This window comes from Serratia sp. Nf2 (assembly GCF_003028435.1).
Taxonomy (GTDB): domain Bacteria; phylum Pseudomonadota; class Gammaproteobacteria; order Enterobacterales; family Enterobacteriaceae; genus Serratia; species Serratia marcescens_L.
On the sequence record NZ_PYTW01000001.1, the window covers coordinates 908,961 to 965,366 of the forward strand.

Below are 56,406 nucleotides of genomic sequence, written 5' to 3' on the forward strand. Positions count from 1 at the left end.
AGACGCTTAAAGCCGAGGGGGGCGAGTTGCACTTCGTCGATAGCTTAAGCGGCTCGCTGTATGAAGCGGCGCTGAATTATGATTCGCAGCAGAATGTGACCGATCTGGCGATCAATCTCTCCGGTCATAACCAGCCTGATTTTCTGGTTAAAATCGTTGGGCAGGTCGACGCTTCCGCCGATATTCTCGTCTAGCCAAGGCAAACTCGCAGTCCGGCGCGAACGCCGGACTGTTCATCTCTTTTCAGGCCTGCCGCTGGCGTTTTTTGCGCGGTTCCCACATCGCCAAAGCAGTAAATCGCGCAGACGAGCTCACACCGCTTCCAGCTCCGCCGCCAGGGTGGCGACCAGCTCCGCCGCCGACATCGGCCGCGCCAGGCCCACGCCCTGCCCGGCCCACAGCGACATAAACTCTCCGCGACCGGCCTTGGCCGCCGCCTGGCGAATATCGCCGGTGAGCGCATTCTGCACCGGATAAGGCGGGATCTGCGCCTCTTCCGCGCGCATCTGGCGCATGAAATCATTGACGATGCCGCGCGCCGGGCGGCCGCTGAAGGCGCGCGTCAGGCGCGTGCTGTCATCACCGGCGTTGCTCAGCGCCGCCCGCCAGGCTTCGGCGATGCCCGACTCCGGGCAGCACAGGAACGCGGTGCCCAGCTGCGCCGCCTGCGCGCCCAGCAAGCGCGCCGCCGCGATGCCGCGCCCGTTCATGATGCCGCCCGCGGCGATCACCGGGATCTTCACCGCCGCCACTACCTGCGGCAGCAGGGCCATCAGGCCGACGCAGGATTGTTCGATGTCGCCGAGGAAGGTCGGGCGGTGGCCGCCCGCCTCCGAGCCCGAGACGCAAACGAAGTCGGCGCCCGCCTCTTCCCAGGCGCGGGCTTCCGCCACCGTGGTAGCGGTGCCGATCACCCGCGAGCCGGCCTTCTTGAACTGCGAGACCGTGGCGCGCGGCAGCACGCCGAAGGTGAAACTGGCCACCGGCGGCGCCGCCTCCAGCAAGGCCGCGATCTGGTCACGGTTGTTTTCGGCGAATTGAGTGGGAATCGGCGGCTCGCTCAGCCCCAGCGCTTCGCGGAACGGCCGCAACAGGTGCTGGGCGCGCTTCAGCTCGGCGAGATCCGGGTGCTGCTCATCGAGCAGAAACAGATTGATGTTGAACGGCGCGGCGGTCTGCGCGCGGATCTGCTGCACCCGTTCGAGGATCACCGCCGGTGAAAACAGCGCCGCCGCGCACGAGCCCAGCGCCCCGGCATTGCTCACCGCTACCGCCAACGCCGGCGGCGACGCGCCGTTCATCGGCCCCTGAACGATCGGATAGCGCAGCCCAAGTTCGCGGGCAAAAGCAGAAGGTGCCGTCATCAATGTGTCTCCCTGTGCTGACTACATTCGTCTTACGGCGGCCGCGCCGCCGAACCGACCAAAAGCATAGCACCTTCTGGCCGGTGAGCCGTGCAGTTAGTGCTTCACCTGCCGCCTGTCCAGCGACAGGAAGTGATGCACCACCGGTTTCTCCGGCCCGATATGGAAGCGCAGCGCCTCCTGCTGCAGATCGGCGTCGGCGTGCGACACCCGCTGGTGCTGGCGCAGGTGCTCTGCCCAGGACTCCACCAGGAACCACTCCATGATGCATTCCGGATCGCCGGTGTGCTCGGTGATGCCCCAGGCGTAAGCGCCATCGCGGCGACGCGCGTGCTCCAGCATCAACAGCGTGCGCAAGAACTGCGGCCGATCCTGTTCGCGGATGCGGTACTCCACCTGAATCATTACCGGGCCGCGATCGTTCTCGACCGGCGTGTTGACCAACGGCTCCGGCCAATGGTTCGACGGCTGCAGATCGGCTTCGCCGGTCGGCAGACGCAGGCGGTGGAACAGCAGCCCCGCCGCCAACAGGCCGACGCCGCCGACCAGCAGCGTGGCGGCCACGCCCAGCTCCTGCGCCACCAGCCCCCACAGCAGGCTGCCCGCCGCCATCGCGCCGTTGAACACCATCAGGTAGATGGCCAGGCCGCGGCCGCGCACCCAGTTGGGCAGCACGCCCTGCGCCGCGCCGTTGAGCGTGGTCAGCGCGATAATCCAGCCGGCGCCCAGCACCAACAACAGCACCACCGCCAACCACTGCGGCGGCGCCAGCGACAGAGCCGCCATCACCACGGCGGTCAGCACCGCCGCCAGCAACACCAGCCCGTCGGCATTCAGCCGCTGACGCAGGCGCGGCAGCGCGATCGCGCCGAGGATCGCCCCGGCGCCTACCGCCCCCAGCAAAACGCCGTAAAAACCGGCGCTGCCGCCCAGCATGCGGCGCGCCACCAGCGGCAGCAGCGCCCAGACCGAGCTGGAGAAAGCGAAGAACACCGCCGCCCGCAGCAGCACCACGTGCAGCTCGCGGCTGGAACGGGCATAGCGCAGGCCGGCGCGGAAGGCGCCGAAGAAATGTTCCGACAGGCCGCTGTCCTCAACCTTCGGCCGCTTCCACCACAGCAGCGCCGCGATCACCAGCACATAGCTCATCACGTCCGCGCCGTAAGCCGCGCCGGCGCCGAAGCTGGCCAGCAGCAGGCCGCCGGCCGCCGGGCCGATGGAACGGGCGATGTTGATGCCGAGCGAGTTCAGCGCCACGGCGTTTTTCAGCTCGGTGCGCGGCACCAGCTCCGGCACGATCGCCTGCCAGGTCGGCCCCATCAGCGCCGCGCCGATGCCGCCGACGAAGGTCAGCGCCAGCAGGTATTCCACCGTCAACGCGCCGGTTTGCGACAGCAGTAACAGGCTGCCGCTGACGCAGGCCAGCAGAATTTGCACGAAGATCAGAAAGCGCCGCCGATCGAGGATGTCCGACAATACCCCGGCCGGGATCGCCAGCAGGAATACCGGCAGCGTGGCGGCGGTCTGCATCAGCGCCACCGCCGAGGGGTTGCTCGACAGATCGGTGATCAGCCACGAGCTGGCGACGTCGCGCATAAAGCTACCGACGTTGCCGAGCACCGTGGCGCCCCACAGCACCGCAAATAATGGGATTTTCAGCGGCGCGAAGCCGCCCGCCGCCGCCTTGTTTTCCGTCTGTTCAGCCATCCGTTCGCTCCTTCAAATCGTTAAATGCCACCAGCAACAGCGCGCCGGCCAGCCCGAGGTGTTCAAAAAATCCATTCATCATCTGGCCGCGTTCCGCCCCGTCGAACTGCCAGAACGGATTGGCCATCAGCGTCGCCATCAGGGTAAAACCGGCCAGCGTCAACGCGCCGAGCCAGCGATAAAAGCCGCTCAGGATCAGCGCCGACGCCGCCAGTTCCAGCAGCGTCACCAGCGCGGCGAACAGCGCCGCCGGCTGCAAACCGAAGTGGGTCATCTCGGCAACCGCGCCTTCGACGTTCAGCGCCTTGACCAACCCGCCCTGGATGTAGGCGGCGCAAATCGCGAGCAGCAGCAGCCAGCGCACCGCGGGTGCATGCAGCCGCTGCGCGCAGCGGGCGGCGATAACAGTCAGGTTCATCGCGCCCCCTTAGAACGGCGAATTCTGGATAAAGGCCAGCAGATCGGCGTTGAAGCGATCGGGATCGACCTGCGCCAAGCCGTGAGCGCCGCCGGCGTAAACGTTCAGCTCCGCCTGTTGCATAAGCTTAGCGGCTTTCAGCGCCGAGGCGCCTATCGGCACGATCTGATCGGCGTCGCCATGCACCAGCAGCGTCGGCTTGTCGATCGCCAGCAGATCGGCGGTGTAATCCACTTCTGAGAACGCGCTCACGCCGTCGTACTGCCCTTTCACGCCGCCCTGCATGGCCATCAGCCAGAAGTGGTCGATCAGCCCCGCATTGCTCTCCACCTCGTCGCAGTGGAACCCATAGAACGGCACCGCCAGATCTTTGAAGAACTGCGAGCGGTTGCCCGCCACGCCGCTGCGAATGCCGTCGAAGGCCGCCATGGGCACACCTTCCGGGTTGGCCGGCGTTTGCAGCATCAGCGGCGGCACGGCGCCCACCAGCACCACCTTCGCCACCCGATCGCTGCCGTGACGGCCGATGTAGCGTGCCACTTCACCGCCGCCGATGGCGTGGCCGACCAGGATCAGATCGCGCAGATCCAGCGTTTCAATCAGCAGAGCCAGATCGTCGGCGTATTGGTTGATATCGTTGCCGTGCCAGGCCTGATCCGAACGGCCGTGGCCGCGGCGATCGTGGGCGATCACCCGGAATCCGCTCTGGCCGAAAAACAGCAGCTGGTTGTCCCAGGCGTCGGCGGACAGCGGCCAACCATGGGAGAACAGGATCGGCTGGCCGCGGCCCCAATCCTTATAGAAAATGCGTGCGCCATCGGGCGCGGTGAGGATGCTCATGACGTGTTCCCCGCTCGGTATTGAATTGGATTTTGTACCGGGTAACAGTACGGCAGGCGCAAAGGCAGTGATAACGGAATAATTTTCGCATGATCGCGAGTTTTTTTGCTGAAGAGGCCGGCGTCGCCGCCGGCGTTAAACGTCAGATGTTTTCCAGATCGATGCCGCGCGTTTTCGGGCCGAACAGCCCAATCACCAGCATCACGATCAGCATGCTGGCGACGATAAACGCGATCACCCCCAGCGAGCCGCCGTACTGCAAGATAATGCCGATGATGATGCTGCTGAACACCGTCGACAGCCGGCTGAAGGAGTAGCAGAAACCGACGGCGCGGGCGCGGATGTGGGTCGGGAAGATCTCGGATTGATACGAGTGGTAGCTGTAGGTCAGCCAGGCGTTGGACCAGGTGATGAAGAAGCCGCACAGGATCAGCCACAGCGGGTTGTTCTGCAGCGCGAACAGCGAACCGAAGATCACCGTCACCAGGCACGACAACACGATCTGCCACTTGTTCTCCATCTTGTCGGCGTAGAAGCTGCACAGCAGCGAGCCCAGCGGGTAGGCCAGCGTGATGAAGAAAGCGTACAGCAGGCTGTGGGTGACCGAAGCGCCCTTGCCCGACAGTAGCGCCGGCAGCCAGTTGCCGAAGCCGAAGAAGCCGATGGCCTGAAAGAAGTTCATCACTACCAGCATCAGCGTGCGATCGCGGTACTGCGGCGCCCAGATATCGCGAAAGCGGCCGCGCGGCGGCGCCCCCTCGGCATCATCCACCGGGCGCGACGGGAAGTCCGCGGCCGCCACGCCGCAGCGCCGCTCCATATCCCGCATCACCTGCCGGGCCTGCGCATAGCGCCGCTGCTGCACCAGCCAGCGCGGCGACTCCGGTAGCCCCTTGCGCACCAGCCAGATCACCAGCGAGGCCAGCGCGCCGGCGATCACCACGTAGCGCCATCCGCTCAGGCCCCAAATCGTCTGCGGCACCAACCACCAGGACATCAGCGCCACCGCCGGCACCGACAGGAACTGCACGAAGAACGCGAAGGCGAAAGCCCGGGTGCGCAGATGCGCGGGCACCCACTCCGTCAGGTAAGTATCGATGGTCACCAGCTCAATGCCGAGCCCGACGCCCACCAGAAAGCGCAGAAAGATCACCCATTCCGCCTGCTGTTGAAACGCCAGCAGCAGCGAGAAGACGCCATACCAGATCAGGGCGAACATGAAGGTGGCGCGGCGGCCGAAGCGATCGGCGTACGGGCTCAGCAAGCTGGCGCCGACGAACAGGCCAAGAAAGGTGGCGGAGGCGAAGGCCGCCTGGTCCGACACGCCGAAGACGCCCTGTGCGCCGGTGTGGAAAATGCCGTCGGCGATAAGGCCGGTGCTGATATAGCCGGTCTGGAACAGATCGTAGAGTTCGAAAAAGCCGCCCAGCGACAGCAGAATGATAAAGCGCCACAGACCGGCCGACGCGGGCAAGGCGTCGATTCTGGCCGCCAAATCCCGCGCATGGATCGGCGACGCCGCTACAGAGTCACTCACCGTTAACCTCGCATTAACATTTTTGATGACTTTCTATGCTAGCGAAGCGGCGTCGGAGTTAAATTTTTAATTAGCAGACTATGAAAAAAAGTTAAGCATAAAACGCTGCAGCAGCCTGTTTTATAGCAGGAAAATGCAACGCGGGATGCCGCAGCGGCATCCCGAATCGGCGGCTTAACGGCTGGGGTGCTGCTGCAGCCGTTCGCTGCGGTAGACGCTCAGCAGGCACCAACCGAGGGCGATCAGCGCCAGCGGCGCGGCGACGAAGCCGATGTTGCCCATCCCAAGATGCAGGCTCACCTGGTTGCCCAGCAGCGCACCGCTGCCGATGCCGAAGTTGTACAGGCCGGAGAAGATCGCCATCGCCACGTCGGTGGCGTCCGGCGCCAGGCTCAGCACTTTGGCCTGCATCGACAGGCCGATGGCCATGATCGCCATGCCCCAGAAGATGCACAGCACCGTCAGGTGGCTTTCGCTGCCGGCGGCCGGCAGCAGCAGCAGCAGGCTCAAGGCCAGCAGCGCGATGGCGCCGATAAAGAAGCCGGAAGGAAAACGTTCGCTGTAACGGCTGAACAGCAGGCTGCCAACGATGCCGGCGGCGCCGAATAACAGCAGCATCAGCGTGGTGAAGTTCTCCGACAGCCCGGCCACGGTCTGGATAAACGGCTCGATATAGCTGTAGGCGGTGAAGTGCGCCGTCACCACGATGACGGTCAGCATGTACAGCGCCAGCAGCGCCGGGCGTTTGAACAGCAGCGGCACGCTGGCCAGCGAACCGGAGTGCTCGCTTTTCAGCACCGGCAGCAGGCGCCACAGCAACACCAGCGCCAGGGTGGCGCACACCGCGATGCCGATAAAGGTCATGCGCCAGCCGAGCAGCTGCCCCACCACCCGCCCGAGCGGCAACCCGAGCACCATCGCCAGCGCGGTGCCGCCCGCCAGCAGGCTCAGCGCCTGGGCTTTCTTGCCCGGCGGCGCCACGCGGATCGCCAGCGAGGCGGTGATCGACCAGAACACCGAGTGCGCCAGCGCCACGCCGGCGCGCGAAATGACCAGCGTGGTGAAGTTCCAGGCCACGGCGGTCAGCACGTGGCTGGCGATAAACAGCATGAACACGCCGATCAGCAGCTTGCGGCGCTCGATTTTGCTGGTCAGCAGCATGCACGCCAATGAGGCGGCGGCGACGATCCAGGCGTAGATGGTGATGATCAGGCCGACCTGTTCGGTTTGCATCGAGAAGCTGGCAGCAATGTCGCTCAGCAGACCAACCGGAATAAATTCGGTGGTGTTGAAGATAAAGGCCGAGACGGCGAGGATAACCACGCGCAACCAGGCGGTTGAGCGCGAAACGGCAGCGTGTTCCATGGTAAACAAAATCCGGACAGGTGCGGGCAAGTCGCGATATTTTAACCAACCGGCCCGCTAAATGCGATACGCGTCACACTTTAATTGTGTGGTTTTTTTCGCCGCATTTCGACACATTCGCAGACACACGGTTGCACAAATGCTGTGCTAATCTCTTGAAGCGTACCAATTTTTCCTGCCGCTCTTCCCCCCCGGCCGCCGCAGACGACGCGCCGCGCCGAAGAACCGCGCGCAGTGTCCATTTGGCGTTTTCTGAGGCGAGGTCATTATGTCCGCGATTTATGATTGGTCCGTGCTCGCATTGCGCAATGTTTACGATCGCCGCATTCAGGGCAAGCCGGTGCTCGACAGCGCCGCGCTGTTCCCCGACGCCGAGCGTTTCACCGCCCAATGGCGGCAGATCCGCGAAGAGGCGCTGACCGTCGCCCACGATCTGCACAATATTCCCCGTTTTCACGAGATCATGATCCAGCAGGAATCGATCTCCGCCAACGACGCGCGCGACTGGCGCATGTTCATCATGAAGGCCTACGGCCAGCCGATCGCCCGCAACCTGGCGCGCTGCCCGACGCTGGCGGCGCTGATCGCCTCGTCGCCGGACGTGCTGTCCGCCTCGCTCTCCTTCCTGGCGCCCGGTAAACAGGTGCCGCCCCACCGCGGGCCGTTCCGCGGCATTCTGCGCGGCTATCTGGTGCTGGACATGCCCAAACGCGCCGACGGGGTGCCGGCGGCGGTGCTGAAAGTGGACGGCCGCGAATACCGGCTGCACGAGGGGGAGTTCATGCTGTGGGACGATACCTTCGAACACGAGGTGTGGAACGACAGCGCGCAGGTGCGCACCGTGCTGCTGCTGGACATCCGCCGCCGCGACATGCCCGCCGGGCTGCGGCTGCTCTCCAGCGCCATCGTCGCCCTGGTGCGGCTGAACGTGCGCTGGATGCAGCGCCATTTCTGAGTCCGGCGCTCAGGCGACTAACCGTCCTGAGAGGTCGGGCATTGCTGCGCCAGCCACTGCTCGGCGGTGGTGGTGGCTATGCCCTGGCGCGCATTGAAGGTTTTCGCCTTATCCCAGGCCACGCCGTCGGGCCGGGCGAAAGCCAGCCGGTATTTGGCGCCGACGTCACGCGGATGGTTCCGCACCTCCTCCTGCAGCCGCTCGTTGTCCAACAGGACTCTGTTGACCTCAACGCCCCAGTGCGCCTGCATGACATCGGCAAGCTCGCGGTAGGTCAGCGTGTCCCCGGCGATATAGACCACCTGGTTGCGAAACGCGGGCCGATGGAAAAAAATCGCGGCCGTCAGCCGGCCAATGTCCTCGGGGGTGGTCAGCGTCACCGCGTAGCGCCAGTCGCCCAGCGCGCGCACCGTTTTGGTGGCCGCGTCCACCACGCCAAAACCCGAGTCAAACAGGTAGCTGGTGAAAATGCCCGTGGAAACAATCACCCACGCCGTCGCCTTCTGCGCACGCAGCAGGTGGCGCACCTCGAGCTGTTCATCCCACACCTGTTGCCCGCTGCCTTTGCCGACAACATCGTAGTCCACGCCGAACTGCCACGGGAAATAACGCGCCACGCCCGCCTGCAAAGCGGCCTGGGTGATCTTTATCTGCGTGCCCGCCCCGCCGACAAAGCCGCTGCAGTTGATCACCGCGTCAAAGCCACGCAGCAGCGCGCTCAGCTCATCCACGCTGTTTTGCTGCAGGTCGCCTTCCACCACGGCGATGCCGAGCCGCGTCAGCGCATCCCGCCGCGCACGATGCGGGCCGCTCACGGCGCGGGCGGCCTCCGGCCGCAGCAGCACGCTGATGTTTAAAGCGTGGTGTAACCGGGCCTGCCGGCTCATCGCGCGCAATACCGGCAGCCCCAGTTCACCGGCGCCGAGTATCAGCACGGTATTGATGGATGGATTTGTGGATTTCATTCTTGCCTCCTGTCTTAACACTGCGCCATCCTGACAGCTGACAAAAACGGGTTCAATTAGGTACACGCGTGATACCGGAGAGGAATATGACGAACGATCGGGAAGCGCTGCTGCAATTTTCGCAGGCGTTCTGTGAAGAATTGAGCAACGACGATGAAGGGTTGAAGCGTGAGATCCTCGCACATGCGGGCAACCGTTGGTCGCTGGGGGTATTGCATATCCTGGGCACCCACGGGCCGCTGCGCCACGGCGAGATAGGCCGCCAATTAGCGGGCGTGACGCAGAGAATGCTGACGCGGACGCTGCGCCATCTCGAGCGGGACGGGTTGATATCGCGCTGCGATTATCAGGAAAAGCTGCCCCGCGTGGTTTACACCATCACCGACGCGGGGGAAGAGATGCTGCTCAACATGCTGCCACTCTGGTCGTGGATTATCGCCTCCGCCGATGCCTTCAGGGCGGCCCGCTCACGCTACGATGATCAAGATCGAAGCGCCGCCGAGGGATGAACGCGGGCCTCCCTGCCCAAAGGGCGGCGCTCAGCCACCGCCCAGATAGGCCTTTCTCACCGCCGGATCGTTCAACAGCTCCGGTCCGCTGCCGGTGAGGCGGATCTGGCCGTTGACCATCACATAGCCGCGATCGGACAGCTTCAGCGCGTGGTTGGCGTTCTGCTCCACCAGAAACAGCGTCATGCCGCTGCGGGTCAGCTCGCGCAGCACGCCGAAGATCTGCCGCACCACGATCGGCGCCAGCCCCAGGCTCGGTTCGTCCAACAGCAGCAGCTTCGGCCGGCTCATCAGCGCGCGGGCGATCGCCAGCATCTGCTGCTCGCCGCCGGACAGGGTCATCGCCCGCTGGTTGCGCCGCTCCTTGAGACGCGGAAACAGCTCGAACATACGCGGCAAATCCTCCGCCAGATAGCGGTTGCCGACGGTGATGGTGCCCATCAGCAGGTTCTCCTCCACGCTCATGTCCGGGAAAATGCGCCGCCCTTCCGGCGCCTGCGCGATGCCGCCGGCCGCCACGTAGTGCGTGGAGCGGCGGCTGATGTCCTCGCCGCCAAACAGGATCTGCCCGCCGGCGATGCGCGGCTGGCCGAAGATTGACATCAACAGCGTGGATTTGCCCGCGCCATTGGCGCCGATCAGCGCCACCGTCTCCCCGGCGTTGACCTGCAGCGACACCTTGCGCAGCGCCTGGATCGGCCCATAAAACACATCCACTTCGCGAAATTCCAGCATCGCTTCGCTCATCCCGCCAGCTCCTCTTCGTCCGCGCCCAGGTAGGCGGCGATCACCGCCTCGTTGTGCTGGATCTCCTGCGGCGTGCCGCGGGCGATCACGTCCCCGTGATCGAGCACGATCACCCGATCGGAGATCTCCATCACCATGCCCATGTCATGCTCGATCAGCAGCACCGTGATGCCGTGATGCTGGCGCAGGAAGCGGATGATACGGCTCAGCGTCGCCGTTTCCACTGGGTTCAGCCCGGCGGCCGGCTCGTCGAGACAGATCATCTCCGGCGCGGTGCACATGGCGCGCGCGATCTCCAGCCGCCGCTGTTGGCCGTAGGACATTTCCCCCGCCAGCCGGTTGGCGCAGTCCACCAGATCCACCACCTCCAGCCAGTAGAAGGCGTGATCCAGCGCGGCGCTCTCCGCCCGGCGGTAGCCCGGCGTGTTCAGCACCCCGGCGATCAGGTTGCGGTTGCTCTGCATGTGCTGCGCCACCAGCAGGTTCTCCACCACCGACATTTCGCGGAACAGGCGGATATTCTGGAAAGTGCGCGCCAGCCCGGCGCGGTTGACCAGGTGGGTGCCGCCGAACATCTTGTAATAGAGGCGCGAGCCGAGCCGCTTCGGGCGTATCCAGTCGCCGGCGCGAAACTTCTGCCCCAGCACCTGGATCACGTCGGTCGGCCGCTTATGGGTATTGAGCAGGATCGCACCGCCGCTGGCGCGGTAAAAGCCGGTCAGGCAGTTGAACACTGTGGTCTTGCCGGCGCCGTTGGGGCCAATCAGGGCGGTGATGGAGCCGCGTTCCACCTCCAGATTGACGTCGTTCAGCGCCTTGATGCCGCCAAAGCGCATCATCAGGTGCTCCACCCGCAAAATGGCGTCGCTCATGGCGCCACCCCCTTGCGTTCGGCGAAGCTGGCGCGGCTGATGCGCACCAGCCCGCGCGGCCGCCAGATCATCATCGCCACCATCAGCACGCCGAACAGCAGCACCCGGTATTCGGCGAAACTGCGCAGCAGCTCCGGCGCCACCGTCAGCACGAAGGCCGCCAGCACCACGCCGAGGGTGGAGCCCATGCCGCCCAGCACCACGATCGCCAGGATCAGCGCCGACTCGAAGAAGGTGAACGAGGTCGGGTTGACGAAGCCCTGATAGGTGGCGAAAAACACCCCCGCCAGCCCGGCGGTGGAGGCACCCAGCATAAACGCCGACAGCTTCACCAGCACGTGATTGAGCCCGAGAGAGCGGCAGGCGATCTCATCCTCGCGCAGCGCCTCCCAGGCGCGGCCGATCGGCATGCGCGTCAGCCGGTGCTTGATGTACAGCACCAGCAGCACCACCAAAAACAGCACCGCGTAGATGAAAATGAACTTGAGGTTGGGGTTGTAATCGATGCCGAGAAACTCGTGGATCGGCACCCCGCCGTCTTTGGCACGCCGGCCGAACTCCAGGCCGAACACCGTCGGCGCCGGCACCGAGACGCCGTTCGGCCCGCCGGTGAGCGACATCCAATTGTTCAGCACCAGCCGGATGATCTCGCCGAACCCCAGCGTGACGATCGCCAGGTAGTCACCGTGCATGCGCAGCACCGGGAAACCCAGCAGCGCGCCGGCCAGCGCCGCCATCAGCGCCCCCAGCGGCAGCATCGCCCAAAACCCCAGCCCGAGGTACTGATAGCCCAGCGCCAGCCCGTAAGCGCCGATGGCGTAAAACGCCACGTACCCCAGATCGAGCAGCCCCGCCAGCCCGACCACGATATTCAGCCCCAGGCCGAGCAGCACGTAGATCAGGCCGAGGATCGCCACCGTCAGCAGGTATTTGGTGGCGACGAACGGGAACAGCAGTGCGATCGCCGCCATCAGCGGCAAGATCCAGCGCAGGTTGGATTTATAGCCCAGCGGCCGTACGTAGACGCCGTCGTTGCCGCCGTCGAAGCGCGCCAGCACCCTGCGCCCCGGCGCGGTTTGCAGGAACAGGCTCAGCAGCAGCCGCCCGGCCATCACCGCGACGATAATCCACACCAGCCGGCGCGGTTCGACGTTGAAGCTGTAGCCGTTCAGCACGATGCCGACGATCGGCCCGAACACGATCAGGGCGATCAGCCCGGCCAAGACGGCGTCCAGCAGGCTGCGTTTAACGTCCAGCCCGCCGTTGATCACGGATTGCGACATGACGTTCTCCTTAAACCTTGGCGATCAGCGGCCGGCCAAGCAGGCCCTGCGGACGGAAGATCAGGATCGCCACCAGCAACCCGAAGGAGAACACGTCCTTGTAATCCGAGTTCACCATGCCGGCGAACTGCGCCTCCGCCACCCCGAGCAGCAGCCCGCCCAGCATGGCGCCCGGCAGCGAGCCGATACCGCCCAGCACCGCGGCGGTGAAGGCCTTGATGCCGATGATAAAGCCGACGTAAAAATCGAAGGTGCCGTAGTTCATGGTGATCAGGACCCCGGCCAGCCCGGCCATGGCAGCGCCGATCACGAACACCAGCGAGATCACCCGATCGGTATTGATGCCGAGAATCGAGGCCATTTTGCGATCCTGCTGAGTGGCGCGGCAGATGCGCCCCAGCCGGGTGCGCTGAATGAGGTAGGTGAGGATCGCCATGCCAAGCAGCGACGCCACCAGGATAAACACCTTGGTGTAGGTGATCTGCACTACGCCGCCGTCGAACTCCAGGCGGAACACGCCGCTCAGCAGCGTCGGGATGCCCTGCTGGCGTGGCCCTTGGCTGATCTGCGCGTAGTTTTGCAGGATTAACGACATGCCGATGGCGGAGATCAGCGGCGCCAGGCGGGTGGAGTTGCGCAGCGGCTTGTAGGCGATGCGCTCGATCACCCAGCCGTACACCCCGGTGATAACGATGGTGAACACCAGCGTGCCGAGGATCAGCAGCGGGAACGAGTGCAGCCCGAAGAACGACAGCAGCGCCAAACCGATGGCGCACAGGTAGGCGGAGATCATGTACACCTCGCCGTGGGCGAAGTTGATCATGCCGATGATGCCGTAAACCATGGTGTAGCCGATGGCGATCAGGCCATATACCGCACCGAGGGTCAGGCCGTTGATCAGCTGTTGCAAAAAGAATACATCCATAATGAGCAGTCTCGCCTGGTAAGGCCGCCAACGCAGTCCGACGCGGCCCAAAGGTCATCGCGGAACGGGCTCGCCAGAGCGGCGAGCCCGTCGGTCATAGGGTTACAACTTCAAGGTTCGGCCGTTTACAGCTGGTGATATTTGCCCTTGTCATCCCATTGGTAGACCACATAGTCCGAGACCTTCAGGTCGCCCTTCTGGTCCCAGGCTTTTTTGCCCATCACGGTATCCACATCGTGCGACTTCAGCCATTCGGCGGCCTTGGCGCTGTCTTTGCCGCCGGTGGCGTTGAAGGCGGCGGCGATCGCCTGGATCGAGGCGTAGGAATAGAGGGTGTACCCTTCCGGCTCAAAGCCGCTGGCGCGGAACTTGGCGATCACCGCCTTGCCCTCCGGGATCTGACGCGGATCGTTGCCGAAGGTCATCAGCACGCCGTTGGTGTACTGCGGCCCGCCGGCGGCGGTCACCAGCTCTTCGGTCACCACGCAGTCGCCGGAGAAGAACTTGGCGGTCACGCCCTGCTCGCGCATCTGGCGCACCAGCGGCCCGGCTTCCGGATGGCAGCCGCCGAAATAGACCACGTCCGGCTTGACCGAGGCGATTTTGGTCACCAGCGCGTTGAAGTCTTTCTCACCGCGCGACAACCCCTCATACAGCACCTCTTTGACTCCGCGCTTGTTCATCGCCGCCTTCGCCGCGTCCGCCAACCCCTGGCCGTAGGTGTCTTTATCGTGGATCACCGCGATGCGCTTGGCCTTCAGGGTATCCAGCATGTAGTTGGTGGCGATCGCGCCCTGCTGATCGTCGCGCCCGCACATGCGGAACATGGTCTTCATGCCGCGCTCGGTGATCTGCGGGTTGGTGGAGCCGGGGGTGATGGCGATGATGCCGGCCTCGTCATACACCTCGGAGGCGGGCATGGTGGAAGAGGAGCAGAAGTGGCCGACCACCGCCGAGACCTTGTCCTGATCCACCAACCGGTTGGCCACCGCGACCGCCTGTTTCGGTTCGCAGGCGTCATCCCCCTGCACCAGCTTGATTTTTTCCCCTTTGATGCCGCCGGCGGCGTTGATGTCCGCCGCCGCCTGCGAAGCGCCGCGCCAATACTGATCGCCATAGGTGGCGTTCGGCCCGGAGAACGGCCCGGCGACGCCGATGACGATGTCGGCCTGCGCGGAAAACGCCGTACCTAAACAACCGATGAGCAAAGCAGCGAGCGGACTTTTTATCAATTTCGATGACATTGTTATCTTCCTCAGCACTGGTATAGCGAAACGCCCTAGGGCGCGGATCAGTCACTTTATGTGTAGACGGGGAAAATAATTTTCTTGAGAGCGCAGTCGCATTCCCCAAAAATGGGTAAGCAAAAATCTAGCCATTGTGACGACGAATACATATTGCTTGCTTATTCATCCTACATATCAGTTGCGGCGCGGCATGTGGCGGCATTAACCAGGAGCCTGGGCAGTACGGTTAGCGTGAGAGGAAGATGAAAGGGAAAACGGCTGTGCACCATCGCCGTGCAAGGGCTTGTGCAAGCGACGCGACAACGAGACAGGCGGCAAAACATCACCGCCTGCCGGTGAAAAATGCCGAAAAACAGCGCAAGGTGCTCATTCCCTCAGCAAACGCACCTTTTTTGCAGTTTAGCGCTTTGACAAACCCCAGGCGCCCCGCTATTATTCGCCCCGTTCACACGATTCCTCTGTAGTTCAGTCGGTAGAACGGCGGACTGTTAATCCGTATGTCACTGGTTCGAGTCCAGTCAGAGGAGCCATATTTAGAGAAGCCCGCTCAGGGAAACCCGAGCGGGCTTTTTGTTTTTTAGCGCTTAACAAGGCGCAAGGACGCGCTACTCTTTGGCTATCGGCACGGCATTCTCATCGATTTTTACCTTGCCCTGAATATCAGCAATCTTCTGCTCCAGATCCGCCACCTGCGCCTTGCTGTGCAGCAAGGTATAGGTCAGATCAAACTGCGCACTGGCGCCAGGCTGCAACTGTTTAACGCGTTTTTGTTCGCGCTCGATGGTGACCGGGTAGGCATAGCTGGTGCCCGGCTCAATCCCCGTTACATACCCCTGTTTTAACGTATCGGTATTCTTCCACAGCGTCAGGACGGGCAATTGACGGGTATCGAACTGAATAGCCACCCCTTTGTCGCCCGCGTTATTGACCAGCGCCGCCAGTGTCTGATGATTCGGATCCGATAATGGCTTAATGTTAAAGACCATTTCATCAAACCCTTTGGTGGGGCCGGCATAGGTTCCCCAGGTCTTCAGCCCGGCTTTGGCATAGTCGTTAAACGGGCTGATGCTGGTCATCGGCGCCAGGAAGCGGGCGCCATTTTCCAGAATCGGCGCACCGAAATTGCTGTGATAAATAATCTGGTAGTCATGGGGGTAATCCGCCCGGTTGGTTAACACATCATGCAGGCTGAAACTGTTGCTGCCGGGCACGTAGCGCAGTTCGGTCAGGGTTTGCAGATCGGCTTTTTTGAATGTGCTCTCTTTGAGCAGGCCGCGAATACGAATTTCATACGGCGCCGTATCCGCTACCTCAACCTCAACCCGCGAGGCCGGCGTATTGCCCGCTTTACCGTGCAACGTGTAAATTTGCCCTCCTTCGCTCACCGGATGACCGGTCCACTCATAGCCACAACGCACCATCATCTCATTGAAACCTTCCAGCCAACCGAGCCCATTGCGGCTTTCCAGGTTGATAAAGGCGGGGTTGACCACCTCTTTGACCGGGGAATCCCATCCCATTTTCGCGCCAAATCCTTCTGCCCTCAGGAGGTTCATGCCGCGCGTGGGGCTGAGGGTGATGGTCAGGCCATCCTGGCTGCGGATAATCACGACCTTGCTGCCTTCCTGCTTGCCGCCGTGCAGCACTTTCTGCTCAATGCTGAACGTTTTATCCTTAATCTTCAGCGCCTCACTCGAAATCTTCCAGTTTCCTTTCTCTACGCTATCTTCAGCGCTGGTCAGCACCCAACTCTGTGCCGCCGCCTGCCCTGAAATCAGAGCCGAAAACATCGCTATAACCCACGTTTTCTTCATTTCCCTTCCCCTTTAGCTGAATCGATTTTCTATTAACGAGAAAAATCTACTGTTAAGCAGGTTAAAGAAATGTGATGAACTTCACCGGGTGAATATTTGAATGAATAGTGCGATAAAAATACGAATATCATCGCAATTTTAATGAAATGCATTCATTTTTTGCACATTAAATGAGCGATTCATCAACATAAGTCGTATCGTTTCAGCTTTGAGCCAGGGGGATGATTTATCGCGAAGGTACGACGGGTGACCTGCTTAACGCTATCTGGCCCAAACGGAAGCGCCCATACAGCCTAGCCTCTTTGCTTTCACGACTGCCTCTTGACATCGGAGGCGCCATATTGCGAAAAGCCCGCTCGGGGGAACCTGAGCGGGCTTTTTGCTTTCTGCCGTTAACCGAGCAACGGCGTCTACAGCACCACTTCGTAGTGAGAGCCGTCCGGCAGTTCAACATCCAGGCGCAATTTACCACCGGCCGCCTCAACGTAACGTTTTAGCGAAGACAGTTTCAGATCGCGGCCCGGTTTTTCCATCACGGCCACGGTCGGCTGCCGGATCCCCAGCGCCTGCGCCATTTCAACCTGCGTTTTCTGTACTTTTTCGCGCAGCTCGGCAAGGTGAATGTTCAGCATGATGTCCGCCGCCAGCGCCTGCGCGTTGGCCACGACCTCGGGCTTTTCATCCGCAATAAGCTGTTCCAGCGTTCTGCCCATCGCGTCACTCCTTCTCGTTTAATGTGTTCAGCCAACAGGTGAATTCCCGATCGGCAATCTGAAGCATTCGATCGTAAAAGCGTTTTTCATTGCCGGCGTTATTGCCCGCGCAAAGCACAATGCCAATACGGTACGGATCGAAAGCGAAGAATGCCCGCAACGGTTCGCCACGGCTCTGAATGCGCAACTCTTTCATATTGCTGTAACGTGAGCCTTTCACCGTATCGGCATAGGGTCTGGGCAGCCCGGGTCCCTTTTCCCGTAGGACCATCAATGCGGCAAGCACGCCGGCCCGATCGGCATCGTTGAGTGAGCTAAACCAGTCATCAAACACATCCGTTGTTTTAATTTCCCACACGGGACCTCCCTGCAATATAGATCAAAAACTATATAGATGTAAAGCTATAGCAGAGAGGTGCCGGGATGACATGCAAAGGCGTGCGTTGTTACTGCAAGGCTGAACGTACATCCACGCATTTTGCAAACGCAGTGCGAGGCATTCACCTTTTTACGAGCGGTATCGAACAATCGTTCAGAGGCACGGGGCGTTTCTTCGCCACCCCTTTATGAACCCTGTCACAAAACGCGCATGCCGTTTTCGACGTTCTACGCAGCGGGCGGTGAGCAATAAATTTGTTAACGCCACGTTACATCGGGTTAGGCAGTATTGTTAACGCCGATTGATGCACCAAACGCATCGCGCCATGCGTTTATTGCGCTTATTTAGTTTATTTTCCTGAGCGAGTCTTCAGCAACAGGCGCGGCGTAGGCGCCAATAGCAAACTGGAGATAAAGATGCATTCCTCTACCTCACCCATGACCACCCGGACCCGAGCCGGCGCGATCCTGCGCGTCACCTCCGGCAACTTTCTGGAACAGTTCGACTTCTTTCTGTTCGGCTTTTACGCCACCTACATCGCACACACCTTTTTCCCGGCCAGCAGCGAATTTGCCTCGCTGATGATGACCTTCGCGGTATTCGGCGCAGGTTTTCTGATGCGCCCCATTGGCGCCATCGTGCTGGGCGCTTACATCGATAAAGTCGGCCGCCGCAAAGGGCTGATCGTCACCCTGTCGATCATGGCTACGGGCACCTTCCTGATCGTATTGATCCCCTCTTACCAGAGCATCGGGCTTTGGGCGCCGCTGCTGGTGCTGTGCGGGCGCCTGCTGCAAGGCTTCTCGGCGGGCGCGGAGCTGGGCGGCGTGTCCGTCTATCTGGCCGAAATCGCCACGCCGGGCCGTAAGGGCTTCTATACCAGCTGGCAGTCCGGCAGCCAGCAGGTGGCGATCATGGTGGCGGCGGCAATGGGCTTCGCGCTCAACGCGGCGCTGGAGGAAAGCGCTATTCGCGAGTGGGGATGGCGCCTGCCTTTCCTGTTCGGCTGCCTGATCGTTCCCTTCATCTTCATCCTGCGCCGCAAGCTGGAAGAAACACAGGAATTTACCGCCCGGCGCCACCACCTGGCGATGCGCGACGTGTTTAAAACCCTGCTGAAAAACTGGCCGGTGGTGATCGCCGGCATGCTGATGGTCGCCATGACCACCACCGCGTTTTACCTGATCACCGTGTATGCGCCAACCTTCGGCAAAAAGGTGCTGCTGCTCAGCGCCTCCGACAGCTTGCTGGTCACTTTACTGGTCGCGATTTCCAACTTCATCTGGCTGCCCATCGGCGGTGCGCTGTCGGATCGCTTCGGCCGCAAACCGGTGCTGATCGCCATGGCGCTGCTGACGCTGGCTACCGCCTACCCGGCGCTCAGCCTGCTCGCCGCCGCCCCCAGCTTCAGCATGATGCTGGCCGTGCTGCTGTGGCTGTCCTTCATTTATGGCCTCTACAACGGCGCGATGATCCCGGCCTTAACCGAGATCATGCCAACGGAAGTGCGGGTGGCCGGGTTCTCGCTGGCCTATAGCCTGGCGACGGCGGTATTCGGCGGCTTTACGCCGGTGATCTCCACCGCGTTGATCGAATACACCGGCGATAAGGCTTCACCGGGCTACTGGATGAGCTTCGCCGCGCTGTGCGCCTTGCTAGCGACGCTGTATCTGTATCGCCGCATCGCCATGCCGCTGCAAACCGCACGCTAACGCGCCATCGCCATAAGGAATCATGTCATGCAGAAACTCACTCGTTCGATCATCACCCTGCTCGTGTGCGCCTCCTTCAGTACGGCGGCGCTGGCCAAAGACCTGACCGTGATGATCTCCGGCGGCTTCAAAGCCGCGCTGGAGAAACTGGCCCCGGAATATGAAGCCCAAAGCGGCGACAAAATCATTCTGGTGTCCGGCCCTTCCATGGGGAAAACGCCGCAGGCGATCCCAGCGCGGCTGGCGCGCGGAGAGAAAGCCGATGTGGTGATCATGGTGGGCGACGCGCTGACCCAACTGGACAAAAGCGGCTGGCTCCAGCCGGGTTCACGCGTGGAGCTGGCCGATTCGCCGATCGGCATGGTGGTGAAACAGGGCGCGCCCAAGCCGGCGATAAAAACGGATGCCGACCTGCGCAATACCTTGCTGCAAGCCGACTCTTTCGCCTATTCCGACAGCGCCAGCGGCCGCTACGTCAGCGGCCAACTGTTCAAAAAGCTGGGCATCGAGGAACAGGTGAAAGGAAAGGCGCATATAATTGAGCGCATTCCGGTGGCTTCTGAAGTGGCGCAAGGAAAATACGCGCTGGGCTTCCAGCAGGTCAGCGAATTGTTGCCCGTGGCGGGCGTCACCTTTATCGGCGAGCTGCCGGAAAACGTGCAGTACATCACCCGCTTCGCCGGCGCGGTAACCGCCAAGGCGGAGCACCGCCGCGAAGGCAAAGCGCTGCTGGACTTCCTCGCCTCCTCTCAGGCACAGCCGACCATTCGCGCGACCGGCATGCGAACCGTGCCGGCGCAGCAGCCGGTCAGGCAGAGTGATACTGTTCAGTAATCAGCTTTTCCAGCTCGGCGGCGACGAAAGACTGCATGCGGCCGCCGCGTCTGATGAGGCCCACGCTGCGTTTCACCACCGGATCGACCAGCGGCACCGACGTCAACACCGAATGTTCTGAAGCGGGCATCGACATGGCGGGCACGGCGGCAATGCCGATGCCCGCCTCAACCATGCCCAGCATGGTCGTCACATGGCGAGTTTCGCACACGCTGGGGCGCTCCGGCATGAGGTGTTCCAGGCGCTGATCGAGCAGATTGCGATTGCCGGAGGTTTTATCCAGCGACACGTAGTCTTGCTGATAAAATTCCCGCCAGGTGAGGCTCTTTTTAGCGGCGAGCGGATGGTCGCGCCGGCAAGCGGCCACGTAAACGTCCCCCACCAACGGCACAAATTCAAGATTAGGCTGCAGGCGCCCGGCAAAGCAGATGCCGAAATCGGCCTGGCCGCCGGTGACCGCCTCGATGACATTGCCTGCGCTGCCGTCGATCAGCTTAACGCGCACGCGCGGATAGCGAAGCCGGAAACGGCGTATCACGTCGGGCATGAAATAGTAGGCCGCCGACGGCACCGTGGCGACGGTGACCAGCCCGGTACGCTCCTGGCTGACCTTATCGATATCGGCCAACACCGCTTCGACATTCATCAGCAGCTGATCCGAACGCTCGGCAAAAGCCTGCCCGTACAGCGTCAAAGTCACGCGCCGGGTGGTGCGATCGAACAGTTTGCTGCCCAGCGCGTTTTCCAGCTTTTCAATCCTGCGGCTCAGCGCCGACTGCGACAGGCAGATGGACTCTGCGGCCAGCCGAAAATTGCCGTACTCCACCAGCGCGCGGAAGGCATAAAGATCGTTGAGATCAAAATTCACGGGCATAGCGGCCTACTCTCCTTGCTGAACGCAAAACAACGATGATAACCGCTTATATCGCCACGGCAACCGGCCTGGTGGTTGAACCACCCAAGCCCCTATCGGCCCAGCAGCACCGTTGCCCAAACAACGATAGTCAGCACCACCGCCACCAGCTGCGCTGCGCCGCCCAAATCTTTGGCGCGTTTGGATAACGGATGTAATTCCAGCGAAATGCGATCGACCACGGTTTCAATCGCCGTATTAAGCAACTCAACCACCAATAGCAGGAAACTGCAGATGATTAATAACAGCCGCTCCATTTTTGTAATATCTAAACCAAATGTAACAACCAGTAAAATGGCGTTAATAACCAATAATTGGCGGAACGCATCTTCGGTAAGCACGGCGTCAATAAACCCGGCCCAGGAATTCCTTATGCTGTAGGTTAATCGGCTTATTCCTTTTTTCTTTTCCACAGGCATACCATCTGCTCTCATCAACACTGCGACAATCACTCGCGAATAAATAACGCGGCGTGAATTTATCTCGAGTTTATTAATTAAAGACCTTAACTGTTCTCTTCCAGGAGGCGATGCATTCCCTCACGCGCCGTCACCCTGCCCCTGAAACGGCACCGCCCGAAAATGCCCTGGCGCGGTTATTATTCTGAGAACGTGAAAAGGCGATGTGTTATCAGCCGGTTAAAGCGTTTTCTCGTACAAGCGGTAGCGCTTATAGGGTACTGCGCCGATGCGTTCTAAAATCGTCCGCATGCCGGTATTGGTTTCCAGGATCCACGACATTTCCAGCGCGTCGATATTGCGCTTCGCGAAAGGCTCGCGCAGCGCCTCAATCAGCAACAGCGCAATAATCGGCCCGATGCGGCTGAATTGATATTCCTGGCGCACGCCCATCAACGGCACGCGCGCGGTGCGCACGCCGCTGACTTTCAGCCGCCACAAGAGTTTCGCCCAGCCGAACGGCAATAACCGCCCCTGCAGATCAGCAATCGCTTCGTTGATGTTCGGCAGACCGACGATAAAGGCGCAGGGGGCGCCATCCACCTCGGCGATATGGATCATATCGTCGGGCACCAGAAACTTCAGCTGATCCCCCATGGTGGCGAACTCGTGCTCGGTGAACGGGACAAACCCCCAGTTATGCTGCCATCCGGAGTTGAACACCTCGCGCAGCACCTGCATCTCCTCGCGAAAGCGCTTGCGGTTGAGGCGGCGAACGGTCACTTTTTTGCGCACCTGATCCATCATCCGGGTTAACGCCGGCGAAAAGTGCAGGTCGGTTCTTTTCATCCAATAGGCAAGCAAATCAATCCCTTCGCTGTAGCCCTGTTGCGCTATTTGCGCCGCGTAGTAGGGTTTGGCATGCGTCATCAGGGCCGATGGCGGGGTGTCAAACCCCTCGACCAACAGACCGCTTTCCTGATTGATATTAAGGCTGAACGGCCCGGTGATTTTACGCGCGCCTTTCGACCTCAGCCACTCCTCCGCCACCGTGAATAAGGTGCTGAAAACGGCGGGATCGTCAACGGCGTCAATCATGCCGAAGTGGCCGGTATCCTCGCCATGCAGCTCCCGGTGCAGAGAATCGATTTGCGCCGTGATGCGCCCAACGACTTTGCCCTGTTTTTTGGCCACCCATGCCTGCCATTCAATGTGGTCGGTGCCGGGATTCTTCTTTGACAGGTGCTCTTCGCGCTCTATATGCAGCGGCTCAATCCAGTTCGGATCATCGCGAAACAGTTGCGAGGGGAAAGCAATAAATTCTTTAAGTTCGCGTTTACTCAGAACTTTCTCAATACGGATCATAAATAGCCTTACGTTTTAATAAAATAATTAAATAAGCGCGCGACAACGCCTTTAGCATTTTTTATGCTGTTCTCATTTATTGGATTGTGTATTGCCTCCGGTTCAATGATAAGAAAAACCGAATATTACCCCCTGTGAATCAGCGCATTATTGCGCCCGACATTCACCCTGTGATGTCCGTAATTGATAAAAAAAGGAAACAGAAAGCGGCGCAGCCAGGCTACGCTAATGGTGCTCTTTTATTATTTCGTGCTATTACGGCAAAAGAAACTCGCCGCTTTTAGTGTACCGACTTTAATCAGGAGGTGTGCCACCATCTTTACCACTTAATGCTCTTTTTAAGATTAGCCTTAAATGAATCGTTCACTTTTGGATTTCTTGCGGCATACTGTTTAGGAAGTGTTTAAGTTCCAAGATAGCCATGCATGAGGTCATAACCTATGAGCCGACAGTTATTTCCTGCCCGACAGATGCAGACTAAGGAACGGCGCAGCCCGGATATTACAATAGTCTCTCGTATATCGCCAGGGTGCCGCTCAAGGCTGATAACACGGGCGACTCACGCTCTGACCGGTTAATAACCGGCGTGCCCTCAAGCACGGCAATATACGCTGTTCGCGGAATGAAGATGGTTGAATAACAAACTTATTCAAAACCTATTCATAGTAAAACATCAATTACCTCGCCAAGAGTGATTTTCTCTTTTGGTGATTTTTAATCTATGGCTAAGTTTGTCTATGTCTGAAACAAGTTCCGTTCATTCTCTTCCCATGCGCTATGCGGACTTCCCCACTTTAGTGGACGCGTTGGATTACGCGGCGCTGGGCAATACGGGAATGAATTTTTACGACCGTCGCAATCAACTCGTGACCGTTCTCGAATATCGCACGCTACAGCAAAAAGCGATCTCGGGCGCGCGGCGTTTATTGTCCCTGAAACTCAAGAAAGGCGATCGCGTGGCGCTTATCGCCGAAACCAGCGCGGGATTCGTCGAAGCCTTTTTCGCTTGCCAATACGCCGGCCTGGTGGCGGTGCCGTTGGCGATCCCGATGGGCGTGGGCCAACGCGACTCCTACACCGCCAAACTGAAAGGGCTGATCGCCAGCTGCAACCCCGCGGCGATCGTCAGCAGCGAAGAGTGGACGCCGCTGATCGCGTCGGCCACGGAAAACACCTCGGCGCTGCACATCCTCAGCGACGAGGATTTTAACGCCTTGCCAGAGCCGGAGATCGCGTTGCCCGCGCCTTCGCCCGACGATATCGCCTATCTCCAATACACCTCGGGCAGCACCCGCTTTCCGCGCGGCGTGATCATCACCCAGCGGGCGGCGATGGCGAACCTAAACGCGATCAGCCGCAACGGGATCAAGCTGCGCGCGGGCGACCGCTGCGTTTCGTGGCTGCCCTTCTATCACGATATGGGCCTGGTCGGTTTCCTGCTCACGCCGGTGGCGACCCAGCTGTCCGTCGATTATCTGCGCACGCAAGATTTCGCCATGCGCCCGATGCAGTGGCTGAAACTGATCGCCAAGAATCGCGGTACGGTGTCCGTCGCCCCGCCGTTCGGCTACGATCTGTGCCTGCGCCGCAGCAACGCCAAAGAGCTGGCCGATCTGGATCTTTCCAGCTGGCGGGTTGCGGGCGTAGGCGCCGAGCCGATCCCGGCCGAGCTGCTCGGCCAGTTCGGCGAACACTTCAGCAGCATCAACTTCGACAGCAAAGCCTTCATGCCGTGCTACGGCCTGGCCGAGAACACCCTGGCGGTGAGTTTTTCCGATCCCTGCTCCGGCCCGCAAACCAACGCGGTCGACCGCGATATTTTGGAGTACGAGGGTAAAGCGGTCGCGCCCTGCAAGAAGACCCGCGCCGTCTCGACCTTCGTCAACTGCGGCCGAGCGCTGCCCGGCCACCGCATTGAGATCCGCAGCGAAACCGGGCAACCGTTGCCGGAACGCCAGGTCGGCCATATCACGATCTCCGGCCCCAGCCTGATGAACGGTTATTTCTGCGACGATGAGTCCCAGCAGCAAATTCAGGTGACCGGCTGGATGGACACCGGCGATCTGGGCTACCTGCTGGACGGCTATCTGTACGTCACCGGCCGCAAGAAGGATTTGATCATCATTCGCGGCCGCAATATCTGGCCGCAGGATATCGAGTACGTCGCGGAATCCGAACCGGAAATCCGTTCCGGCGATGCGATTGCCTTCGTAGCCGAAGAGCACGACGAAGCGGCCAGGATCATTTTGCAAATCCAGTGCCGAGTCAGCTCGGAAGAACGCCGGGAACAAATCGTGCATTCGCTGAGCGCCCGCATTCAAAGCGAGTTCGGCATTGCGGTGGACATCGAGCTGCTGCCGCCGCACAGCATTCCCCGCACGTCGTCGGGCAAACCCGCGCGCGCGGAGGCCAAAAAACGCTGGCTGAGCGCTTCGCTCTACCCGCAAATGCCGCAGCTGGCCGGTTTCGCGCAATGAGCGGCACCGTCGCAGTGACGGGCGCGACCGGCTTTATCGGCCGGCATATCGTCAAGGAACTGCTGGCGCAAGGGTTCAACGTGCGCGCCCTGACGCGGCAAGCCGGAAAAGCCGCCATCGACAACCTGCAGTGGATACCCGGCGCGTTGGAAGATCGGCCCTCGCTCACCGAGCTGGTGCGCGGCGCGGAGTGCGTCGTGCATTGTGCGGGCCAGGTGCGCGGGCATGCGGAAGCGGTGTTCACCCGCTGCAACGTCACCGGCAGCCTTAACCTGATGCAGGCGGCCAAACAGAACGGCCGCTGCAATCGCTTTTTGTTCATGTCGTCGCTGGCGGCCCGCCATCCGGCGCTGTCCTGGTACGCCCATTCAAAACAGGCCGCCGAACAGCAACTCATCGCCGCCACGGGCGATATCGCGCTGGGGATTTTCCGCCCGACGGCGGTTTACGGGCCCGGCGATAAAGAGCTGAAACCGCTGTTCAACGGCCTGCTGCGCGGCGTACTGCCCCGGCTGGGTGCGCCCGATGCCAGGCTCTCTTTTCTGCACGTGAGCGATTTGGCAAAGGCGGTCAGCCAATGGGTACAGGCCGAACCCGCACAGCCAAATATTTACGAACTGTGCGACGGCGTGGCCGAGGGCTATAACTGGCTGCGCCTGCGGGACATCGGCGCCGCCGTGCGTCACGGGCCGGTGCGCCTGGTGGGCATTCCGCTGCCGCTGCTGAAAGCCCTGGCGGATATCAGCGTGGTGTGGAACCGCCTGGTCAAACAAGAGCCGATGCTGACGCGCAGTAAAATACGTGAATTAACCCATCACGACTGGTCCGCCAGTAATCACGCGCTGTCGCAACAGATTAATTGGTTTCCACAGGTAAGTTTGGAGCGCGCGCTGCGCGAAGGGCTGTTTTAATTATTCCCAATAGAGGTGTGTCAACGTTCTTATGCTAAATCGCGATGCTGTAATGGATTATATCCTGACGTGTTTGCAAGGTATCGTCGAAGGCGGAGTGGAAATAAAACCTGATAGCGATCTCGTCAATGATCTTGGCCTGGAATCCATCAGAGTCCTGGATCTGCTGATGATGCTGGAAGATGAATTGGATATCTCCATTCCTATCAATATATTGCTTGATGTCAGAACGCCTGAGCAACTGCTTGACGCGCTGCGCCCTTACCTGGAGAAAAACCATGGGACTGTATGATAAGTTTGCGCGGCTTGCCAATGACCGTGAACAATTTCAAACGTCCGGTTTGAATCCGTTCGGCACCTGCATCGACGAAGTCTATTCCGCCACCCAGGGCCGCATCGGCGATCAAAAGATTGTCCTCGCCGGCACCAATAATTACCTTGGCCTGACGTTCGATGCGCAGGCGATCGCCGCCGGCCAGGCGGCCCTGGCCGCGCTCGGCACCGGCACCACCGGCTCGCGCATGGCGAACGGCAGCTACGGATCGCACCTGATGCTGGAACGGGAGCTGGCGGAATTCTTCGATCGCCCGAGCGCCATCGTGTTCTCCACCGGCTACACCGCCAACCTGGGCGTCATCAGCACGCTGGCGGGGCCGGGCGCCGTGGTGTTGATCGACGCGGACAGCCACGCGAGCATTTACGATGCCTGCGCCCTCGGCGGCGCGGAGATTATTCGCTTCCGCCACAATGACGCTGCCGATCTGGAGCGCCGCATGGTGCGCCTGGGCGAGCGGGCCCGCGAGGCGATCATTATCGTGGAAGGCATCTACAGCATGCTGGGCGACGTCGCCCCGCTGGTGGAAATCGTCGACATCAAGCGGCGGCTCGGCGGGTATTTGCTGGTGGACGAAGCGCACTCCTTCGGCGTGATGGGCGAGCACGGCCGCGGCCTGGCCGAAGCGCTGGGCGTCGAGCAAGACGTGGATATCATCCTGGGCACCTTCAGCAAAAGCCTGGCTTCGATCGGCGGTTTCGCCGTCGGCGGCAAGGGGATGGACGTGCTGCGCTACAGCAGCCGGCCGTATATCTTTACCGCGTCGCCGTCGCCGTCCAGCATCGCGTCGGTGCGTACAGCGCTGCAAAAAATCGCGCGCCATCCCGAGCTGCGGGAAAAGCTGTGGAGCAACGCGCACCGCCTGTACCACGGCCTCGCCGAACTGGGGTATACCCTGGGGCCGCGCATCAGCCCGGTGGTGCCGGTGATGATCGGCTCAAAGGAAGAAGGGTTGCGTTTCTGGCGCGAGCTGATCGCCCACGGCGTATATGTAAACCTGGTGCTGCCACCGGCCGCGCCGGCGGGCGTCACCCTGCTGCGCTGCAGCGTCAATGCCGCGCACAGCGATGAAGAGATAGACACCATCGTGCGCGCCTTTGCGGCGCTGAAAAAATAAAGCCTTTCCCTCTCGGCCGCGGCGGCGGTGCTGAACATGGCATCGCCGCCCTGCCGAACGAATGCGCACCTCAGTGCGCAGCCGTTGATACGCCATCAGCCGAATAGCGATAACCCTGCGCCGCCATAAATTCCGCGATGGCTTTTTCCGCCGCCGAAAGCACCTCCCCGATCGGCCGATCGGCATCGAGATCCACGATGTCGGCGCCTTCGAACGTCAATAACGGCGTGACGGCGATCTTCTTCTCCAGCGCCGCTTTGCGATGATCGGGTTTGCGCGCGCAGGCCACGTCCAGACTGACATTCAGCTTGAGCACCAGATCCGGTTTTTGCCCCGCCATCCATTGAAACGCCGCCCGCTCGCGCGCCGCCAGCCAACGGACGAAACGGCTCCCTTCAACGTCGACGGGAAAAACCGTGCCGTCGTAAGCGCCGGGGATTTGCGCCTGCGGAAAACGGTCGGTCAACACGATGAACCCTTGCCGACGATACGCCAGCATGCGGCGAAAACGCAGCAGCCGCCGCCCCACAAAAGCGATGATTACCGCCGACGGCAGCAGGCCAATCCGGGATTTTTTCGTTTTGACTTTTTTGGTATTGCTCTCGATAGCCTTGCCCACCGAGCGCCCGAGCAGCGGCAATTTCGCCGCCGCGCGGCCGACGTTGCCCGCCTGCTTACCCAGATGCACCTGTACCGCCGGGCCATAATGTTTCATATACGCGATCAGATGTTCACAAACGGTGGACTTACCCGATCCGTCGCTGCCGATAACCGCAATCAGCGGCGGAAATTTTGCACTCATAATCAGACTCTCTTTCAATACACCAGAAACGGCGTGCCATATTTGAAGCGAACTACCGCTTATCATTGCCGTGGCGCCCGCGTGAAAAAAATTTGCCGTAACGCGACGCCCAAAAAGCACAAAATATTAAGCGAAAATTGAAAAACCCTGCCTTTTTCTCGCCGTGATCCCGGCCGGAAATTAACATAAAAAGCGAAACCGGCCCACGCACCAACAATTAGCACAAAATAACAAGAACGAACGCCATAAATATCAATTCAAATAACGAACTGGAATAGCAATCTCATTATTTTATCGCAGCAAAGCACAATAAATATCTTGAACCCAAGGCGTATTGGAATACAATAGTTTTTTTCGCATTGGATCAATTATTGTGAGTCAGCAGATAAGACCTTCATCTGATCGCTCGCCCGTGCGCGTAATAGCGATAACCGGCTGTGACGGCTCAGGAAAATCCACGTTAGCCGCCAGCCTGGTCAACGCCTTATCGCCACAAGAACCTGCCGAACTGCTTTATCTCGGCCAGTCCTCCGGGCGTATCGGCGAATGGATCAGTTCGCTGCCGATTATTGGCGCGCCTTTCGGGCGTTATTTGCTGAAGAAGTCGGAGCGCGTGCATGAGCGCCCTTCCACGCCGCCGGATAATGCCACGGCGCTGGTGATTTTTTTACTCTCCTATTGGCGCGTTTATAAATTCCGTCGCATGCTGAAGAAAAGCCGCAGCGGCGCATTGCTGATCACCGATCGTTATCCACAGGCCGAAGTGGCGGGATTTCGTTTCGATGGCCCGCAGCTGGCGAAAACCGCCGGCGGCAATCGCTGGATCCGCTGGCTGAGAAAGCGCGAACAAAACCTGTACCAATGGATGGCGTCTTATCAGCCCTTATTATTAATTCGGCTGGATATTGACGAACAAACGGCCTATTCACGCAAACCCGATCACTCGCTGGCGGCGTTGCGTGAAAAGATCGCCGTCATCCCGCACCTGACGTTTAACGGCGCTAACATATTGGATTTAGACGGTCGCGAGCCGGCCAACCGTATTTTCGATGCCTCGCTGCGCGCCGTTAAAATATCGCTGAGGGCTGCCAATGCCTAGCCGACAAATAACCTTTTCGTACCGAAACAGATGAAAAAAAATAAACTCACTGCCGAACAGGATACCTCTTCCTCCTGCATCACCGGACTGATTGCCGTGGTGGGCAGCGATGGCACCGGCAAGTCCACGCTGACCGCCGATCTGGTGAAAAACCTGCAGCAGCATCGCCCCACGCAGCGGCGCTATTTGGGGCTGATCTCCGGCGAAGACGGCGACAAAATCAAGAAATTGCCGTTTATCGGCGTGTGGCTGGAACGGCGCCTGGCGGCCAAATCCGATAAAACTCAGCGCATGAGCAACAGGCCGCCGGCGCTGTGGGCGGCGCTGATCATGTACGGCTTTTCGCTGTGGCGCGCCTCCAACCTGCGCAAGGTGCGGCAGCTGGCGCAAAGCGGCGTGCTGGTGATCAGCGATCGCTACCCACAGGCGGAAATTTCAGGTTTTTACTACGATGGGCCCGGTATCGGCGTGGAACGCGCAAAAGGCTGGCTATTGAGCCGCCTGGCGGCGCACGAACGCCGTTTATATCAACGCATGGCCGTCTATCGGCCGGCGCTGATCATTCGCCTCGATATCGACGTCGATACGGCGTTTTCCCGCAAGCCCGATCACAGCTATGAAGAGCTGAAAGACAAGATTTCCGCCATGGTGCGCCTGCAGTACAACGGCGCGCGCATCATCGAGCTGGACGCCAGAGCCCCTTACGACGAGGTGCTGAGCAACGCGCTCAACGCCATTTCCGCCGTAGTGAACCCCGCGAAGCGCCCACAGAGCGATATCGGGCAACCCGGCGAAAACGCCGGCGAAGAAACTCAGGTTTATTAAACGCATACAGGGCAAGCGCATGACGGCAGAACACAAGATGCACAAAAACAATGGTAACGGCTGGTTTAGGTTATGAAGCGGTGGTTTTCCGATGGCGCGTTTCGCTCCATTTTACGTAATGCCGCCTACTTAGGCTCCGGCAGCGTCGCCAGCGCGCTGCTCGGCCTGCTGGCGCTCTCCTGCGCCGGTAAAGGCATGTCGCCTGAAATGTTCGGCGTGCTGGTGGTGATCCAGGCTTACACCAAAGCGGTCAGCGATTTCATCAAATTCCAGACCTGGCAGTTTGTGGTGCAATTCGGCACCCCGGCGCTGGAGCATCAAAACACCGGGCGCTTCCGCGACGTCGTCGCCTTCTCCTTCGGCCTGGATATCGCCAGCGGCGTCATCGCCGTGCTGGGCGGCATGATCATGCTGCCGTTCTTGTCCCACGCCCTGGGGCTGGACAGCGAAAGTTTCTGGCTCGCCATGCTGTACTGCACCCTGATCCCGTCGATGACGTCGTCCACGCCGACCGGCGTGCTGCGCGCCTTCAACCGCTTCGATCTCATCGCCATCCAGCAGGCGATCAAACCGTTCCTGCAGGCGGTGGGCAGCGTCATCTCCTATTATTTCGATCTGGGGTTCCCCGGCTTTATCGTCACCTGGTACGCCTCTAACCTGATCGGCGGCACGCTGTTCTGGTGGTTCACCGCGCGCGAGCTGCGCCGCCGCGATATCCACGGCGCGCTGAGGCCACGGCTGTTCAACGTCGCGCGCCGCATCGAGGGCGCCTGGAACTTCGTCTGGACCACCAACATCGCCCATACCATCTGGGCCGCGCGCAACTCCTGCACCACCGTGCTGGTGGGCGTGGTGCTCGGGCCGGCCGCCGCCGGGTTGTTCAAGATCGCCATGACCTTCTTCGATGCGACGGGCACCCCGGCCAAGCTGCTGGAGAAAAGCTTCTATCCGGAGATCATGCGCCTGGATCCGCGCACCAAGACCCCGTGGCTGCTGGGCCTGCGCTCCTCGCTGCTGGCCGGCGGCATCGGCCTGGCCGTTGCGGTGTTGATGCTGCTGGTGGGCAAACCGCTCATTTCCGCGGTGTTCGGGCAGCAATACCTGGAAGCCTATGACCTGATTCAAATCATGCTGGGCGCGATCATCGTTTCCATGATGGGCTTCCCGCAGGAATCCTTACTGTTTATGGCAGGCAAGCAGCGCGCTTTCCTGATCGCGCAGGCGACGGCCTCGGCGGCCTACATTACGCTGCTGGTGTCGATGGCATATGCCTTCGGCGTGCAGGGCGCAGCCTTCGCTTATTTACTGGGGCAATGTTTAGACGTTCTGTTATCCCTGATACCGACGATCGGCGCCTACCGCAATCGCTTTATGTTGGGGCTGAATGTGCCCAAAGAGAGTAATCAATGACCGCTCACGATAATTGGAAGAAGTTCTCCACCGAAACCACCCAGGCGCTGTTTGTCGCCGTGGAAGAGGACGATCTGGTTGAGGCGAATATCAGCCTGCCGCAGCAGATCGATCTGGAATGCTCCCCCGAGAGCATTCGGGACAACTACGCGCTGTGCCTGCAGTTTTGGGAAGACGGCTTTTCCCGCCGCGAGCTGCTGCAACTGGTGAACGGTTTCCTGCAAGACCCGCAGTTGGCGGCGGCTACCCGCATGCGCTACAAATATATCCGCGCCCGCTACAAGCACCTGCGCTTCGCCCAGCAGCTGTACGGCGCCCCCCACCGCGCCAACCGCCTGTTTCATACCACCACCGTGGTGCTCGGCCATTTTCAGGACGCGTTTCGCAACGGCAACCAGAAGAACCTGACGCTGTACGGCAACCTGCTGCGGCTGCTGCTCAGCAAGCCGGTATGGTCGTACGTGCGCTATGCGCTGCGCCACACCCGCCTGGAAAGCGCACAGGGCTTTATCACCTACCGCCAGGAGCAGATGCGCCAGCTGCAAACGCTGATCGCCGGCCCGGCGCTGACCGGGCACCAGTTCCACGACGTGCGCAAAATCGTCAGCCGCCAAGTCTCGTTTTACGACACGCTGAGATCGATCGATCCCGACAACCGCGAAGCCCGGCAGATCTCGCGCTTCCTGGCGGCGATTAACGGCCTGATGGGCGACCGGCATGACGTGATGGTGGCGGACAAGCTGGCCGGCGGCGATATCTATGATCGGCCGGCGATCCTGGATATCGACATCCGCCAGCGCCTGGAACTGCTGCTGGCGCGCTTTCCGCTGTCGTTTTCCCAGCCGGCCATCGCGGCGGGCAGATAAGCGCGTTGCGCGGAGCCATGATGACGTTACGCCGCTTGCTGATCCTCGCGCTGCTGCTGTCGCCGCTGGCGGCATCCGCGCATAACTTCGTGCATGGCCAGCCGGTGGCGCCAATAGCCATCGCCGATCGCGGCGAGCTGCTGCTGCGCAACGGCGATTTCAGCTACCGGCCGTGGAACAGCGCAAAGCTGGCGGGCAAGGTGCGGGTGATCCAGTACATCGCCGGGCGCACCTCCGCTAAAAAGAAGAACTCGCTGCTGATCAACGCCGTCAAGGACGCGAACCTGCCGGGCGATCGCTTCCAGCCCACCACCATCGTCAACACCGACGATGCGATACCGGGCTCCGGCTTCTTCGTGCGCGGCAAGATCGAGAAAAACAAGCGCCATTATCCCTGGGCACAGTTCATCGTCGACAGCGACGGGCTGGGGCGCATGGCCTGGCGGCTGCCGGAGGAGAGCTCCACCATCGTGGTGCTGGACCAGGCCGGGCGCGTGCAGTGGGCGAAGGATGGCGCACTCACCCCACAGGAAGTTGACCAAGTGATCGCCCTGCTGCGCACCCTGATCGACCGGGAGACGCCATGACGCGCACACCGCCGGGAGCCGATGACGCATGTCTTTGATTGAACGCTATATCACGGTTGAGATCCGCCGCCTGGTGATGATGATCGCCGGGTTTCTGATCTTCATGTTCGCCAGCTACTCCGCCCAGCGCTACCTGACCGACGCCGCCAACGGCACGCTGGCGCTGCGGGTGGTGGCCGACGTGGTTTTCTATAAATCGCTGATCGCGCTGGAGATGATATTGCCCGTCGCGCTGTATGTTTCGGTGGCGGTGGCGCTGAGCCAGCTGTACAGCGATGCGGAGATCACCGCCATGCTGGCCGCCGGCGCCAGCCCGCTGCGGCTGTATAAGGCGGTGCTGATACTGGCCGTGCCGCTGGCGATAGCGGTTACGCTGCTGTCGCTGTATGGCAGGCCCTGGGCGTACGCCAATATCTATCAGCTGCAGCAAGAGTCGCAGTCGGTGCTGGACGTGAGCCACCTGCAGGCCGACAAATTCAACGTCAGCGGCAACGGCCGCATGATCCTCGCCAATCACGTCGACAAAACGGCCAACCACCTGACGGACGCCCTGATTTATGTGCGCGGCGGCCATCACACCAACCTGTACCGCGCGCAGTCGGTGGAGGTGATCGACGCCTCCCCCGCCAGCCCCGCCGTGCGGCTGAAAACCGGCACCGCCTATGTGCTGGATCGCCAGGGCACCGACGACAACGGGCAGAATTACGACAACTTCGACATCGCGCTCAAACCGTTCGTGCCCAGCGCCGAGAGCCGGCACAAGTCGGCCTCGCCGGCGGAGCTGGCGCGCTCCGCCGATCCGGGGGACGCCGCCGAACTGCAATGGCGCGAAAGCCGCGGGCTGACCACCGTGCTGATGGTGCTACTGGCGATCCCCTTTAGCCGCATCAAACCGCGACAGGGCCGCTACGCCGCGCTGCTGCCCCTGACGGTGCTGTTTACCGTGATTTTCTATGGCGGCAACATTTGCCGCACGCTGGTCGCCAACGGCTCTCTGCCGACGATCCCCGGCGTTTGGCTGGTGCCGCTGGCGATGGCTGTCGGCATCGCCCTGCTGCTGGCGCGCGACTTATCCCTGCTGCGGAAACCCTCCCGATGACTATTTTTAGCCGTTACCTGATCCGCAACGTGTTCATCGGCTTCGCCGCCGCAGCCGGGCTGCTCATCCCGCTGTTCACCACCTTTACGCTGATCAACGAGCTGGAGGACGTGACCCCGGGCGGCTACCGCTGGCAGCAGGCGCTGCTGGTGACCGTGATGACCCTGCCGCGCAGCCTGGTCGATCTGGGGCCGTTTATCGCGCTGCTCGGCGGCATCGTCGGGCTGGGGCAGCTGTCCAAAACCCTGGAGCTGACCGCGATCCGCTCCGCCGGGATGTCGATATTCCGCATTGCGCTGGTGATGCTCGCCGCCGGGCTGCTGATGAACCTCTCACTCGGCGCCCTCGATGAGTGGGCCGCCTCGCCGCTGCAGCAACGCGCGCTGCAAATGAAGAACAACGCCCTGGCGCAGTCGAACGATAACGACGTCACCGTTAACCCGCTGTGGGCGCGGCACGGCAACGAATTTGTGACGGTCAAAACCGTCGATGAGAACGACCAGCCCCACGGCATTGAGATCTTCCGTTATCGGGCCAACCGCGCGCTGGAATCTTACATTTACGCCGACAGCGCCAGCACCGCCGCCGACGGCAGCTGGCTGCTGCACAACGTAATGCAGAAACGCTGGCAAGGCGGAAAGGAGACGATTGAGCGGCAAAGCAGCCTGCCGTGGCGCTCGCTGTTCGCCGTACCGAGCCTGAAAGAGCTGACCCTGCCGGCCGGCAGTTTCTCGCTGCAACAGCTGGAACGCTATATCGATTACCTGCAAGGCTCGGGACAGCCCAGCACCGAATACCGCCTGGCGCTGTGGAAAAAACTCGGCCAGCCCCTGCTGGTGCTGGCGATGATTTTGCTGGCCATCCCGTTTACCTTCACCGCCCCGCGCGCCCCCGGCATGGGCAGCCGGTTAGCGCTCGGCGTCATCATCGGGCTGCTGACCTACATCGCTTACCAGATCGTCCTCAACCTGGGATTGCTGTTCGCCCTGAACGCGCCCTTCACCGCCCTCGCCCCGCCGCTTTTGATCCTGGCGCTGGCGTTGGCGCTGGTGTATCGGTTTGATCGGCGGGGTTAAAAACCCGCAGCAGCCTTTGGAAAACAAGAACTTTCCGGTTAACATTTGGCCCGCTTTACAAATTGGCCTGAGCCGTTATCATCCCTTATCTGGTGTCCTATGCGCCGTCAGCTATCGCTGACTGCCGTTCGATAACATGCCCCTCAGGGGGCCATCGAGTGCAAGGAGTGCGAGCGCCAGCCTGAACAGGCCAAGACGCAGCAAGCAAAGGAAGAGACACGCTATGTTTTCCCGTTTGAAACTGCTGTATATCGCCGATGATATTATTTCACCTGATGAATTCCCCCGTATAGTCAGCCCTTCCAGCGCCTGTCACGGCCTTTCATACATGCCGGACAATGACATTCTGTCGCTTTTTTCTGGTTTTCGCGGTGGCGAACGGATCCGCCGTGAAGTCGGCGTTACGCAAAACGGAATAAGCTCTAACCTGCGCGCAAGAGTGCAGAGCGACCTGATGAGCGGCATTGTCGTAGCGGTCGAAACCCGGCCCGGCGTGTTGGCGACGATGGGGCCATTTTACGCCGACATCGACGGCTACCTGATACCGCAGGGGAGACAAGAGCCCAACTACCCGGTGGACAAGATAGTGAAGCGGTACGAAGAGGCCGTGAAGTCTTACGGTGGCCGCCGGGCGCGCCCGTCCGTCTTCCCGGCACAAGTCACGCGGGCCAAACCGGCCCTTCGCCCGGATATCCCGGCGCAAGGTGGAAGAGCCTCACAGTCGGCCGTGTCTGGCCCCTTGACCAAAGCGCAACGCTGGCAGGAGCGAAAATACCTCATTGGCCGCGGGCAACGGAGTATCTACCCGGACGCCCGAATCGCCTCGGAACGCCTGGCGGCAAACAATGTCGCCGTCGAGAAGGCAAAGCTGGCGGAGAATATCTACAAGACCACGAATCCGCTAAAGGATACACCCGGCGTTCCCGAGGGCTGGAAAGATATCAGTAACGATAATGCGGCCCTGAGTAAAATTGGGCTAAACAGAAATATGCTCTTCGACAGAGATGAATCTCCGGATTTTTTGGCAAGGGTATATCAACCTGATAGCACTGTTTTTGGTAAAGAGATGAACCCAACGGTCGTGTTCAGAGGATCAAGAGCGCCAGAGTTCCCGGAGGGAATCGGCAGCGCCGCCAAAAAGGCCCTTAGGGGCGATTTGTCAGGAATTAAAAATGTGAATGACTGGATAAATAATGGTGCTCAGGGGATGGGGACGAGCTCAGACTATTATAAACAGGCGGTTAAAATAGGATTACAAGTAAAGAACTCCTCCGGTGTCGATATTTCTGGTCATTCATTGGGCGGGGGAATGGCCTCAGCTGCATCAATGACCAGTGGAAAACCCGCCTGGACGTTTAATGCAGCCGGGCTCCATCATGGAACTGTAGGGAAATACGGAGCTGAAATGATTGGTTCAGCCAAGAACATACAGGCCTATCGAGTTGAGGGAGAACTATTAACTACGTTACAGGAGGTTAATAACTAAAGTGACTATGAGCTTATAAAAAATGCCCTGCCCGATGCTTTGCAAAAACCCTGGGGCACAGCATTGCCTTTCACCTTGAAAGAGTGGTCATCACTGGCGCTGCCTGATGCCGCCGGCATACCACACACTCTTGCCGGTGGGACAGGAACCTTGCTCGATAAACACGGTATAGACCAGACAATAAAGTTGATTGAAGATCAGAAAGACGAGGATGTCGCCACCATCAGGGGGAGAATATGAGCAAGTGGATAATGGCAATGGCGTTACTGTTTACTGTTCTCATGATGCAAGGATGCAAAAAAAACATGGAATATGAACCACAGGATTTTTTTGAAGGCCGTCAATTGGAAGTCGCACAGCTGATTTATGATGGCGATGAAGTGAAACTGAATGAGAAGCTTCCGTCAATAAGCAAGGAAGAACTGAATCGACCAGTGAAAGCAGACATGACCCTGCTGTTTTGGTCGGTGTTGAACTCAATCTATGATAAAAACACGCCGGAAAGGCTGAAAATAATAACCGACCTGGTTAAAGCTGGCGCAGACCCGTTGCAGCCCAGACCAGAGGGAGGAAGCAGCCCGGCGGAATTCGTCATGAAAGCCGACAAGGGGATTTGGGTCAAAGCCATGCTCGACGGCGGTTTACCGCCAAACGCAAAAGATAAGGTATTCAATGAGCCCATTGTATTCCAAACAATCAAAGCCAAGAACACTGAAACGTTAAAGGTGATGCTGGATTATGGCGCGGATATAAATATCAGAGACTCCTTGCAACAAACCTTATTAATGGATGCTTTTTTTAGCTCAGCCTTTGAGCACATGACCCTACTGCTCAATCGAGGGGCAAATCCTAACCCGGTAAATATAAACAATATTTCGCTGTTAACAGCAGTGAATCGGCAAATAAAAGACAGCCAAGATGGCTCAGAATACAATGAACAGTGTAGGAAAATACTCGAGCTCATGCTTTTGAGAGGAGCAAAGGAAACGCAGTAATTTCATCAACGCAGATCTGACAGCTGCCGGTTATTATACTGGGGCTGTCAGGTTACATCTGGTTTTCGATACACACGCTATAGACCACGCAATAAAACGGATTGAAGACCAGAAAGACGAGGATGTCACCATTCTCAGGGGGAGAATATGAGCAAGTTGATAATGGCAATAGTGCTACTGTTTACGGTCCTCATGGTGCAAGGATGCAACAAAAGCATGGAATATGAACCACAGGTTTTTTTTGAAGGCCGGCAGTTGGACATCGCACAGCTGATTTATGATGGCGATGAAGTGAAACTGAAAGAGAACCTTCCGTCAATAAGCAAGGAAGAACTGAATCGACCGGTTAAGGCAGACATGACCCTGCTGTTTTGGTCGGTGCTAAACGCAATCTATGATAAAAATACGCCGGAAAGGTTGAAAATAATAACCGTCCTGGTTAAAGCGGGTGCAGACCCGTTGCAGCCCAGACCGGAAGGGGGAAGCAGCCCGGCGGAATTTGTCATGAAAGCCGACAAGGGAATTTGGATCAAGGCCATGCTCGACGGTGGTTTATCGCCAAACGCAAAAGATAAAGTATTCAATCAACCCATTATATTCGAAGCGTTAGACGCGAAAAACCCTGAAACGTTAAAGGTGATGCTGGATTATGGTGCAGATATAAATACAAGAGATTCATTGGGGAATACCATATTAATAAGCTCCCTGGATTCTCGTTCATTTGATCATACTATACTTCTGTTGGAAAGAGGCGCAGATAATAAAATCAAGGGTAAGTTTGGTTGGACTATGGGCAATCAGCTCCAACGCTTTATAGATAGAGGTGTAGGCGATGCCGAGGATAAAGAGAAAATTAACAAGATAAAAGAGTTATTAATTAAGAACGGTGGTGACTGGCCTCCACTACCTGTAGAGAATTAAGACTCCCCTAAGGTCAACGTCGAAGACATGGAATATACCGCTCAGGGGCTGAATGGCAACCGCCAGCCAGCCCCTGCTTGCCCAGCCGACGTTAACGCAATGCCTTCGCTATCGCACTAAACATCAGCGAGGCCTCCAGCGGTTGCGCGCTGAAAGAAGGCTCCGCCTGCGGCCAGGTAGACCACTGGACGATCACCAGATTCTCCGCCTGATTGACCATGATCATCTGGCCGAAGATCCCCAGCGCCCACAGGGAATGCTTGAGGGATGCCTGCGGAGCGGGTTCTACGTTGGCCGCATCCACCGGCACTTCGTTGTTCCACCACTGGAAGCCGTAGATGCCGTTAGGATGGGCCGCCGATACCGAGCCCGCCGCCCGCGTCCAGTTGGCCGACTGGGCTACCCAATCGGCCGGCAAGATCTGTTTGCCGTTCGGCAACGTCCCGTTATGCATAATGAACTCGCCGAAGCGCCCCCAGTCTTCCAGCGTGGCGTTGAATCCATGCGCGCCCACGTCGTGCTGGCCTTTGGCATAGGCATGCCACACGCCATCGCTCGCCATGCCGTAGGGCTGCCAGATGCTTTGCTCAAGATAGGCCGCCAGCGGCATGCCGGTGGCGCGCTCCAGCACGTCGCCCAGCAACCACGCGCCGCCGGAGGAGTAAGACCAGTTCTGCCCGGCCGGATGCGCACGCTGCAAACCGGCTACCAGCTTGCGCACGCAGGCGTAGGTACCGGGCCTGGCTTCACACTCGGTCAGCTGCGCGAAGTCCGATTTCGGGTTGGTGTAATCCTCATTCCACGCCACGCCGGAGGTGTGGGTGATCAGCTGCCTGAGGGTCACGCCGTCCCACGCGGTGCCTTTCAGATCGGGTTCGTATTGCGTGATGAGATCGTCGAGCGAGCGGATTTTGCCCTGTTTAATCGCCACGCCCGCCAGCGTGGCGACCACGGATTTGCCCACGGAGCGCGACGTCCACAGCGTGGCGTCGGTATTGCCCTGCCCCAGATATTTCCAGGCGATTTTGCCGTCTTTCAGCACCAGCATGCCGCTGACGTTCTGGCGCTGCAGGTAATCCTGCAGGCTGTAGGTTTTGCCATTCACCCGATAGCTGGCGTCCGTTAGCGGTTTAGCGGCAGCCAGCAGCGGCGCGGCATTGCCGTGATGGAACACATCCCCCGCATAGTTGCGGTAGTCGTTACGAAAACCGATCACCCGGTCGCTCTGGCTCCAGGTGAGCATCTTGTGGGTGTCCGGCAATTGCGCATCGAAAGGCGCGGGACAGGCGCTGAGTTCTGTGCCCGCACAGGCGGCCAGCGCGGCGGGCGCCAACAGGCCGCTGCAGAGACTGATGACAACGCCCGCCAGCAGGCTGCGGTTAAACACTTTGCTTTTCATATTTTTTCTCGCTTAGCTCAGGAAGGCGTTCAGCTTAAAAAAACGCGGCCTATAATAAAAAACGCCTGATGGGGGAAAATCCCCCGAAAAATCGACTGGAGAACCGCGTGCCGAGCCTGATTTATTCCTTTGCCCAACTGGAAGCCTTCACCGCCGTGGCCGAGCACGGCAGCCTGGCGAAAGCCGCGCTCAAGCTGGGCAAAGACCGCACGACGCTGCGCGATTTGATTGATTTTCTCGAGGATGGCTTGGGCTATGCGCTGTTCCTGCGCGAGGGGCGCAGCCTGCACCTGACGCCAGAGGGCGAACAGCTGCAGCGCCAGGCGCACCTGCTGATGCGGCAGGTGAAAGCGTTTGAGGCATTTGCCAAAGACGTGCCGAAGAGCGCGGCGCAGGAAATTTCGCTGGTTTACGATCCCTTTACGCCCCGCGCGTTGCTGCAGGCACTGATTGCCGCCATGACCCAACGCAACACGCGCCTGAGCCTGATTAACGCCTCGCGCGACGAAGCGGAAAGCCTGCTGGCAAACGGCCAGGCCGATCTGGGCATCTGCCAGGCGCGCCATCGCAGCGTGGGCGACGCCATGGAGTGGCGCGCCTTAGGGGCGATAGAGATGGATTTTTACGCGTCTAAAGCGCTTTTCCCCGGCGCGGAACAGCCGCTCTCGCTGCTGGAACTTTCGCTCACACCGCAGGTGATCATGCACCCGGACTCTGACGAACCCGTGGCTCGCCGCCTGCAAATTTCCGGGCATACCATTTTCACCAACGAACTGGAGATGCTGCGCGCCCTACTCGAACAGGGCTGCGGCTGGGGCTTCCTGCCGACGCATATGCATGCGGAACGGTGGAAAAACGTCAACACGCTGCGCACCGAAGTGGGCAGCCAGGGGATCAGCCAAACCATGGTGACCATCTGGAAGCCGGGCAATGACCGGCGGGCGCTGATTGATGAGACGCTGGGGTTGTTGCCGGGGTTGTGGCGGGAGTTGGGGGTGAAAAGTTGCTGCTAGATTAGCGGTGTTGTTACCGATAGTCGGTCGTAGAGCTCATTGCCCGTGTTGCTTTTTCGATCGTTCTTAAGCGGGGGCGGCTTTGAGCGAGTATCAGGAGTTCGCAATTGTTCTCACATAAGTTGTATGTATTCCTAACATTTTTGTGTATTAGCAAATGGGAGGCCGGTCATGTTCCTATCTACACAGATAAAAGACGGTTGCTAACCCACTGCCATTAATCCATATACAAGCAGATTAGTAATGCCTGTTATCGGCACTAAGCGGACATGTATGGATTACGCAAAAAATGGCTACAGAAACGGTAGCCATTCACCATTCAGAAATCAAAAACTTGGAGAATATTTCACAGGAGACATAGCACCTTTCTTTCTTAGAACATCCGGAATTTTTTTACCAAGATAAATCTTTGTTATCTCAGGAGGTGCTACTCTTCCTCGGAATCCAAAGCGAAATTTTTGAGTAGATTCAAACTCATCGTCTGCATCCCATGAAGGCATCTCTGGGAAATTATCACGAGTAGATTTGAGCCACTCATCAGCAACATACACTCCCCTTACGATTCCCTTCACTGTAGCCAGTATGACTTCAGCCTTACAGGCACGTTCAACGTTTACGCGCCAACTAAAACGTACGGCATCATAGAGGTCTACATCTTTTGAGCTTCTGTTAACCGATATCATTAAGACTTTATGCTGGAACACAACTGTTTCAGGTTGGTATGTGGCGATTAACTCTTTAATGTGCGCAGCACCATATTCATTACTGCCAGCACCATTCATGATGTTAGTTAAACCGGGATAGGCGTCTATAAGTGCGGCCTCAACCTCGTAAGCAGTCTTTTGATCAGACATTCCATGTCGATGGATAACATGGATGACTTCAAGACCTGCTAGTCTTATTTCCCTAAGTTGCTTTAGTTTATTACTAAGTAATTCATCATCATCAGCTGCCGCAACCTCACCACGCATATGAGCAAATACACGGTTACCTTTCCCTTTCCCTACGTAGAAAGTACTTCCATCTCTTGGATCAATCAATCGGTATACATACCAACCAAGATGTTCCATAACTCCCGGTGGAAACTCATTAATATCCATGTCAAAACGCCTATCACTTGATTTAAAAAGCATTAATTAAACATAACACTGCCATTTAATGACTTATAGCACCCATCAATTTCCCCCATGTAGTTGATACAGTGAAAAATTAGCTCTAGGCACAAAGCAGCCTTCTCCCGAGGAACACACCTTACCGCACTTTCCGGCAATAAAAATCCGCCATCCGAAATAATTAAAAAAACAATAATAAATAAAATTTATTATTAACTATTTTTGCATTTTATTATTTCCCCCTCCCACAAACAAATCTCCCCCCCAACTCCCCCTAGCACCGCCCCCGCCCTTTCCCTACAATAAGGGATCTGTTGAGGCATAACGCAAGGAAAGACGGTGTCGAAAGCCAATCCCAATGCCACTATCGTGGATATCGCCCGCCGCGCCAGGGTGACCAATATCACCGTTTCCCGCGCCTTCAATAAGCCCGAGCTGGTCAAGCCGGAAACCCGCGAGCGCATTCACGCCATCGCCAAAGAGCTGAACTATGTGCCCAACGCCTTCGCGCAGGGGCTGAAAAGCAGCAGCAGCCAGATTATCGGCATCGTCACCAGCAGCATGTACAACCCGTTCTATTCCGGCCTGATCAAGACCGTGTCGCGCATTGCGCGTCAGCAGGGCTACCAGATCATGCTGTTCGACACCGACGGCAGCGAAGAGGCGGAAATGCGCGCCATTCAGGCGCTGTTTGGCTACAAGGCGCGCGGCATCCTGCTGTCGGCGGTGCGCGACGACAAGCGCTACCGCCCCGCCTATCTCGAGCTGGCCGAGGTGTACGGCGTGCCACTGATCCTGATCGACCGCGATCTCTACGATCAGCAGCTGAGCGGCGTGTTCCTCGATAACCGCGAGATCGGCGTGCTGGCCGGGCGCTATCTGGCGGAGCAGCCGGAGCAGAAGCTGCTGATTGTCGGCGGCCCGGCGGATTCGGAAATTACGCTAACGCGCACCGCCGGCATCGTCGCGGCGCTGCAGGGCAGCGGGCGTGAGATTCATATCATCAACGGCGACTATGATTTCACCTCGCAAGAGAGCGAGGTGCGCGCCTATCTGGCGCAGCCGGAGAACCGCCCGGATTACATCATCGGCCTGAACGGCATCATCACGCTGGGCGCCATCGCCATCTGCCACGAGATGGGGCTCTATCAGCAGGTGAAGTTCTTTTCGATAGACGAGCCGCCGCGCGCCGGCGCTTACGGCCTGCACATTCCGGGGGTGTATCACGATACGCAGAAACTGGGGGAGATCGCCGCGGAGCTGCTGTTCAGCGCCATTCTCAGCCCGCGCGGCGAGTTGCCGGTGCGCAGAGAGTTCTTCACCGGCTCGCTGTTGAATCGCTGACGGGCGCTATTGCCCGTAGTAGGCGTGTTTGCCGTGCTTGCGCAGGAAATGTTTGTCCAGCAGCTCCGGCTGCATCGGGGCGATGGCCGGCGCCAGCTGGCGCGTCGCCATCGCCATGATCGCCACCTCCTCCAGCACCACCGCGTTGTGCACCGCATCCGCCGCGTCCTTGCCCCAGGCGAACGGGCCGTGGGAATAGACCAGCACTCCCGGCACCTGCTGCGGATCGCGCCCCGCCTGATTGAAGGTCTCGATAATCACCTTGCCGGTTTCCCCCTCGTAATCCCCGGCGATCTCCGCCTCGCTCATCGGCCGGGTGCAGGGAATGTCACCGTAAAAGTAGTCGGCGTGGGTGGTGCCCAGCGCCGGGATCGGCTGCCCGGCCTGCGCCCAGATGGTGGCGTTGCGGCTGTGGGTGTGTACCACGCCGCCGATATTGGCGAAGGCGCGGTACAGCGCCAGATGGGTGGCGGTGTCGGATGAGGGTTTGCGGTGCCCTTCGCGCACCTTGCCCTCCAGATCCACCACCACCAAATCCTCCAGCGTCATTGCCTCGTAGGCGATGCCCGAAGGCTTGATCACCACCAGCCCGCTCTGGCGGTCGATCGCCGAGACGTTGCCCCAGGTAAAGGTCACCAGCCCGTATGCCGGCAGGCTGAGGTTAGCGGCCAGCACCTGCCGCTTGAGTTCGTTCAGCATGCGATGCCTCCCTCGATCATCTGTTGTTCGATCCAGGCCTTGGCCTGGGCGATACGTTGCTTGTCCTGCCCGTCTTCGCGCGCCCACATCTCCAGCAGGTAGGGGCCGCGATAGCCGAGCGCATTGAGCACGGAAAAGGCGTAGGCGAAATCCACGCAGCCTTCGCCGAACGGCACGTCGCGGAACTGCCCGGCGCTGCCCGGCCCCACCGCCACGGTGTCTTTGAGGTGCACGGCGGTGATGCTGCCGATGCCCAGCGCCAGCTCGGCGGCGACGTCGTTGCCCCAGGCGCTGAGGTTGCCGAGATCGGGATACACCGTGAACCACGGGCTGTTAACGTAGCGGGCGATGTCGCGCCATTTGCTGATGCTGTTGATGAACGGCGTGTCCATCACCTCCACCGACAGCATCACCTGCGCCCTGGCGGCCTGCGCCGCCGCCCACTGCATGCCCTCGATAAAGCGTTCGCGGCTGTGGCGATCGGCGGGTTCGTAATAGACGTCGTAGCCCGCCAGCTGGATATTGCGGATGCCAAGATCCGTCGCCAGTTCCAGCGCCTTGCTCATCAGCACCCGCGCCCGCTCACGGGTGGCGGCGTCATGGCTGCCGAACGGGTCACGCCGGTGCGCCGACAGGCACAGGCTCGGCACCGTCACCCCGCTGTCGAGCCGCGCCTGGATAAACGCCAGCCGCTGGCGGCGATCCCAGTCCAGCCGCTGCTGGCGCGCCGGCTGCTCGTCTATAGACATCTCCACAAATTCAAAACCCAGCTCGGCGGCGGTGGCCAGCCGCTGCGGCCAGCTCAGTTCGGCGGGCAGCGCCTTTTCATACAGCCCCAGACAGGCGGCGTTAGTCGTTTGCATCAGTCACCTCACTCAAAGCCTGAGCGACCGCCAGATAGCGCGCCTGCTGGGCGCGCAGGCGCCGGTGGGCGGCGGTCGCGGGATAATAACAGCGCAGTTTGGGCGGCGCGGCGGCGATCGCTTCGGCGAACCCGGCGTACTCCCCGGCGCCGACGGCGGCGCACAGGGCGGCGGCGCGGCAGCCGCTTTGGCGCGTTTCCACCACCTCGAGCGGCAGGTTGCCGGCGTCGGCGTACATCTGCATCCACACCTCGGACTGCGTCGGCCCGCCGGTCATGCGCACCCGCTCGATGCGCGGGTTCAGCTGCACCATGCGCTCCTGATGAATCAGGTGCGAGAACACGATGCCCTGGTAGATCGCCTGCACCACGTCCGCCATCTCGTGGTGGGCGCTCAGGCCGATCAGCCCGCCCGGCGTGTTGCCGCCGAGGTTGGAGCCGTACAGATATGGCAGGAACAGCAGCCCGCTGGGCTGCTCGCGGCGTTCGGCCACCCAGGCGTTGAACTGGGCGTAGCGCTGCCGGTCGTCGGCGCAGAACTGGCGCAGGAACCAGGCCAGGTTGCCGGCCGAGGTCGGGCTGCCTTCGTGCACGAAATAGCGGCCGTCGATGCAGTAACGCCCCCAGGCGTAGGGGTAATCGGCGGGAATGATGCGCTCGGTCACGCAGGTGGCGATCGACCAGGTGCCCGCCACCGCGCTGAGCGTGCGATCGTCGGCCACGCCGGAGCTGAGCGCCGCGCCCACCACGTCGAACAGGCCGCCGTACACCGCAGTGCCCACCCGCAACCCGCACTGCGCCGCCGCCGCGGCCGTCACCCGCCCGGCCAGCTGCGCCGAGCCGATCGTTGGCGCGGTCTTCTCCTGCGCCTCTTCGATGCCGAAGGCCGCCATCAGCGCCGGATCGTAAGCGCCGCTGTGCTGATTGAACAGGTTGCTGCCGGAGATGTTGGTCACCTCGGCCGCCGCCTCGCCGGTGAGGCGAAAGCGCAGGTAGTCGTGCGCCATCAGGATGCGATCGACGGCGGCGTACTGCGCCGGTTGCTGCTGCTTCAGCCAGCGCAGCAGCAGCGCCGGGTGGCTGGGCCACAGCGGCTGCAGGCTGCGCGAGTAGGTCTGCGCGTCCACCCCGGCGCGGCGCAGCTCAGCCGCCGTGGCCGCCGCGCGGTTGTCCGAAGAGAGGATGCCGTTGCCGACCGGTTTGCCGTGGCGGTCGATGGCGTACAGCCCTTTTCCGTGCGCCGAAAAGCTGACGCCGCGCACCTGCCCGGCCGCCAGCCCCGCCGCGTGCAGCGTCTGGCGGATCGCCGCGCAGACGTCATCCCACAGCGCATCCATATTGCGTTCGCTGAAGCCCGGCTGGGCGGCAATCGCCGCGCCGTCGCGCTCGGCGATCGCCAGCTCTTCGCCGCTTGCCCGGTACAGCCCGGCCTTGATCACCGTGCCGCCGACGTCTATGCCAAGAAAGACTGCCATCGCGCCTCCTATTTGCGCCGCACGGAGCTGAGGTAGATGGCGGCCAGGATGATGCCGCCTTTCACCACGTTCTGGATATATGGCGACACGTTCATCAGATTGAGGCCGTTGTTGAGCACCCCGAGCATCATCGCCCCCACCAGCGTGCCGACGATGGCTCCGCGCCCGCCGGAGATCGCCGCCCCGCCCAGCACCACCGCAGCGATGGCGTCCAACTCGAAGCCTTCGCCGGCGTTGGGCTGCCCGCTCATCAGGCGCGAGGTCAGCACCAGCCCGGCCAGCGCGGCGGTCAGGCCGCTGATCACGTACACCAGCATCTTGTAGCGCGGCACGCGGATGCCGCTCAGGCGCGCCGCCTCTTCGTTGCCGCCCATCGCATAGACGTAGCGGCCGAACGGCAGCTGGTTGAGCATCAGCCAGGCCAACACGTACACGCCGAGCATGATCAGGATCGGCACCTGGATGCCCAGCACCGTACCACGGCCGAAGAAGGAGAAGACGTCGGGCAGGCCGGAGATCGGGTAGCCGCCGGTATAGAGCAGCGCCAGGCCGCGGGCGATGCCCATCGACGCTAGGGTGACGATGATCGGCGGCATGCGCAGGTAGGCGATGCAGGCGCCGTTGGCCAGGCCGAACAGCGCGCCGACCGCCAGCGCCGCCACCATCGCCAGCGGAATGGGCACCGCCGCCAGCATCAGCCCGGCGGCGACCGAACCGGCCAGCGCCATCACCGGCCCCACCGAGAGATCGATGCCGCCGGTCAGGATGGCGCAGGTCATGCCCACCGCGATGATGGCGTTGATCGACACCTGGCGCGCCACGTTGGTCAGGTTATTGACGCTGAGGAAGCTGTCGTTCAGCAGGCTCATCAATACGAACAGGACAGCGAAGCCGATAAACGGCAAGACCGCCGGGTGATGCAGCAGTTTTTCCCAGCGCTTGCCGAGGCTGGGGCCGGCGGCGCGGCGCGCCACGGCGGGTTGTTCAATTCCGATCATAAGGCACTCCCGGTCGCGTGAAGCATAATGTGGTTGGATTCGATGTCGTCGCCGGTCAGCTCGGCGACGATGTGGCCGCCGCGAAACACCAGCACGCGGTCGCACACGCCGATGATCTCCGGCAGTTCGGAGGAAATCATGATGATGGAGATGCCCTGCTGGGTCAGTTGCTGCATCAGCTGATAGATCTCGGCCTTGGCGCCCACGTCGATGCCGCGCGTCGGTTCGTCGAAGATCAGGATGTTGCAGTCGTTGTTGAGCCAGCGGGCGATCACCACCTTCTGCTGGTTGCCGCCGCTCAGGGTGCTGACGGCGGTCTCGGCGTCCGGGGTTTTCACCCCCACGGCGCGGATCAGCCGCTGCACCACGTCGCGATCCTGGCGGGCGCTGACGAAGATCTTGCCGCGCCGGTGGTGCCGGTTGAGGGTGATGTTCTGCGCCACCGAAAACGGCAGCACCAGGCCCTCGGTTTTACGGCTCTCCGGCAGCAGGCCGATGCCCTGCGCCAGCGCCTGCGCCGGGGAGCGCAGCGCCGCCGGTTGGCCACCGAGGCTGACGCGTTTGCGGTGGCAGCGGCTGGCGCCGATCAGCGCCGAGACGGTCTCGGTGCGCCCGGAGCCCACCAGCCCGGCGAAGCCGAGGATCTCGCCCTTGTACAGGTGGAAGCGGTCGGTCGCGCCGTGCTTCTCGCGCTGGATCTCCGCCTCCAGCAGCACCGTCGCGGTATCGACCGGGTGCTGTTTCACCGGGAAGGCGTTCTCGATTTTGCGCCCGACCATCAGCCGCACCAGCTCTTCCACGTTGGTGTCGCCGGTGGCCAGCGTTTCGATGTAGGCGCCGTCGCGCAGCACGGTGATGCGATCGCAGATGGTGAAAATCTCGTCCAGGTGGTGCGAGATAAACACCATGCCGACGCCCAGCAGCCGCAGATCGTTCATCACGCTGAACAGGTGCTCGGCCTCGCCCGGCGTCAGCGTGGCGGTCGGTTCATCCAGCACCAGCACCCGCGCCTCCAGCGACAGCGCCTTGGCGATCTCAACGAACTGCTGCTGCGCCACGCTCAGCTGTTCCACCGGGCAATCGAGATCGATAGCCACCGTCAGCCGCTTGAAAATGGCCTCGGCCTTGCGCCGCATCGCCCGGCGATCCAGCAGGCCCCAGCGGTTCCTGATCTCCCGGTTGAGGAAGATGTTGTCGATGGCGCTCATGTAGGGAATCAACGAGAATTCCTGAAAAATAATGCCGACCCCGGCCTCGATCGCCTGGCGATAATTGTTAAAGCGGCGCTGCTCGCCGTCGATAAAAATATCGCCCTCGTCAGGCTGATAGATGCCGCACATGATTTTTACCAGCGTCGATTTGCCGGCGCCGTTTTCGCCCAGCAGGGCGTGCACTTCGCCGCGTTGAATAGCCAGATCGATGCCGTCCAGCGCCTTCACGCCGGGAAAGCTCTTTTTTATTCGCTTCAGTTCCAGTAAAGGTGTCACCGCATTGCCCTCCGCGCCGAACGCCCCGCCGCAGCGGGGCGAACCCGACCGCTGTTACCAGCTAAAGCCGGCCGCATTGCTGCGGTCGATCAGCTTCACTTTGACCGGCACGGTTTTCGGCACCGTGGCGCCCCAGTAGCGGGCCAGCGCAATGCCGAGCGCGATGCGCAGCTGGTCGCGCGGGAACTGCGCCGAAGTGGCGATAAACGGCGAGTTCGGCTTGAGGATCTCTTTGATGGCTTCCGGCTGGCCGTCGACGCTCACCAGCTTGACCTTGGCGCCGTTGCTTTCGATCGCCGCCAGGGCACCGAGCGCGCCGACGTCGTTGACGCTGAAGATACCCGCCAGATCCGGCGCCGACTGCAGCATGTTTTCGGTCACGGTCAGCGCGGTGTCGCGTTCCTGCTTGCCGTTTTGCTTGGTGACGATCTTGATGTCGGGGTATTTCTTCATCGCCGCTTCAAAGCCGCGCACGCGCTCCAGGATCGGCACCACCGGGATGCCGTCGAGGATCGCCACCTTGCCTTTGCCGCCCAGCGCTTTCGCCAGGTACTCGCCCGCCTGGAAGCCGGCGTCGTAGTTTTCCGAGCCGACGAACGAGTCCAGCGGCCCTTCCGCCTGGGCGTCGATCGCCACCACCACCGCGCCGGCCTTATGAGCGGAGATCACCGCCGACTGCACCCCCACCGAATCGGTCGGGTTGATCAGCAGGATATCCACCTTCTTCTGCAGCATGTCTTCCACGTCACCGATCTGTTTGGCGACGTCATGGCGCGCATCGGCCACGTACACCTTGGCGCCGATATCCGCCGCCGCCTGATCCAGCGCCTGCTTCATGGTGACGAAGTAGTCGTTGTTCATTTCCTGGAACGACATACCGATAGTGATTTGCTTGGCCAGCGCCCCATGGCTGGCCGCCAACATTCCACCGGCGACGATAAAAGGCAGGGTCTTTTTGAATAATGAAAACATAGCCAATTCTCCTGTAGGGAAGCTTCTTGTTGTGGTTATCAGAGCAACAGCATGTCTTTACGTTTGGCCGACCGGCCGGCCCCCCATTGCGGACGGGCCGGCGGCCGTGACTGCAACAGCGGTACAGCGGGAGGGTCAGGGAACCAGGATCACCTTGATGGAGTCGGTCGAGTCCGCCAGGGCGAAGGCTTCGTCCCAGTCGTTCAATGAATAGCTGTGGGTAACCACGCCATTGGAGGTCACCAGCCCGCGCTCAAACAGATCGATGGCGATTTCGTAGCTGTAGGGCGCCAGGTGCGCGCCGCGAATGTCCAGCTCTTTGCGATCGCCGATGATGGACCAATCGACGGTGGTTTCCTTGCCGAACACGCTGAACTCCACGAAGCGGCCCAGCTTGCGGATCATCTGCAGCCCCTGGGTGACGCCGATCGGCGCGCCGGTGGCCTCGATATACACGTCGCAGCCGTAGCCGCCGGTCAGCGATTTGACGATCTGGTCGGCGTCTTCCTTCAGCGGGTTGATCACCACGTCGGCGCCAAATTCTTTCGCCAGCGCCAGCCGCTCGTCGATGGCGTCGATCACGATCAGTTTCTTCGGCGTCTTCAGGCGCGCCACCTGCACCATGCACAGCCCGAGCGGCCCGGCGCCGGCCAGCACCACCACGTCGTCCAGCTGGATATCGCCGCGCGCCACGGTGTGAATGGCGCAGGCCATCGGCTCAATCAAGACCGCGTCTTCATGGCTCAGGCTTTCCGGGATCTTGTGCACGATGGCGTTCTCGGAAAAGCGCATGTACTCCGCCATGCCGCCCTCCGCCACGTCTTTTTGGAAACCGTAAATGTTATGCGTCTCACACATCCAATAACTGCCGGATTTGCAGTAGCGACACTCCCAGCACGGCACGATCTGCTCGGCGATCACCCGCTCGCCGAGCCGGTATTTGCCTTCCGCGCCCTCGCCCAGCGCGGCGATGCGGCCGTAAAACTCATGCCCCGGCACCACCGGCGGTTTGACCCACGGGTTCTCCCCCCAAAACATCTGTGCGCCGTTCTTGCACTTGCAGTCGCCGGCGCAGATGCCGCAGCCTTCCACCTTGATCACCAACTCGCGCGCCTTCGGCAGCGGCGTGGGCACCTGTTCGAAACGATAGTCCTGCGGGCCGTGGCAAACGACCGCGCGCATTTTTTCCGGCAACTGGCTCATCTCTTCCTCCAATACACTCGTTAAATGCTTGAATTTTCTTAATGTTGACGTTGTCATTTTTATCCAACAAAAAACAACAAACGTTATAAAGTGATAAATTTCAATTGATTAATCATCAAACACCCAGGAAAACTCAAAATGACAACGTGAACATAGAGCGACATATAACCAAAGCTGCAAAAATAATTATTTGAGCGAAATCACATATCGTTAACATTGCGGCTAAAAATGCTACAAATGCGGATCGCGATCCCATTTACGGGATCGTCGATCCGGGGGGACCCGCTAAATCAGCAGGCGTACGCGATCGTAGATCTGACGATCTTCCGGCCGAGACGATCGTGCCTGCTGGCGCAGGGTACGCACCAGCGTATCGATAAACGCATGCGCGGCGGCGCTCAGAATGCTGTTGCGCCGGGTGACGATATTCAGCTGCGCCGGTTGGCAGCTCTCCCGCAGCGCCAGCGGCTGCACGCGGGAGGCGAACTGCGGCAGCGCGACGATCGGCCGCGGGCACCAGGTGCACATCTCGGCGGACTCCACCAGCGCCTGCAGCATGCCGAACGAATGCGCCTGGATAATGCGCTGGCGCGGCAGACGCGCGCCGTGGCGGTGAAACACCTCGTCGCGCAGCGCATCGAAACTTTCCGGGGTATAGCTCATCACCCAATCCTGCTCCAGCAGCTGATGCAGCGAGGTGCTGTGCGCCAGCGGGTGGCCGCGCCGCACCATGTACGCCGTTTCATACTCCAGCAGCGGCTCGCAGTGGAACTCCTGCGGCGCCGACGACGCCGGCAGCGGCGTGATGGCGAAATCCATCGTGCCCTCGCGCAGCTGAGACTGAGCGTTGGCCATCAGGCTTTCCGACAGTTCCAGCCGCACCGCCGGCACCTTGCTGCGAAACGCCATCACCGCCGGCGGCAGCACCGTCAGCATCAGCCAGGGGGTGATCGCCGCCTTGACCAGATCCGCCGTTCGCCCGCGCAGCGCCGCCATTTCACCTTGCGCTTGCTCCAGCTGATTCAACACCAGCCTGGCGTGTGCCAGCAGGGTTTTGCCGTAGGGGGTAAAGCCCAGCCCGGTCGGGGTGCGGATCAGCAGCGGCAGCGCCTGCTCCTGCTCCAGTTCGCGCAGTGCGCGGGTCACCGCCGCCTGCGACAGCCCCAGATGCCGCGCCGCCGCGCGAATGCTGCCGCTGTCGGCGCTGGCCACCAGCGCCTGCAGTTGGTGCAGTTTCATGTTCACCTCCTGACAATCATCGGTTGTCAGCATAACCGAACGGCGGCTACCCGGCAAAAACGGAGTTTGCTAGTCTCGATGCCTATCCCTCTGCCCCATTCCCCGCCCGTTGGCCGGGACCCTTTGCCGGAGACCGTGATGAGCCCTTCACTCGTACTGCCTGAGATCGCCGCCGTTCATGATGAGATGGTCGCGCTTCGCCGCCACATTCACGCCCACCCGGAGCTGGGCTTCCAGGAGTTCGCGACCTCGGATCTGGTGGCGCAGCGGCTGGCGGAATGGGGTTACCGCGTCACGCGCGGCGTAGGACAAACCGGTGTTGTCGCCACACTGCAGCGCGGGCCGGGAAAATCGCTCGGCATCCGCGCCGACATGGACGCCCTGCCGATTGCCGAAACGACCGGTTTGCCGCACGCCAGCACCCATTCCGGGGTGATGCACGCCTGCGGCCACGACGGGCACACCGCCATGCTGCTGGCGGCGGCGCGCTATCTGGCGCGGCAGCCAAACTTCAGCGGCACCCTGCACCTGATCTTTCAGCCGGCGGAAGAAGGCGGCGGCGGCGCCAAAGTGATGATTGAAGACGGCCTGTTTGAGCGCTTCCCCTGCGACGCGGTGTTCGCCATGCACAACGTGCCCGGTTTCCCCACCGGCCACCTGGGTTTCGCCAGCGGCCCCTTCATGTGCTCGGCCGATACGGTACACATTACCCTGCATGGGCACGGCGGCCACGGCGCGGTGCCGCAGAGCACCGTCGATCCGGTGGTGGCCTGCGCGGCCATCGTCATGAGCCTGCAAACCATCGTGGCGCGCAATATCGATCCGCAGGAAACGGCGATCGTCACCGTGGGGGCGATGCAGGCCGGCCAGGCCGCCAACGTGATCCCGGCGACCGCCACCCTGACGCTCAGCGTGCGCGCGCTGACGGCAGCGGTGCGTGAGCGGCTGGAGCAGCGCATCACCGAGCTGGTCACGGCGCAGGCCGCCAGCTTCGGCGCCCGCGCGGAGATCGACTATCAGCACGGCTACCCGGTGCTGGTGAACCACCCGGCAGAAACCGAGCTGGCGCGCGCGGTGGCGTTGGAATGGGCCGGAGAGAGCCGGGTTATCCCCACGCTGCGGCCGTTTACCGCCAGCGAAGATTTTGCCTTTATGCTGGAGAAATGCCCAGGCAGCTACATCTCGATCGGCAACGGCCCCGCCACGCCGGGCAATTCCCTGCACAACCCCGGTTATGACTTCAACGACGACAGTCTGTCGCTGGGCGCCACCTACTGGGTCAAATTGGTCGAGCGCTTTTTGGCTCGCCCCGCGGTTTAATCGCCAACGCTGAGGAAATGACATGAAAACCATCAAAGGGCTGTTGTTGTTACTGCCGCTGGCCGCGAGTTTTCCCGCGTTGAGCGGTGAATTCAGCGGCAAAGTGATCAAACTGGGCATCGATCCCACCTTTCCACCGCTGGAGTATAAAACCCCGCAGGGCAAGCTGACCGGCTTCGGCGTCGATATCGCCCAAGCGCTGTGCGACCAGATGCAGGCCAAATGCGTGTGGGTGGAAAGCAGCTGGGACGGCATGATCCCCGGCCTGCAGGCGAAAAAATTCGACGCCATCGCCTCGTCGATGACCATCACGCCGCAGCGCCAGCAGCAGATCGCCTTCTCCAGCAAGGTCTCCAACGCCCCGGCGCGGCTGGTGGCGCATAAAGGCAGCAACCTGCAGCCAACCGTCGCCTCGCTGAAGGGCAAATCGGTCGGCGTGCAGCAAGGCTCCAGCCAGGAGGCCTACGCCAACGCGCTGTGGCGCCCGGCTGGCGTCAACGTGGTCGCCTACCAAAGCCAACAGGAAGTGAACGAAGATCTGGCCAACGGCCGGCTGGATGCGTCGCTGCTGGCCAGCGTCAGCGCCAGCGAGTTCTTCAAAACGCCCGGCGGCAAAGATTTCGCCTTTATCGGCGCCGAACTGAACGACAGCAAATACTTCGGCATCGGCGACGGCATCGGGGTGCGCAAAGACGATACCGCGCTGCTTAACGCCTTCAACGACGCGCTGCAGGCGATCCGCGCCAACGGTACTTACAAGAAAATCAACGACAGGTATTTCGACTTCGACATGTACGGATCGGAGCAGTAACAAGCGTTCCCCGGCGGTCACCTGCAGATCCTGCAGGATGGGGAGGCGCCTTCGGCCGCCGGGGAACGCCCCAACGGAAACGGCAGTGTCGGCAAGAAGGGAAAATTAGGCGGGATAAGGATGCGGGCCAGGCAGGACGCCCGGCCCGCTAAAGCGGGTTACTTCACTTCACCCATCGCTTTCAGCTTTTTGGACAGCTCGCGGCGCTCTTTGGACAGATCGGCATTTTTGATGATGTAGTCATCAACGCGATCTTCGTAGTCGCTGCGCATGTTGGCGATGATGCCCTGAATGTCTTCAATGCTCATGCCGGGCTTGATGTACTCACTCAGGTTGTCGAGCAGCAGCACGCGCTTCTGGTTATCACGAATTTTCTTTTCGTTGTCGACGATCTCGCGTTGCAGTTTGTTTTTGCGGCGGAACATACGCACAAACTCCAGCACGTCCTGGAAACTCGGCTTATTTGCATTATCCATCTTTATACCCTTGCTTTAGTAATACACAGATTCATTTGCTTACGGCCACATGGCACCAAGATACAGGTTTGTGGCGGTCCGGCACAACAGTGATTGCCTTATCTTACCCACTTTGCCCCGGTGGCCAAAACCCAAAGCGCCGCCTTCATGATCTGACCCCTTATTCGCGCCCGGCGGCGGTGCAGACCTGGAGCAGATCCCCCAGCTCTTCCAGCTGCTGCGCCAGCTCCATGCTGAGCCAGACATAGCCGTAAATCGGCGCTTCGCCGTGCTGGCCGAGGCTCACCTCCTGCATCAGCGTTTTCAGCTCGCCGGCGATCTCCGCCAGTTGCCCCGCCGCCGCCTGCCGCTGCGCCTGCGGCCCTTCGCGCATCAGCACCGCCAGCGATTCCAGCGAGCTCAGCGTCAGCAGCTGGGTGCTGCGCAGCGTGCGGGCGTTCAACATGATGAAGTGCGTTTCGCGCGAGGCCCAGTAGGCGTCGGCCATCAGCTCCAGCGTGCACACCAGATTGCGGCTGAGGGTTTGCACCGCCTCGAACACCGCTTTGGGGATGCGGGTTTCCTTGCTGGCGGGCACGATCAGGCTGCGTAGCTTCACCACCTGATTCAACAGATCCTTGAGCTGCGGCTCCAGCCGCGGCCGCTCAATGACGTTCGGTGAAAAATACGCGCCGTAGAGGCGGGCGGCGGTTTGCAGGCAGTCCGCCATCTGCATGCGCCACAGAATATAGGCGCGTTGTGGGTAAATGCTGGTGAACAGCAGCGCCAGCAGCGAGCCGAAGATCACGTCGCCGCTACGCCACAGCGCGGTATGCATGTCGCCGGCGCCCGCGCCGCACACCACCGCCAGCGTGATCCCCACCAGCAGCGCCATATACGGCCGTTTGCCGAGCGTCAGGTAACCGCAGACGAACATCACCACGCCGCACCAAACCAGCATCAGCGGCAGCGAATAGAGTTCCAGATACAGGGCGATCAGGCCGGACGCGGCGCCGAATACCGTGCCGGCAATGCGTTGCAGCGCCCGCTGCAGCACGTTGCCCCAAAACGAGATCGGCCCCATCACCACCACCAGGGTGATCAGCGGCCAGGTGCCTTCGGGCACCGCCAGCAAGCGGATCAGCAGAAA

At 60.5% G+C, this 56,406-nt stretch carries 54 protein-coding genes and 1 tRNA gene (2 of these 55 running past the window's edge); 24 read left to right on the plus strand and 31 right to left on the minus strand.

All coding sequences use genetic code 11. From position 1 onward, the window contains the following. Window positions 1-194 carry the 3' portion of a serralysin family metalloprotease gene (locus tag C9411_RS04340; protein ID WP_107226494.1) on the plus strand. 1,189 nt of this gene lie to the left of the window's left edge, so 194 of the gene's 1,383 nt are visible here — the last part of the coding sequence; its start codon lies off the left edge, out of view; it ends in the stop codon at window positions 192-194. 117 nt (window positions 195-311) lie between these two features. Here C9411_RS04340 and C9411_RS04345 read toward each other — a convergent pair whose 3' ends face one another. The 6 genes from C9411_RS04345 to C9411_RS04370 all read right to left on the minus strand — a co-directional run bounded on the left by C9411_RS04345 (window position 312) and on the right by C9411_RS04370 (window position 7,231). Beyond that, window positions 312-1,364: a nitronate monooxygenase family protein gene (locus C9411_RS04345; protein ID WP_107226495.1), complete on the minus strand. Its 1,053-nt coding sequence runs from the start codon at window positions 1,362-1,364 to the stop codon at window positions 312-314. 96 nt (window positions 1,365-1,460) lie between these two features. Next, window positions 1,461-3,071 (minus strand): MFS transporter, encoded by a 1,611-nt coding sequence (locus C9411_RS04350; protein WP_063989279.1) that lies wholly within the window; start codon window positions 3,069-3,071, stop codon window positions 1,461-1,463. Next, window positions 3,064-3,489 (minus strand): DoxX family protein, encoded by a 426-nt coding sequence (locus C9411_RS04355; RefSeq protein WP_107226496.1) that lies wholly within the window; start codon window positions 3,487-3,489, stop codon window positions 3,064-3,066. Before C9411_RS04355 ends, C9411_RS04350 begins: the two co-directional genes overlap by 8 nt. A gap of 9 nt (window positions 3,490-3,498) precedes the next feature. Then, the gene (locus C9411_RS04360; protein WP_063989277.1) at window positions 3,499-4,329 is read right to left on the minus strand and encodes an alpha/beta fold hydrolase; all 831 of its coding nucleotides are present in this window, start codon (window positions 4,327-4,329) and stop codon (window positions 3,499-3,501) included. Window positions 4,330-4,471: 142 nt separating this feature from the next. Continuing rightward, the gene (locus C9411_RS04365; protein ID WP_172837469.1) at window positions 4,472-5,866 is read right to left on the minus strand and encodes an MFS transporter; all 1,395 of its coding nucleotides are present in this window, start codon (window positions 5,864-5,866) and stop codon (window positions 4,472-4,474) included. Window positions 5,867-6,040: 174 nt separating this feature from the next. After that, window positions 6,041-7,231 carry a sugar transporter gene (locus C9411_RS04370; RefSeq protein WP_060439481.1) on the minus strand — a complete coding sequence of 397 codons (1,191 nt, stop codon included), beginning with the start codon at window positions 7,229-7,231 and terminating at the stop codon, window positions 6,041-6,043. A gap of 268 nt (window positions 7,232-7,499) precedes the next feature. On the opposite strand from C9411_RS04370, the gene C9411_RS04375 reads away from it, so the two are divergent. Further along, the gene (locus C9411_RS04375; RefSeq protein ID WP_107226497.1) at window positions 7,500-8,186 is read left to right on the plus strand and encodes an aspartyl/asparaginyl beta-hydroxylase domain-containing protein; all 687 of its coding nucleotides are present in this window, start codon (window positions 7,500-7,502) and stop codon (window positions 8,184-8,186) included. A gap of 17 nt (window positions 8,187-8,203) precedes the next feature. On the opposite strand, the gene C9411_RS04380 is transcribed toward C9411_RS04375, so the two are convergent. Further along, window positions 8,204-9,151 (minus strand): aromatic alcohol reductase, encoded by a 948-nt coding sequence (locus tag C9411_RS04380; protein ID WP_107226498.1) that lies wholly within the window; start codon window positions 9,149-9,151, stop codon window positions 8,204-8,206. A gap of 86 nt (window positions 9,152-9,237) precedes the next feature. Between C9411_RS04380 and C9411_RS04385 the strand changes: the two genes are divergently transcribed. Continuing rightward, window positions 9,238-9,660, plus strand: a complete 423-nt coding sequence (locus tag C9411_RS04385) for a helix-turn-helix domain-containing protein (RefSeq protein ID WP_107226499.1) — start codon at window positions 9,238-9,240, stop codon at window positions 9,658-9,660. 30 nt (window positions 9,661-9,690) lie between these two features. Here C9411_RS04385 and C9411_RS04390 read toward each other — a convergent pair whose 3' ends face one another. From C9411_RS04390 to C9411_RS04410, 5 genes are all read right to left on the minus strand, one after another. After that, entirely contained in the window at window positions 9,691-10,407 is a 717-nt protein-coding gene (locus C9411_RS04390; protein ID WP_063989272.1) for an ABC transporter ATP-binding protein, read from the minus strand. Then, on the minus strand, window positions 10,404-11,279 hold the full coding sequence (locus C9411_RS04395; RefSeq protein WP_033635209.1) for an ABC transporter ATP-binding protein: 876 nt from the start codon (window positions 11,277-11,279) through the stop codon (window positions 10,404-10,406). The genes C9411_RS04390 and C9411_RS04395 overlap by 4 nt, the downstream gene beginning before the upstream one ends. Beyond that, window positions 11,276-12,562 carry a high-affinity branched-chain amino acid ABC transporter permease LivM gene (gene livM / locus C9411_RS04400; RefSeq protein ID WP_107226500.1) on the minus strand — a complete coding sequence of 429 codons (1,287 nt, stop codon included), beginning with the start codon at window positions 12,560-12,562 and terminating at the stop codon, window positions 11,276-11,278. Before livM ends, C9411_RS04395 begins: the two co-directional genes overlap by 4 nt. A 10-nt stretch (window positions 12,563-12,572) precedes the next feature. Continuing rightward, complete coding sequence (locus tag C9411_RS04405; protein ID WP_063989270.1) at window positions 12,573-13,487, minus strand: branched-chain amino acid ABC transporter permease LivH; 915 nt, start codon at window positions 13,485-13,487, stop codon at window positions 12,573-12,575. A gap of 125 nt (window positions 13,488-13,612) precedes the next feature. Beyond that, window positions 13,613-14,731: a branched-chain amino acid ABC transporter substrate-binding protein gene (locus C9411_RS04410; RefSeq protein ID WP_107226501.1), complete on the minus strand. Its 1,119-nt coding sequence runs from the start codon at window positions 14,729-14,731 to the stop codon at window positions 13,613-13,615. A 457-nt stretch (window positions 14,732-15,188) separates the two neighbouring features. On the opposite strand from C9411_RS04410, the gene C9411_RS04415 reads away from it, so the two are divergent. Continuing rightward, window positions 15,189-15,264: transfer RNA gene (locus tag C9411_RS04415), tRNA-Asn, on the plus strand. A 75-nt stretch (window positions 15,265-15,339) separates the two neighbouring features. On the opposite strand, the gene C9411_RS04420 is transcribed toward C9411_RS04415, so the two are convergent. The 3 genes from C9411_RS04420 to C9411_RS04430 all read right to left on the minus strand — a co-directional run bounded on the left by C9411_RS04420 (window position 15,340) and on the right by C9411_RS04430 (window position 17,619). Beyond that, a complete protein-coding gene (locus C9411_RS04420; protein WP_107226502.1) occupies window positions 15,340-16,548 on the minus strand; it encodes an aldose 1-epimerase family protein in 1,209 nt (402 codons plus the stop codon). Window positions 16,549-16,958: 410 nt separating this feature from the next. After that, window positions 16,959-17,261, minus strand: coding sequence for an XRE family transcriptional regulator (locus tag C9411_RS04425; protein ID WP_049200011.1), 303 nt, complete (start codon window positions 17,259-17,261; stop codon window positions 16,959-16,961). Window positions 17,262-17,265: 4 nt separating this feature from the next. Next, window positions 17,266-17,619, minus strand: coding sequence for a type II toxin-antitoxin system RelE/ParE family toxin (locus tag C9411_RS04430; protein ID WP_107226503.1), 354 nt, complete (start codon window positions 17,617-17,619; stop codon window positions 17,266-17,268). Window positions 17,620-18,056: 437 nt separating this feature from the next. Here C9411_RS04430 and C9411_RS04435 point away from each other — a divergent pair, with 437 nt between their 5' ends. Together C9411_RS04435 and C9411_RS04440 are read left to right on the plus strand one after the other, a co-directional pair. Next, window positions 18,057-19,352, plus strand: a complete 1,296-nt coding sequence (locus C9411_RS04435) for an MFS transporter (protein ID WP_063989266.1) — start codon at window positions 18,057-18,059, stop codon at window positions 19,350-19,352. A gap of 27 nt (window positions 19,353-19,379) precedes the next feature. Further along, complete coding sequence (locus C9411_RS04440) at window positions 19,380-20,186, plus strand: substrate-binding domain-containing protein (RefSeq protein WP_107226504.1); 807 nt, start codon at window positions 19,380-19,382, stop codon at window positions 20,184-20,186. Here the strand turns inward: C9411_RS04440 and C9411_RS04445 are convergent. The 3 genes from C9411_RS04445 to C9411_RS04455 form a co-directional block, all read right to left on the minus strand. Beyond that, entirely contained in the window at window positions 20,161-21,060 is a 900-nt protein-coding gene (locus C9411_RS04445) for a LysR family transcriptional regulator (RefSeq protein ID WP_060439473.1), read from the minus strand. The genes C9411_RS04440 and C9411_RS04445 overlap by 26 nt on opposite strands. Before the next feature lie 92 nt (window positions 21,061-21,152). Then, window positions 21,153-21,518, minus strand: coding sequence for a diacylglycerol kinase (locus C9411_RS04450; protein ID WP_060439472.1), 366 nt, complete (start codon window positions 21,516-21,518; stop codon window positions 21,153-21,155). A 219-nt stretch (window positions 21,519-21,737) separates the two neighbouring features. Next, window positions 21,738-22,862, minus strand: a complete 1,125-nt coding sequence (locus C9411_RS04455) for an N-acetyltransferase (protein WP_107226505.1) — start codon at window positions 22,860-22,862, stop codon at window positions 21,738-21,740. A gap of 737 nt (window positions 22,863-23,599) precedes the next feature. Here C9411_RS04455 and C9411_RS04460 point away from each other — a divergent pair. From C9411_RS04460 to C9411_RS04475, 4 genes are read left to right on the plus strand one after another with little or no spacing between them, the layout of a single operon-like run. Beyond that, window positions 23,600-25,339 carry a fatty acyl-AMP ligase gene (locus tag C9411_RS04460; RefSeq protein ID WP_107226506.1) on the plus strand — a complete coding sequence of 580 codons (1,740 nt, stop codon included), beginning with the start codon at window positions 23,600-23,602 and terminating at the stop codon, window positions 25,337-25,339. After that, window positions 25,336-26,250, plus strand: a complete 915-nt coding sequence (locus tag C9411_RS04465; protein ID WP_107226507.1) for an NAD(P)-dependent oxidoreductase — start codon at window positions 25,336-25,338, stop codon at window positions 26,248-26,250. The genes C9411_RS04460 and C9411_RS04465 overlap by 4 nt, the downstream gene beginning before the upstream one ends. Window positions 26,251-26,281: 31 nt before the next feature. Beyond that, window positions 26,282-26,542, plus strand: coding sequence for an acyl carrier protein (locus C9411_RS04470; protein WP_015378483.1), 261 nt, complete (start codon window positions 26,282-26,284; stop codon window positions 26,540-26,542). After that, the gene (locus C9411_RS04475) at window positions 26,529-27,701 is read left to right on the plus strand and encodes an aminotransferase class I/II-fold pyridoxal phosphate-dependent enzyme (RefSeq protein WP_107226508.1); all 1,173 of its coding nucleotides are present in this window, start codon (window positions 26,529-26,531) and stop codon (window positions 27,699-27,701) included. Before C9411_RS04470 ends, C9411_RS04475 begins: the two co-directional genes overlap by 14 nt. A 70-nt stretch (window positions 27,702-27,771) precedes the next feature. On the opposite strand, the gene C9411_RS04480 is transcribed toward C9411_RS04475, so the two are convergent. Further along, the gene (locus tag C9411_RS04480) at window positions 27,772-28,503 is read right to left on the minus strand and encodes an ATP-binding protein (RefSeq protein ID WP_049213238.1); all 732 of its coding nucleotides are present in this window, start codon (window positions 28,501-28,503) and stop codon (window positions 27,772-27,774) included. A 373-nt stretch (window positions 28,504-28,876) separates the two neighbouring features. On the opposite strand from C9411_RS04480, the gene C9411_RS04485 reads away from it, so the two are divergent. The 10 genes from C9411_RS04485 (at window position 28,877) to C9411_RS04530 (ending at window position 38,867) form a co-directional block, all read left to right on the plus strand. Then, on the plus strand, window positions 28,877-29,602 hold the full coding sequence (locus tag C9411_RS04485) for a hypothetical protein (protein ID WP_063989258.1): 726 nt from the start codon (window positions 28,877-28,879) through the stop codon (window positions 29,600-29,602). A 30-nt stretch (window positions 29,603-29,632) separates the two neighbouring features. Further along, window positions 29,633-30,427: a hypothetical protein gene (locus C9411_RS04490; RefSeq protein ID WP_107226510.1), complete on the plus strand. Its 795-nt coding sequence runs from the start codon at window positions 29,633-29,635 to the stop codon at window positions 30,425-30,427. 72 nt (window positions 30,428-30,499) lie between these two features. Then, window positions 30,500-31,837 (plus strand): lipopolysaccharide biosynthesis protein, encoded by a 1,338-nt coding sequence (locus tag C9411_RS04495; RefSeq protein WP_107226511.1) that lies wholly within the window; start codon window positions 30,500-30,502, stop codon window positions 31,835-31,837. After that, window positions 31,834-32,703: a hypothetical protein gene (locus tag C9411_RS04500; RefSeq protein ID WP_107226512.1), complete on the plus strand. Its 870-nt coding sequence runs from the start codon at window positions 31,834-31,836 to the stop codon at window positions 32,701-32,703. Before C9411_RS04495 ends, C9411_RS04500 begins: the two co-directional genes overlap by 4 nt. A gap of 20 nt (window positions 32,704-32,723) precedes the next feature. Beyond that, window positions 32,724-33,290, plus strand: a complete 567-nt coding sequence (locus C9411_RS04505) for a YtfJ family protein (RefSeq protein WP_107226513.1) — start codon at window positions 32,724-32,726, stop codon at window positions 33,288-33,290. 28 nt (window positions 33,291-33,318) lie between these two features. Continuing rightward, window positions 33,319-34,389, plus strand: a complete 1,071-nt coding sequence (gene lptF / locus C9411_RS04510) for an LPS export ABC transporter permease LptF (RefSeq protein WP_107226514.1) — start codon at window positions 33,319-33,321, stop codon at window positions 34,387-34,389. Continuing rightward, the gene (lptG, locus tag C9411_RS04515; RefSeq protein ID WP_107226515.1) at window positions 34,386-35,465 is read left to right on the plus strand and encodes an LPS export ABC transporter permease LptG; all 1,080 of its coding nucleotides are present in this window, start codon (window positions 34,386-34,388) and stop codon (window positions 35,463-35,465) included. The genes lptF and lptG overlap by 4 nt, the downstream gene beginning before the upstream one ends. Window positions 35,466-35,688: 223 nt before the next feature. Further along, window positions 35,689-36,951: a phospholipase gene (locus C9411_RS04520; RefSeq protein ID WP_233221872.1), complete on the plus strand. Its 1,263-nt coding sequence runs from the start codon at window positions 35,689-35,691 to the stop codon at window positions 36,949-36,951. 236 nt (window positions 36,952-37,187) lie between these two features. Next, window positions 37,188-37,946 (plus strand): ankyrin repeat domain-containing protein, encoded by a 759-nt coding sequence (locus tag C9411_RS04525; protein WP_199200110.1) that lies wholly within the window; start codon window positions 37,188-37,190, stop codon window positions 37,944-37,946. Window positions 37,947-38,093: 147 nt separating this feature from the next. Next, complete coding sequence (locus C9411_RS04530; RefSeq protein ID WP_107226516.1) at window positions 38,094-38,867, plus strand: ankyrin repeat domain-containing protein; 774 nt, start codon at window positions 38,094-38,096, stop codon at window positions 38,865-38,867. Between the two features lie 91 nt (window positions 38,868-38,958). Here C9411_RS04530 and C9411_RS04535 read toward each other — a convergent pair whose 3' ends face one another. Further along, entirely contained in the window at window positions 38,959-40,266 is a 1,308-nt protein-coding gene (locus C9411_RS04535; RefSeq protein ID WP_107226517.1) for a serine hydrolase, read from the minus strand. Between the two features lie 107 nt (window positions 40,267-40,373). On the opposite strand from C9411_RS04535, the gene C9411_RS04540 reads away from it, so the two are divergent. Then, window positions 40,374-41,279 (plus strand): LysR family transcriptional regulator, encoded by a 906-nt coding sequence (locus C9411_RS04540; RefSeq protein WP_107226518.1) that lies wholly within the window; start codon window positions 40,374-40,376, stop codon window positions 41,277-41,279. Window positions 41,280-41,605: 326 nt separating this feature from the next. Here the strand turns inward: C9411_RS04540 and C9411_RS04545 are convergent, their stop codons facing one another. Continuing rightward, complete coding sequence (locus C9411_RS04545; RefSeq protein WP_107226519.1) at window positions 41,606-42,379, minus strand: hypothetical protein; 774 nt, start codon at window positions 42,377-42,379, stop codon at window positions 41,606-41,608. A 351-nt stretch (window positions 42,380-42,730) separates the two neighbouring features. Here C9411_RS04545 and C9411_RS04550 point away from each other — a divergent pair, with 351 nt between their 5' ends. Beyond that, window positions 42,731-43,735 carry a LacI family DNA-binding transcriptional regulator gene (locus tag C9411_RS04550; RefSeq protein ID WP_107226520.1) on the plus strand — a complete coding sequence of 335 codons (1,005 nt, stop codon included), beginning with the start codon at window positions 42,731-42,733 and terminating at the stop codon, window positions 43,733-43,735. Between the two features lie 6 nt (window positions 43,736-43,741). Here the strand turns inward: C9411_RS04550 and araD are convergent, their stop codons facing one another. The 8 genes from araD to C9411_RS04590 form a co-directional block, all read right to left on the minus strand. Beyond that, a complete protein-coding gene (gene araD / locus C9411_RS04555) occupies window positions 43,742-44,434 on the minus strand; it encodes an L-ribulose-5-phosphate 4-epimerase (protein ID WP_107226521.1) in 693 nt (230 codons plus the stop codon). Then, window positions 44,428-45,297, minus strand: coding sequence for an L-ribulose-5-phosphate 3-epimerase (locus tag C9411_RS04560; RefSeq protein WP_107226522.1), 870 nt, complete (start codon window positions 45,295-45,297; stop codon window positions 44,428-44,430). Before C9411_RS04560 ends, araD begins: the two co-directional genes overlap by 7 nt. Then, entirely contained in the window at window positions 45,284-46,771 is a 1,488-nt protein-coding gene (locus C9411_RS04565; protein ID WP_107226523.1) for an FGGY-family carbohydrate kinase, read from the minus strand. Before C9411_RS04565 ends, C9411_RS04560 begins: the two co-directional genes overlap by 14 nt. 8 nt (window positions 46,772-46,779) lie before the next feature. After that, complete coding sequence (locus C9411_RS04570; protein ID WP_038877882.1) at window positions 46,780-47,769, minus strand: ABC transporter permease; 990 nt, start codon at window positions 47,767-47,769, stop codon at window positions 46,780-46,782. After that, window positions 47,766-49,256, minus strand: coding sequence for a sugar ABC transporter ATP-binding protein (locus C9411_RS04575; RefSeq protein WP_063989240.1), 1,491 nt, complete (start codon window positions 49,254-49,256; stop codon window positions 47,766-47,768). The genes C9411_RS04570 and C9411_RS04575 overlap by 4 nt, the downstream gene beginning before the upstream one ends. Before the next feature lie 54 nt (window positions 49,257-49,310). After that, on the minus strand, window positions 49,311-50,228 hold the full coding sequence (locus C9411_RS04580) for an ABC transporter substrate-binding protein (protein ID WP_015378502.1): 918 nt from the start codon (window positions 50,226-50,228) through the stop codon (window positions 49,311-49,313). Window positions 50,229-50,363: 135 nt separating this feature from the next. Further along, window positions 50,364-51,431 (minus strand): alcohol dehydrogenase catalytic domain-containing protein, encoded by a 1,068-nt coding sequence (locus C9411_RS04585; RefSeq protein WP_033643780.1) that lies wholly within the window; start codon window positions 51,429-51,431, stop codon window positions 50,364-50,366. Between the two features lie 285 nt (window positions 51,432-51,716). After that, window positions 51,717-52,670, minus strand: coding sequence for a LysR family transcriptional regulator (locus tag C9411_RS04590; RefSeq protein ID WP_107226524.1), 954 nt, complete (start codon window positions 52,668-52,670; stop codon window positions 51,717-51,719). A gap of 138 nt (window positions 52,671-52,808) precedes the next feature. Between C9411_RS04590 and C9411_RS04595 the strand changes: the two genes are divergently transcribed. Together C9411_RS04595 and C9411_RS04600 are read left to right on the plus strand one after the other, a co-directional pair. Then, complete coding sequence (locus tag C9411_RS04595) at window positions 52,809-53,990, plus strand: M20 aminoacylase family protein (protein WP_107226525.1); 1,182 nt, start codon at window positions 52,809-52,811, stop codon at window positions 53,988-53,990. Window positions 53,991-54,012: 22 nt separating this feature from the next. Then, the gene (locus C9411_RS04600) at window positions 54,013-54,801 is read left to right on the plus strand and encodes an ABC transporter substrate-binding protein (RefSeq protein ID WP_107226526.1); all 789 of its coding nucleotides are present in this window, start codon (window positions 54,013-54,015) and stop codon (window positions 54,799-54,801) included. 158 nt (window positions 54,802-54,959) lie between these two features. Here C9411_RS04600 and tmaR read toward each other — a convergent pair whose 3' ends face one another. Together tmaR and C9411_RS04610 are read right to left on the minus strand one after the other, a co-directional pair. Continuing rightward, window positions 54,960-55,277, minus strand: coding sequence for a PTS system regulator TmaR (gene tmaR, locus C9411_RS04605; RefSeq protein ID WP_004935612.1), 318 nt, complete (start codon window positions 55,275-55,277; stop codon window positions 54,960-54,962). Window positions 55,278-55,437: 160 nt separating this feature from the next. Beyond that, window positions 55,438-56,406, minus strand: the 3' portion of a protein-coding gene (locus tag C9411_RS04610) for an FUSC family protein (protein ID WP_070914537.1). It continues 99 nt past the right edge of the window; only the last 969 of its 1,068 coding nucleotides appear in the window; the start codon falls outside the window, past its right edge; its stop codon occupies window positions 55,438-55,440.

What these genes read in the sequence shown, in the direction of transcription:
- tmaR (WP_004935612.1), bottom strand. Translation starts at nt 55,277, where the DNA reads ATGGATAATGCAAATAAGCCGAGTTTCCAGGACGTGCTGGAGTTTGTG.
- C9411_RS04560 (WP_107226522.1), bottom strand. Translation starts at nt 45,297, where the DNA reads ATGCAAACGACTAACGCCGCCTGTCTGGGGCTGTATGAAAAGGCGCTG.
- C9411_RS04505 (WP_107226513.1), top strand. Translation starts at nt 32,724, where the DNA reads ATGACGTTACGCCGCTTGCTGATCCTCGCGCTGCTGCTGTCGCCGCTG.
- C9411_RS04385 (WP_107226499.1), top strand. Translation starts at nt 9,238, where the DNA reads ATGACGAACGATCGGGAAGCGCTGCTGCAATTTTCGCAGGCGTTCTGT.
- C9411_RS04450 (WP_060439472.1), bottom strand. Translation starts at nt 21,518, where the DNA reads ATGCCTGTGGAAAAGAAAAAAGGAATAAGCCGATTAACCTACAGCATA.
- C9411_RS04480 (WP_049213238.1), bottom strand. Translation starts at nt 28,503, where the DNA reads ATGAGTGCAAAATTTCCGCCGCTGATTGCGGTTATCGGCAGCGACGGA.
- C9411_RS04360 (WP_063989277.1), bottom strand. Translation starts at nt 4,329, where the DNA reads ATGAGCATCCTCACCGCGCCCGATGGCGCACGCATTTTCTATAAGGAT.
- C9411_RS04380 (WP_107226498.1), bottom strand. Translation starts at nt 9,151, where the DNA reads ATGAAATCCACAAATCCATCCATCAATACCGTGCTGATACTCGGCGCC.
- livM (WP_107226500.1), bottom strand. Translation starts at nt 12,562, where the DNA reads ATGTCGCAATCCGTGATCAACGGCGGGCTGGACGTTAAACGCAGCCTG.
- C9411_RS04585 (WP_033643780.1), bottom strand. Translation starts at nt 51,431, where the DNA reads ATGAGCCAGTTGCCGGAAAAAATGCGCGCGGTCGTTTGCCACGGCCCG.
- C9411_RS04465 (WP_107226507.1), top strand. Translation starts at nt 25,336, where the DNA reads ATGAGCGGCACCGTCGCAGTGACGGGCGCGACCGGCTTTATCGGCCGG.
- C9411_RS04520 (WP_233221872.1), top strand. Translation starts at nt 35,689, where the DNA reads ATGTTTTCCCGTTTGAAACTGCTGTATATCGCCGATGATATTATTTCA.
- C9411_RS04565 (WP_107226523.1), bottom strand. Translation starts at nt 46,771, where the DNA reads ATGGCAGTCTTTCTTGGCATAGACGTCGGCGGCACGGTGATCAAGGCC.
- C9411_RS04600 (WP_107226526.1), top strand. Translation starts at nt 54,013, where the DNA reads ATGAAAACCATCAAAGGGCTGTTGTTGTTACTGCCGCTGGCCGCGAGT.
- C9411_RS04445 (WP_060439473.1), bottom strand. Translation starts at nt 21,060, where the DNA reads ATGCCCGTGAATTTTGATCTCAACGATCTTTATGCCTTCCGCGCGCTG.
- C9411_RS04435 (WP_063989266.1), top strand. Translation starts at nt 18,057, where the DNA reads ATGCATTCCTCTACCTCACCCATGACCACCCGGACCCGAGCCGGCGCG.
- C9411_RS04495 (WP_107226511.1), top strand. Translation starts at nt 30,500, where the DNA reads ATGAAGCGGTGGTTTTCCGATGGCGCGTTTCGCTCCATTTTACGTAAT.
- C9411_RS04455 (WP_107226505.1), bottom strand. Translation starts at nt 22,862, where the DNA reads ATGATCCGTATTGAGAAAGTTCTGAGTAAACGCGAACTTAAAGAATTT.
- C9411_RS04355 (WP_107226496.1), bottom strand. Translation starts at nt 3,489, where the DNA reads ATGAACCTGACTGTTATCGCCGCCCGCTGCGCGCAGCGGCTGCATGCA.
- C9411_RS04375 (WP_107226497.1), top strand. Translation starts at nt 7,500, where the DNA reads ATGTCCGCGATTTATGATTGGTCCGTGCTCGCATTGCGCAATGTTTAC.
- C9411_RS04525 (WP_199200110.1), top strand. Translation starts at nt 37,188, where the DNA reads ATGAGCAAGTGGATAATGGCAATGGCGTTACTGTTTACTGTTCTCATG.
- C9411_RS04440 (WP_107226504.1), top strand. Translation starts at nt 19,380, where the DNA reads ATGCAGAAACTCACTCGTTCGATCATCACCCTGCTCGTGTGCGCCTCC.
- C9411_RS04395 (WP_033635209.1), bottom strand. Translation starts at nt 11,279, where the DNA reads ATGAGCGACGCCATTTTGCGGGTGGAGCACCTGATGATGCGCTTTGGC.
- lptF (WP_107226514.1), top strand. Translation starts at nt 33,319, where the DNA reads ATGTCTTTGATTGAACGCTATATCACGGTTGAGATCCGCCGCCTGGTG.
- C9411_RS04405 (WP_063989270.1), bottom strand. Translation starts at nt 13,487, where the DNA reads ATGGATGTATTCTTTTTGCAACAGCTGATCAACGGCCTGACCCTCGGT.
- C9411_RS04535 (WP_107226517.1), bottom strand. Translation starts at nt 40,266, where the DNA reads ATGAAAAGCAAAGTGTTTAACCGCAGCCTGCTGGCGGGCGTTGTCATC.
- C9411_RS04490 (WP_107226510.1), top strand. Translation starts at nt 29,633, where the DNA reads ATGAAAAAAAATAAACTCACTGCCGAACAGGATACCTCTTCCTCCTGC.
- C9411_RS04345 (WP_107226495.1), bottom strand. Translation starts at nt 1,364, where the DNA reads ATGACGGCACCTTCTGCTTTTGCCCGCGAACTTGGGCTGCGCTATCCG.
- C9411_RS04390 (WP_063989272.1), bottom strand. Translation starts at nt 10,407, where the DNA reads ATGAGCGAAGCGATGCTGGAATTTCGCGAAGTGGATGTGTTTTATGGG.
- C9411_RS04545 (WP_107226519.1), bottom strand. Translation starts at nt 42,379, where the DNA reads ATGGATATTAATGAGTTTCCACCGGGAGTTATGGAACATCTTGGTTGG.
- C9411_RS04470 (WP_015378483.1), top strand. Translation starts at nt 26,282, where the DNA reads ATGCTAAATCGCGATGCTGTAATGGATTATATCCTGACGTGTTTGCAA.
- C9411_RS04475 (WP_107226508.1), top strand. Translation starts at nt 26,529, where the DNA reads ATGGGACTGTATGATAAGTTTGCGCGGCTTGCCAATGACCGTGAACAA.
- C9411_RS04590 (WP_107226524.1), bottom strand. Translation starts at nt 52,670, where the DNA reads ATGAAACTGCACCAACTGCAGGCGCTGGTGGCCAGCGCCGACAGCGGC.
- araD (WP_107226521.1), bottom strand. Translation starts at nt 44,434, where the DNA reads ATGCTGAACGAACTCAAGCGGCAGGTGCTGGCCGCTAACCTCAGCCTG.
- lptG (WP_107226515.1), top strand. Translation starts at nt 34,386, where the DNA reads ATGACTATTTTTAGCCGTTACCTGATCCGCAACGTGTTCATCGGCTTC.
- C9411_RS04460 (WP_107226506.1), top strand. Translation starts at nt 23,600, where the DNA reads ATGTCTGAAACAAGTTCCGTTCATTCTCTTCCCATGCGCTATGCGGAC.
- C9411_RS04350 (WP_063989279.1), bottom strand. Translation starts at nt 3,071, where the DNA reads ATGGCTGAACAGACGGAAAACAAGGCGGCGGCGGGCGGCTTCGCGCCG.
- C9411_RS04530 (WP_107226516.1), top strand. Translation starts at nt 38,094, where the DNA reads ATGAGCAAGTTGATAATGGCAATAGTGCTACTGTTTACGGTCCTCATG.
- C9411_RS04410 (WP_107226501.1), bottom strand. Translation starts at nt 14,731, where the DNA reads ATGTCATCGAAATTGATAAAAAGTCCGCTCGCTGCTTTGCTCATCGGT.
- C9411_RS04420 (WP_107226502.1), bottom strand. Translation starts at nt 16,548, where the DNA reads ATGAAGAAAACGTGGGTTATAGCGATGTTTTCGGCTCTGATTTCAGGG.
- C9411_RS04500 (WP_107226512.1), top strand. Translation starts at nt 31,834, where the DNA reads ATGACCGCTCACGATAATTGGAAGAAGTTCTCCACCGAAACCACCCAG.
- C9411_RS04425 (WP_049200011.1), bottom strand. Translation starts at nt 17,261, where the DNA reads ATGGGCAGAACGCTGGAACAGCTTATTGCGGATGAAAAGCCCGAGGTC.
- C9411_RS04580 (WP_015378502.1), bottom strand. Translation starts at nt 50,228, where the DNA reads ATGTTTTCATTATTCAAAAAGACCCTGCCTTTTATCGTCGCCGGTGGA.
- C9411_RS04595 (WP_107226525.1), top strand. Translation starts at nt 52,809, where the DNA reads ATGAGCCCTTCACTCGTACTGCCTGAGATCGCCGCCGTTCATGATGAG.
- C9411_RS04370 (WP_060439481.1), bottom strand. Translation starts at nt 7,231, where the DNA reads ATGGAACACGCTGCCGTTTCGCGCTCAACCGCCTGGTTGCGCGTGGTT.
- C9411_RS04570 (WP_038877882.1), bottom strand. Translation starts at nt 47,769, where the DNA reads ATGATCGGAATTGAACAACCCGCCGTGGCGCGCCGCGCCGCCGGCCCC.